This window comes from Enterobacter sp. PL1 (assembly GCF_945957325.1).
GTDB lineage: Bacteria > Pseudomonadota > Gammaproteobacteria > Enterobacterales > Enterobacteriaceae > Enterobacter > Enterobacter roggenkampii.
Map to the genome: position 1 here is coordinate 114,126 of NZ_CAMFKT010000007.1, position 56,143 is coordinate 170,268.

At 57.8% G+C, this 56,143-nt stretch carries 56 protein-coding genes and 1 other annotated feature (2 of these 57 only partly in view); of the genes, 24 read left to right on the plus strand and 32 right to left on the minus strand.

Annotated features, from left to right (window positions below; translation table 11 throughout):
* From N6P30_RS08710 to N6P30_RS08730, 5 genes are all read left to right on the plus strand, one after another.
* Positions 1 to 329, plus strand: the end of a protein-coding gene (locus N6P30_RS08710; RefSeq protein ID WP_023293713.1) for a PTS sugar transporter subunit IIC. Its footprint begins 1,000 nt before the window's first position; the window shows 329 of its 1,329 coding nt (coding positions 1,001-1,329); the start codon falls outside the window, past its left edge; its stop codon occupies positions 327 to 329.
* 17 nt (positions 330 to 346) lie between these two features.
* Positions 347 to 1,723 (plus strand): glycoside hydrolase family 1 protein, encoded by a 1,377-nt coding sequence (locus N6P30_RS08715; protein WP_021242701.1) that lies wholly within the window; start codon positions 347 to 349, stop codon positions 1,721 to 1,723.
* Positions 1,724 to 1,728: 5 nt separating this feature from the next.
* Positions 1,729 to 2,031 carry a PTS lactose/cellobiose transporter subunit IIA gene (locus tag N6P30_RS08720; RefSeq protein ID WP_029741865.1) on the plus strand — a complete coding sequence of 101 codons (303 nt, stop codon included), beginning with the start codon at positions 1,729 to 1,731 and terminating at the stop codon, positions 2,029 to 2,031.
* Positions 2,032 to 2,168: 137 nt separating this feature from the next.
* Positions 2,169 to 3,548: a carbohydrate porin gene (locus tag N6P30_RS08725; protein WP_023293711.1), complete on the plus strand. Its 1,380-nt coding sequence runs from the start codon at positions 2,169 to 2,171 to the stop codon at positions 3,546 to 3,548.
* A 134-nt stretch (positions 3,549 to 3,682) separates the two neighbouring features.
* Positions 3,683 to 4,588: a DMT family transporter gene (locus N6P30_RS08730; protein WP_023293710.1), complete on the plus strand. Its 906-nt coding sequence runs from the start codon at positions 3,683 to 3,685 to the stop codon at positions 4,586 to 4,588.
* Between the two features lie 48 nt (positions 4,589 to 4,636).
* On the opposite strand, the gene nepI is transcribed toward N6P30_RS08730, so the two are convergent.
* The 9 genes from nepI to ivbL all read right to left on the minus strand — a co-directional run bounded on the left by nepI (position 4,637) and on the right by ivbL (position 13,755).
* On the minus strand, positions 4,637 to 5,827 hold the full coding sequence (gene nepI / locus N6P30_RS08735) for a purine ribonucleoside efflux pump NepI (protein ID WP_021242697.1): 1,191 nt from the start codon (positions 5,825 to 5,827) through the stop codon (positions 4,637 to 4,639).
* Positions 5,828 to 5,928: 101 nt separating this feature from the next.
* Positions 5,929 to 6,381 carry a DUF1198 domain-containing protein gene (locus N6P30_RS08740; protein ID WP_260629939.1) on the minus strand — a complete coding sequence of 151 codons (453 nt, stop codon included), beginning with the start codon at positions 6,379 to 6,381 and terminating at the stop codon, positions 5,929 to 5,931.
* Between the two features lie 175 nt (positions 6,382 to 6,556).
* Entirely contained in the window at positions 6,557 to 7,948 is a 1,392-nt protein-coding gene (gene uhpT, locus N6P30_RS08745) for a hexose-6-phosphate:phosphate antiporter (RefSeq protein WP_023293709.1), read from the minus strand.
* A gap of 132 nt (positions 7,949 to 8,080) precedes the next feature.
* A complete protein-coding gene (locus N6P30_RS08750) occupies positions 8,081 to 9,400 on the minus strand; it encodes an MFS transporter (protein ID WP_023293708.1) in 1,320 nt (439 codons plus the stop codon).
* Positions 9,393 to 10,898: a signal transduction histidine-protein kinase/phosphatase UhpB gene (gene uhpB / locus N6P30_RS08755; RefSeq protein WP_023293707.1), complete on the minus strand. Its 1,506-nt coding sequence runs from the start codon at positions 10,896 to 10,898 to the stop codon at positions 9,393 to 9,395. The genes N6P30_RS08750 and uhpB overlap by 8 nt, the downstream gene beginning before the upstream one ends.
* Positions 10,895 to 11,488, minus strand: coding sequence for a transcriptional regulator UhpA (gene uhpA, locus N6P30_RS08760; RefSeq protein WP_008500143.1), 594 nt, complete (start codon positions 11,486 to 11,488; stop codon positions 10,895 to 10,897). Before uhpA ends, uhpB begins: the two co-directional genes overlap by 4 nt.
* Positions 11,489 to 11,570: 82 nt before the next feature.
* Positions 11,571 to 11,858 carry an acetolactate synthase small subunit gene (gene ilvN / locus N6P30_RS08765; RefSeq protein WP_008500144.1) on the minus strand — a complete coding sequence of 96 codons (288 nt, stop codon included), beginning with the start codon at positions 11,856 to 11,858 and terminating at the stop codon, positions 11,571 to 11,573.
* A gap of 3 nt (positions 11,859 to 11,861) precedes the next feature.
* Positions 11,862 to 13,550: an acetolactate synthase large subunit gene (ilvB, locus tag N6P30_RS08770; RefSeq protein ID WP_023293706.1), complete on the minus strand. Its 1,689-nt coding sequence runs from the start codon at positions 13,548 to 13,550 to the stop codon at positions 11,862 to 11,864.
* A gap of 106 nt (positions 13,551 to 13,656) precedes the next feature.
* Positions 13,657 to 13,755, minus strand: a complete 99-nt coding sequence (gene ivbL / locus N6P30_RS08775; RefSeq protein WP_057979964.1) for an ilvB operon leader peptide IvbL — start codon at positions 13,753 to 13,755, stop codon at positions 13,657 to 13,659.
* Positions 13,756 to 14,276: 521 nt separating this feature from the next.
* Between ivbL and tisB the strand changes: the two genes are divergently transcribed.
* The 4 genes from tisB (at position 14,277) to emrD (ending at position 17,133) form a co-directional block, all read left to right on the plus strand.
* Positions 14,277 to 14,366, plus strand: a complete 90-nt coding sequence (gene tisB, locus N6P30_RS08780) for a type I toxin-antitoxin system toxin TisB (RefSeq protein WP_008500146.1) — start codon at positions 14,277 to 14,279, stop codon at positions 14,364 to 14,366.
* A 64-nt stretch (positions 14,367 to 14,430) separates the two neighbouring features.
* Entirely contained in the window at positions 14,431 to 14,877 is a 447-nt protein-coding gene (locus N6P30_RS08785; RefSeq protein ID WP_023293705.1) for a GNAT family N-acetyltransferase, read from the plus strand.
* Between the two features lie 62 nt (positions 14,878 to 14,939).
* Positions 14,940 to 15,773 carry an EamA family transporter gene (locus tag N6P30_RS08790; protein WP_023293704.1) on the plus strand — a complete coding sequence of 278 codons (834 nt, stop codon included), beginning with the start codon at positions 14,940 to 14,942 and terminating at the stop codon, positions 15,771 to 15,773.
* Positions 15,774 to 15,948: 175 nt separating this feature from the next.
* Positions 15,949 to 17,133, plus strand: a complete 1,185-nt coding sequence (emrD, locus tag N6P30_RS08795; RefSeq protein ID WP_023293703.1) for a multidrug efflux MFS transporter EmrD — start codon at positions 15,949 to 15,951, stop codon at positions 17,131 to 17,133.
* Here the strand turns inward: emrD and N6P30_RS08800 are convergent.
* Positions 17,036 to 18,124: a cellulase family glycosylhydrolase gene (locus N6P30_RS08800; RefSeq protein ID WP_023293702.1), complete on the minus strand. Its 1,089-nt coding sequence runs from the start codon at positions 18,122 to 18,124 to the stop codon at positions 17,036 to 17,038. The two genes, emrD and N6P30_RS08800, sit on opposite strands and share 98 nt — an antisense overlap.
* An 84-nt stretch (positions 18,125 to 18,208) precedes the next feature.
* Entirely contained in the window at positions 18,209 to 19,135 is a 927-nt protein-coding gene (dsdC, locus tag N6P30_RS08805) for a DNA-binding transcriptional regulator DsdC (protein WP_023293701.1), read from the minus strand.
* Positions 19,136 to 19,339: 204 nt separating this feature from the next.
* Between dsdC and dsdX the strand changes: the two genes are divergently transcribed.
* On the plus strand, positions 19,340 to 20,677 hold the full coding sequence (dsdX, locus tag N6P30_RS08810; RefSeq protein WP_008500153.1) for a D-serine transporter DsdX: 1,338 nt from the start codon (positions 19,340 to 19,342) through the stop codon (positions 20,675 to 20,677).
* 17 nt (positions 20,678 to 20,694) lie between these two features.
* Positions 20,695 to 21,981 carry a D-serine ammonia-lyase gene (gene dsdA / locus N6P30_RS08815; RefSeq protein WP_021242686.1) on the plus strand — a complete coding sequence of 429 codons (1,287 nt, stop codon included), beginning with the start codon at positions 20,695 to 20,697 and terminating at the stop codon, positions 21,979 to 21,981.
* Between the two features lie 54 nt (positions 21,982 to 22,035).
* Here the strand turns inward: dsdA and N6P30_RS08820 are convergent, their stop codons facing one another.
* From N6P30_RS08820 to N6P30_RS08835, 4 genes are all read right to left on the minus strand, one after another.
* Positions 22,036 to 22,383 (minus strand): DUF202 domain-containing protein, encoded by a 348-nt coding sequence (locus tag N6P30_RS08820; protein ID WP_023293700.1) that lies wholly within the window; start codon positions 22,381 to 22,383, stop codon positions 22,036 to 22,038.
* The gene (locus tag N6P30_RS08825) at positions 22,373 to 22,720 is read right to left on the minus strand and encodes a YidH family protein (protein ID WP_023293699.1); all 348 of its coding nucleotides are present in this window, start codon (positions 22,718 to 22,720) and stop codon (positions 22,373 to 22,375) included. Before N6P30_RS08825 ends, N6P30_RS08820 begins: the two co-directional genes overlap by 11 nt.
* 92 nt (positions 22,721 to 22,812) lie before the next feature.
* Entirely contained in the window at positions 22,813 to 24,135 is a 1,323-nt protein-coding gene (locus N6P30_RS08830; protein WP_023293698.1) for a 6-phospho-alpha-glucosidase, read from the minus strand.
* A complete protein-coding gene (locus N6P30_RS08835) occupies positions 24,132 to 25,754 on the minus strand; it encodes an alpha-glucoside-specific PTS transporter subunit IIBC (RefSeq protein ID WP_023293697.1) in 1,623 nt (540 codons plus the stop codon). Before N6P30_RS08835 ends, N6P30_RS08830 begins: the two co-directional genes overlap by 4 nt.
* Before the next feature lie 221 nt (positions 25,755 to 25,975).
* Here N6P30_RS08835 and N6P30_RS08840 point away from each other — a divergent pair, with 221 nt between their 5' ends.
* Positions 25,976 to 26,722, plus strand: a complete 747-nt coding sequence (locus N6P30_RS08840; RefSeq protein ID WP_008500159.1) for a GntR family transcriptional regulator — start codon at positions 25,976 to 25,978, stop codon at positions 26,720 to 26,722.
* Here the strand turns inward: N6P30_RS08840 and N6P30_RS08845 are convergent.
* The 3 genes from N6P30_RS08845 to ibpA all read right to left on the minus strand — a co-directional run bounded on the left by N6P30_RS08845 (position 26,690) and on the right by ibpA (position 29,499).
* A complete protein-coding gene (locus N6P30_RS08845) occupies positions 26,690 to 28,351 on the minus strand; it encodes a putative transporter (RefSeq protein WP_023293696.1) in 1,662 nt (553 codons plus the stop codon). The two genes, N6P30_RS08840 and N6P30_RS08845, sit on opposite strands and share 33 nt — an antisense overlap.
* Before the next feature lie 172 nt (positions 28,352 to 28,523).
* Entirely contained in the window at positions 28,524 to 28,952 is a 429-nt protein-coding gene (gene ibpB, locus N6P30_RS08850; protein WP_008500161.1) for a small heat shock chaperone IbpB, read from the minus strand.
* Positions 28,953 to 29,088: 136 nt separating this feature from the next.
* Positions 29,089 to 29,499, minus strand: a complete 411-nt coding sequence (ibpA, locus tag N6P30_RS08855) for a small heat shock chaperone IbpA (protein ID WP_008500162.1) — start codon at positions 29,497 to 29,499, stop codon at positions 29,089 to 29,091.
* Positions 29,493 to 29,564: a sequence feature (ROSE (Repression Of Heat Shock gene Expression) occurs in the 5'-region of heat shock genes and acts as an RNA thermometer to modulate expression.), on the minus strand. (Overlaps the previous gene by 7 nt.)
* A 249-nt stretch (positions 29,565 to 29,813) precedes the next feature.
* Here ibpA and N6P30_RS08860 point away from each other — a divergent pair.
* Positions 29,814 to 30,146, plus strand: a complete 333-nt coding sequence (locus N6P30_RS08860) for a YceK/YidQ family lipoprotein (protein ID WP_021242679.1) — start codon at positions 29,814 to 29,816, stop codon at positions 30,144 to 30,146.
* On the opposite strand, the gene N6P30_RS08865 is transcribed toward N6P30_RS08860, so the two are convergent.
* The 3 genes from N6P30_RS08865 to N6P30_RS08875 form a co-directional block, all read right to left on the minus strand.
* Complete coding sequence (locus N6P30_RS08865; RefSeq protein WP_023293695.1) at positions 30,143 to 31,372, minus strand: DUF3748 domain-containing protein; 1,230 nt, start codon at positions 31,370 to 31,372, stop codon at positions 30,143 to 30,145. The two genes, N6P30_RS08860 and N6P30_RS08865, sit on opposite strands and share 4 nt — an antisense overlap.
* 50 nt (positions 31,373 to 31,422) lie before the next feature.
* The gene (yidA, locus tag N6P30_RS08870) at positions 31,423 to 32,235 is read right to left on the minus strand and encodes a sugar-phosphatase (RefSeq protein WP_008500165.1); all 813 of its coding nucleotides are present in this window, start codon (positions 32,233 to 32,235) and stop codon (positions 31,423 to 31,425) included.
* A 114-nt stretch (positions 32,236 to 32,349) separates the two neighbouring features.
* On the minus strand, positions 32,350 to 33,375 hold the full coding sequence (locus N6P30_RS08875; protein ID WP_008500166.1) for a zinc-dependent alcohol dehydrogenase family protein: 1,026 nt from the start codon (positions 33,373 to 33,375) through the stop codon (positions 32,350 to 32,352).
* 109 nt (positions 33,376 to 33,484) lie between these two features.
* On the opposite strand from N6P30_RS08875, the gene N6P30_RS08880 reads away from it, so the two are divergent.
* The gene (locus N6P30_RS08880) at positions 33,485 to 34,420 is read left to right on the plus strand and encodes a LysR family transcriptional regulator (RefSeq protein ID WP_023293694.1); all 936 of its coding nucleotides are present in this window, start codon (positions 33,485 to 33,487) and stop codon (positions 34,418 to 34,420) included.
* 34 nt (positions 34,421 to 34,454) lie between these two features.
* Here N6P30_RS08880 and gyrB read toward each other — a convergent pair whose 3' ends face one another.
* From gyrB to dnaA, 4 genes are read right to left on the minus strand one after another with little or no spacing between them, the layout of a single operon-like run.
* The gene (gyrB, locus tag N6P30_RS08885) at positions 34,455 to 36,866 is read right to left on the minus strand and encodes a DNA topoisomerase (ATP-hydrolyzing) subunit B (RefSeq protein WP_008500168.1); all 2,412 of its coding nucleotides are present in this window, start codon (positions 36,864 to 36,866) and stop codon (positions 34,455 to 34,457) included.
* Positions 36,867 to 36,894: 28 nt separating this feature from the next.
* Complete coding sequence (gene recF / locus N6P30_RS08890) at positions 36,895 to 37,968, minus strand: DNA replication/repair protein RecF (protein WP_008500169.1); 1,074 nt, start codon at positions 37,966 to 37,968, stop codon at positions 36,895 to 36,897.
* Positions 37,968 to 39,068 carry a DNA polymerase III subunit beta gene (dnaN, locus tag N6P30_RS08895; protein ID WP_008500170.1) on the minus strand — a complete coding sequence of 367 codons (1,101 nt, stop codon included), beginning with the start codon at positions 39,066 to 39,068 and terminating at the stop codon, positions 37,968 to 37,970. The genes recF and dnaN overlap by 1 nt, the downstream gene beginning before the upstream one ends.
* Before the next feature lie 4 nt (positions 39,069 to 39,072).
* The gene (dnaA, locus tag N6P30_RS08900) at positions 39,073 to 40,467 is read right to left on the minus strand and encodes a chromosomal replication initiator protein DnaA (protein ID WP_010426558.1); all 1,395 of its coding nucleotides are present in this window, start codon (positions 40,465 to 40,467) and stop codon (positions 39,073 to 39,075) included.
* 599 nt (positions 40,468 to 41,066) lie between these two features.
* On the opposite strand from dnaA, the gene rpmH reads away from it, so the two are divergent.
* From rpmH to mnmE, 5 genes are all read left to right on the plus strand, one after another.
* Positions 41,067 to 41,207 carry a 50S ribosomal protein L34 gene (rpmH, locus tag N6P30_RS08905; protein WP_000831330.1) on the plus strand — a complete coding sequence of 47 codons (141 nt, stop codon included), beginning with the start codon at positions 41,067 to 41,069 and terminating at the stop codon, positions 41,205 to 41,207.
* Positions 41,208 to 41,223: 16 nt separating this feature from the next.
* A complete protein-coding gene (gene rnpA / locus N6P30_RS08910; protein ID WP_021242673.1) occupies positions 41,224 to 41,583 on the plus strand; it encodes a ribonuclease P protein component in 360 nt (119 codons plus the stop codon).
* A complete protein-coding gene (yidD, locus tag N6P30_RS08915) occupies positions 41,547 to 41,804 on the plus strand; it encodes a membrane protein insertion efficiency factor YidD (RefSeq protein WP_001307474.1) in 258 nt (85 codons plus the stop codon). Before rnpA ends, yidD begins: the two co-directional genes overlap by 37 nt.
* 2 nt (positions 41,805 to 41,806) lie before the next feature.
* Positions 41,807 to 43,450 (plus strand): membrane protein insertase YidC, encoded by a 1,644-nt coding sequence (yidC, locus tag N6P30_RS08920; RefSeq protein ID WP_008500173.1) that lies wholly within the window; start codon positions 41,807 to 41,809, stop codon positions 43,448 to 43,450.
* Between the two features lie 72 nt (positions 43,451 to 43,522).
* Positions 43,523 to 44,887, plus strand: coding sequence for a tRNA uridine-5-carboxymethylaminomethyl(34) synthesis GTPase MnmE (gene mnmE, locus N6P30_RS08925; RefSeq protein WP_023293693.1), 1,365 nt, complete (start codon positions 43,523 to 43,525; stop codon positions 44,885 to 44,887).
* A gap of 74 nt (positions 44,888 to 44,961) precedes the next feature.
* Here the strand turns inward: mnmE and N6P30_RS08930 are convergent, their stop codons facing one another.
* Positions 44,962 to 45,336, minus strand: coding sequence for a DUF6232 family protein (locus N6P30_RS08930; protein WP_023293692.1), 375 nt, complete (start codon positions 45,334 to 45,336; stop codon positions 44,962 to 44,964).
* A gap of 353 nt (positions 45,337 to 45,689) precedes the next feature.
* Between N6P30_RS08930 and N6P30_RS08935 the strand changes: the two genes are divergently transcribed.
* From N6P30_RS08935 to N6P30_RS08950, 4 genes are all read left to right on the plus strand, one after another.
* A complete protein-coding gene (locus tag N6P30_RS08935) occupies positions 45,690 to 46,865 on the plus strand; it encodes an MFS transporter (RefSeq protein WP_023293690.1) in 1,176 nt (391 codons plus the stop codon).
* On the plus strand, positions 46,834 to 47,805 hold the full coding sequence (gene yidZ / locus N6P30_RS08940; RefSeq protein WP_008500176.1) for an HTH-type transcriptional regulator YidZ: 972 nt from the start codon (positions 46,834 to 46,836) through the stop codon (positions 47,803 to 47,805). Before N6P30_RS08935 ends, yidZ begins: the two co-directional genes overlap by 32 nt.
* Positions 47,806 to 47,927: 122 nt before the next feature.
* Entirely contained in the window at positions 47,928 to 48,674 is a 747-nt protein-coding gene (locus N6P30_RS08945; protein ID WP_023293689.1) for a 4'-phosphopantetheinyl transferase family protein, read from the plus strand.
* Positions 48,675 to 48,710: 36 nt separating this feature from the next.
* Entirely contained in the window at positions 48,711 to 49,277 is a 567-nt protein-coding gene (locus tag N6P30_RS08950; protein ID WP_014833835.1) for an NADPH-dependent FMN reductase, read from the plus strand.
* A gap of 91 nt (positions 49,278 to 49,368) precedes the next feature.
* Here N6P30_RS08950 and adeP read toward each other — a convergent pair whose 3' ends face one another.
* On the minus strand, positions 49,369 to 50,706 hold the full coding sequence (gene adeP / locus N6P30_RS08955; protein ID WP_145975194.1) for an adenine permease AdeP: 1,338 nt from the start codon (positions 50,704 to 50,706) through the stop codon (positions 49,369 to 49,371).
* 165 nt (positions 50,707 to 50,871) lie between these two features.
* On the opposite strand from adeP, the gene yieH reads away from it, so the two are divergent.
* Positions 50,872 to 51,537 (plus strand): 6-phosphogluconate phosphatase, encoded by a 666-nt coding sequence (gene yieH, locus N6P30_RS08960; RefSeq protein ID WP_008500180.1) that lies wholly within the window; start codon positions 50,872 to 50,874, stop codon positions 51,535 to 51,537.
* A gap of 31 nt (positions 51,538 to 51,568) precedes the next feature.
* On the opposite strand, the gene N6P30_RS08965 is transcribed toward yieH, so the two are convergent.
* The 5 genes from N6P30_RS08965 to pstC all read right to left on the minus strand — a co-directional run.
* The gene (locus N6P30_RS08965) at positions 51,569 to 52,717 is read right to left on the minus strand and encodes an esterase (RefSeq protein ID WP_100122242.1); all 1,149 of its coding nucleotides are present in this window, start codon (positions 52,715 to 52,717) and stop codon (positions 51,569 to 51,571) included.
* 159 nt (positions 52,718 to 52,876) lie between these two features.
* Complete coding sequence (phoU, locus tag N6P30_RS08970) at positions 52,877 to 53,602, minus strand: phosphate signaling complex protein PhoU (protein WP_008500182.1); 726 nt, start codon at positions 53,600 to 53,602, stop codon at positions 52,877 to 52,879.
* A 26-nt stretch (positions 53,603 to 53,628) separates the two neighbouring features.
* Positions 53,629 to 54,402: a phosphate ABC transporter ATP-binding protein PstB gene (gene pstB, locus N6P30_RS08975; protein WP_008500183.1), complete on the minus strand. Its 774-nt coding sequence runs from the start codon at positions 54,400 to 54,402 to the stop codon at positions 53,629 to 53,631.
* Positions 54,403 to 54,449: 47 nt separating this feature from the next.
* The gene (gene pstA, locus N6P30_RS08980; RefSeq protein ID WP_008500184.1) at positions 54,450 to 55,340 is read right to left on the minus strand and encodes a phosphate ABC transporter permease PstA; all 891 of its coding nucleotides are present in this window, start codon (positions 55,338 to 55,340) and stop codon (positions 54,450 to 54,452) included.
* Positions 55,340 to 56,143 carry the 3' portion of a phosphate ABC transporter permease PstC gene (gene pstC / locus N6P30_RS08985; protein ID WP_008500185.1) on the minus strand. The gene runs 156 nt beyond the window's last position, so the window shows 804 of its 960 coding nt (coding positions 157-960); its start codon lies off the right edge, out of view; the stop codon is at positions 55,340 to 55,342. The genes pstA and pstC overlap by 1 nt, the downstream gene beginning before the upstream one ends.

Consider the following 56,143-nt stretch of genomic DNA (forward strand, 5'->3'; position numbering starts at 1 on the left):
TCGGCGCGCCGATCATCATGAACCCGATGCTGTTTATCCCGTTTGTGTTTGTTCCGCTGGTCAACGCCTGCCTGGCGTACGGCGCAACCAAGCTCGGCTGGCTGGCACAGGTGGTCTCGTTAACCCCGTGGACTACGCCCGCGCCGATTGGCGCCTCGTGGGCGGCGAACTGGGCGCTGAGCCCGGTGGTAATGTGCCTCGTCTGCATGGTGATGTCGGCGCTGATGTACCTGCCGTTCCTGCGCGCCTATGAGCGTACGCTGATTAAAAACGAAGAGCAGAAAGCCCAGGCTGCAACCGTGGGTGCCGCTGAAGCCACAAGCAATTAAGTCAAAGAGGAAGGGTCATGAAATACGCATTTCCCGATAACTTCTGGTGGGGCAGCGCAAGCTCCGCTCTCCAGACGGAAGGGACACGAGAGGGTGAAACCACGTGGGACTACTGGTTTGCCCGCGAGCCGAACCGTTTTCACAACGGCGTGGGGCCGCAGCACACCTCCACGTTTTATCAGCACTGGAAAACGGACATTCAGCTGTTAAAACAGCTGAACCACAACAGCTTTCGTACCTCGATTAGCTGGGCGCGCCTGATCCCCGACGGTATCGGTGAAGTGAACCCGGACGCGGTCGATTTTTATAATCAGGTCATTGATGAGCTGAATGAACAGGGCATCACGCCGTTTATCACCCTGTTCCATTTCGACATGCCGATGGCGATGCAGGAAATTGGCGGCTGGGAAAACCGTGACGTGGTGGACGCGTACGCTCGCTATGCGCAGATTTGCTTCGAGCTGTTCGGCGACCGCGTGCTGCACTGGTTTACCTTCAACGAGCCGATCGTGCCGGTGGAAGGCGGTTATCTGTACGACTTCCACTACCCCAACGTAGTGGATTTCCGCCGGGCGGCCACCGTGGCGTATCACACGGTGCTGGCCCATGCGAAGGCGGTTCAGGCCTACCGCGCCGGGCACTACGCGGGGGAGATCGGCATCGTGCTGAACCTGACGCCGTCGTATCCGCGTTCGCAGAACCCGGCAGACGTGAAGGCGGCGCACGTTGCGGATCTGATGTTTAACCGCAGCTTCCTCGACCCGGTCCTGCGCGGCGAATACCCGGCCGATCTGGTGGCGCTGCTGAAATCTTACGACCAGCTGCCCGCCTGCAAGCCGGAAGACGGTTTCCTGATTGCGGAAGGGAAAATCGACCTGCTCGGCATTAACTACTATCAGCCGCGTCGCGTGAAGTGTCGCGACAGCGCGGTGAACCCGCAGGCGCCGTTTATGCCGGAATGGTTCTTTGATAGCTACGAGATGCCGGGCCGCAAAATGAACCCCTACCGCGGCTGGGAAATCTACGCGCCGGGTATTTACGATATTCTGATTAACCTGCGCGACAATTACGGCAACCCCCGCTGCTTTATTTCTGAAAACGGCATGGGCGTCGAAAACGAGCAACGTTTTATTGAAAATGGCCAGATTAACGATCAATACCGCATCGAGTTTATTTCCGAACATTTAGCCTGGCTGCATAAGGGTATTAGCGAAGGGTGCAATTGTCTTGGTTACCATATGTGGACGTTTATTGATAACTGGTCGTGGTGTAACGCGTATAAAAATCGCTACGGATTTATCCAGCTCGATTTAAAGACGCAGCAGCGCACCATTAAGAAAAGCGGGGAGTGGTTTGCCGCCACCGCCTTAAATAATAGCTTTGATAAAGAGTAATGATGATGATCGCACTAGAAGAAGCCGTAATGGAAATTATCGTCAACGCCGGGCAGTCCCGCAGCCTGTGCTTTGAAGCGCTGCACGCGGCGCGTCAGGGCAACATTGACGAGGCCAAAAGCCTGCTGCGCGAAGCCGATGGCTACGCGCGCCAGGCGCACAAGATGCAGACCAAACTGATCGAGCAGGATGCGGGTGAAGGCCGCCAGCCGATGACCTTAATTATGGTGCACGCGCAGGATCATTTAATGAACTCCTTATTAGCGCGTGAATTATCCGAAGAAATTATTCATTTATATCAGAGATAGTCTATGGCGAAATAAATTACTGTAATACCTCTGCACCTTAAATAGAAATCCACTTGTTCTGATGATAGCGACATATTCTGTCAGATCGGAGCGGGATGGTTATTGTCTGAATAAAATTAAACTATATTGAGATAACCATGAATACGATTAAAAAACTTCCATTAACCATGGCGGTTATCGCCGCGCTTTGCCCAATTTCCGTGCTCGCCCAGGAATTCACGCAGGAGCAAATCGACGCCATTGTGGCGAAAGCGGTGGATAAAGCCCTGGCCGAACGTCAGGCCAAAATGGATGCCGCCGTCGCGAAAAAAGCGGACGTGGTGACCGAGCCGCAGAGCGCGGCGCAATCCCCGGACATGGCGATTCCGTTCGGGATTAAATTTACCGGCTACGCCCGCTACGGCGCGCACTTCCAGGCCGCCGATCAGAAATATGTGGCGGTGGATGGCTCCTACAACGGCGCGTCCGCGATCGGTCGTCTGGGTAACGAAGGCAACGGCGGCGAGTTCCAGCTCTCTAAAGCCTTCAAGGGCGACAACGGCGCCATTTGGGACATCAACGTGATGATCGACCACTGGGGCGACGAAGTTAACCTGAAAAAAGCCTACGCGGGGGTGACCAATATTATGGCCTCCAACCCGAACGCCTACTTCTGGGCCGGCCGTGACTTCCACCAGCGTCCGCAGCAGGGCATCAACGATTACTTCTGGATGAACCACGACGGCCAGGGCGCCGGGGTGAAGAACTTCGATATCGGCGGCGTGCAGTTTGACGTCGCTGCCGTGGCGGCAGTGGAATCCTGTAGCCCGGAAGTGATGGAAGACGAAGCGAACCCGTCACGCATCACCTGTACCGGCGGGTCCGGCACGGGCGACAAAGGTAACTACGCGGCCACCTCTAAAATCCACGGTATGAAGCTCGGTCCGCTGGATCTGGAGCTGTACGCCAACTACGGCTTTGATTCAAAAGCGGTGGAGAGCGACGAGCGTCTGAACGCCTGGCAGGGTGGCGTGGTGCTGAGCCATACCAACGACAGCGGCGTGAACAAGGTGATTGCCCGCTACTCCGATAACTCGGACAACAGCGTGTTCAATAAAACAGAAGACCTGACCACGGTCTACGCCAGCTTCGAAGGGCTGTACAAATTCACCCAGGCTACGCAGGTGGAGTACATCCTCGCCTTCCACGACTACGACAACAGCCGTGATAAGACCGACAACCGTAAGAACTACAACGCCATCGTGCGCCCGATGCACTGGTGGAACGACGTTCACTCCACCTGGCTGGAAGCGGGCTGGCAGCACGTCGATTACGACAACGGCGGCGACAACAAAGGCTGGAAGCTGACCCTGTCGCAGAACATGTCTATCGCCATGGGGCCGGAGTTCCGTCCGATGCTGCGCTTCTACGTGACCGGCGGCAAGGTGGATAACGCACGCACCGCGCGCGTGAATAACACCAAAGACGAGACGCTCGACGACTTCAACATCGGCGCGATGTGGGAGGCGTGGTTCTAGTAGAGCGCCGTTTGTTTCGCCCGGCGGCGCTGCGCTTGCACGGGCCTACAACGTTTTGTAGGCCGGGTAAGCGTAGCGCCACCCGGCAAGATCCCATGTTATGCTACAAAAAAACCAACATAACAGGGGAGAAAATGGGTTCCACACGTAAAGGGATGCTGAACGTCCTGATCGCCGCCGTTTTATGGGGCAGTTCCGGCGTTTGCGCGCAGTACATCATGGAGAAAAGCCACATTTCTTCGCCTTACCTGACCATGGTTCGCCTGCTGTTTACCGGCGTGATCCTGCTGACGCTCTCCTTCGTTCACGGCGACAAGATTTTCTCGGTCATCAAACATCGCAAAGACGCCCTCAGCCTGCTGTTTTTCTCGCTGGTCGGCGCGCTCACCGTGCAGCTCACCTTCCTGCTGACGATTGAAAAATCCAATGCGGCAACGGCCACCGTGCTGCAGTTTCTGTCGCCAACGATTATCGTGGCATGGTTCGCGCTGGCGCGGAAAAAGCGCCCCGGCGTGTTTGTTTTGTCCGCGATTGTGACCTCGCTTGTCGGGACGTTCCTGCTGGTCACCCACGGCGACCCAACCTCGCTCTCCATCTCGCCTGCCGCCCTGTTCTTCGGTATCGCCTCGGCGTTTGCCGCCGCGTTTTACACCACCTATCCGTCAACGCTGATTGCCCGCTACGGCACGCTGCCGATTGTCGGCTGGAGTATGTTGATTGCCGGATTAATGCTGACGCCGTTCTACGCCGGACGCGGCACCACCTTCGTGATCGACGGCAGCCTGCTGCTGGCGTTTTTCTACCTGGTGGTGATTGGCACCGCGCTGACGTTCAGCCTGTATCTGAAAGGCGCACAGATGATCGGCGGGCCGAAGGCGAGCATCCTGAGCTGCGCCGAACCGCTGAGCAGCGCGCTGCTGTCGGTGGTGTTGCTGGGCGTGGCGTTCACCCTGCCGGACTGGGTGGGGACGCTGCTGATCGTGTCGTCGGTGGTGCTGATTTCGATGGATTCGCGTAGAAGGGTTAAGGCATCGGCGTAGCCTGATGCCCTCACCCCAACCCTCTCCCACGGGAGAGGGAGAAAAACACTACTTCGCTTTAACCTTCCCTGCCACCAGCAGCGCCGTCAGCAGCATCAGCGTGCCGGAAATCACCAGCGGTGACGTCAGCCCCAGATGGTCGAGCGCCACGCCGCCAATGGCCGCGCCGCAGGTGTTCGCCAGCTGGATCACCGCCACCTGAATCGACCCGGCTTTTTCCGCCTGATCGGCAAGCGAGCGGGTGATCCACGTCGACCAGCCCACCGGCACCAGCGCAAAGGCAAAGCCCCAGATAATCGCAATGGCAGACGCGACCCACTTATCGCTGCCCCACAGCACCAGCACCGTGGCGCTCGCAGCCAGCACCAGCGGCGCACCCGCCAGCGCCACTTTCAGGGAGCGTTTCAGGAACTGCGACGACAGCGAGGTACCGACAAAGCTGGCGATACCGAAGCTCAGCAGCACCAGCGTCAGGCCGTCCACGTCAAAGCCCGCCATGGTCATAAACACCGGGCGGATATAGGTAAAGAAGGCAAACTGCCCGGCAAAGGCCATGAAGATGGCGGTCATCCCCGCCAGCACGCCGGGGCGCTTCAGCAGCGCGAACATGTTCTGCTTATGGTGCGCCGCTTCGCCCGGCAGGGACGGCAGCGCTTTCCACACCCAAATGATGCAGAGCAGGCCCATCACCGCCGCGGCGTTGAAGACGTTACGCCAGCCGATAATCCCGCCGAGGAAGCTGCCGAGCGGCGCGGCAATCACCAGCGCGATGGAGACCGCACCGAAGATAACGGAAAGCGCTTTCGGCACCGTCCGCGCGGGCACCAGGCGCATGGTGAGCGAGGCCGACATCGCCCAGAAGCCGCCGAGCCCCAGCCCCAGGCAGGCGCGACCGAGCAGCAGCAGGGTGAAGCTTTCCGCGAAGGAGACCAGCAGGCAGGAGAGCGTCAGCAGCACGCTGAACAGTATGACCACCTTGCGGCGGTCGATGGTGCCAATCACCTGGGTGATAAACAGGCTGGCGAACATCGCCACGAAGGCGGTGACGGTAACGGACTGCCCCGCCACGCCTTCGGAAATGCCCAGGTCCTGCGCCATTGGCGTCAGCAGGCTCACCGGCAGAAACTCAACGGTAATCAGGCAGGCGACGCAGAACGCCACGGAAAAAACCGCCGACCAGTTGGGGCGTGAAACCTCTTTGGTCTGCGGTCGGGTCGTGGGCTGGATATGTTCTGTCATGGCGTCACCTGAAGATAAAAACGTGCGGAAAAGTCGCGCAGTTTATCATCAAAAGTGTGACGAATTTAACGTTTAGACAACTTTTGTGGTTTTAGAGGGGATCAGTGCAGGTAAAACACGCCCTCTTCCGGCAGGAAGAGCTGGTTATAGCGTAGCTGGAAGGCGTTCAGCTCCTGCGGATCGGGATCCATCTCGCGCATAAAGCCAAGCGCCAGACGAATTTGCGCATCGGTAATGGGTGCGGCAAGGCGGGCTTTACGCAGCATGCGGTGCCAGGCGTGCAGGTTCTCCTCGCTGCCGTCGACAATGCAGACCTGCCAGATCAACAGCACCTGCGCGGCGTTTTGCAGATGCGCCTCGTCCGGCCGTTCAAGGTAGCGGATAAACTCATTGCCCGGCGTTTTACCGAACTGATCGATCATCGACTCAACCGGCATCGGGGTGATGCCGAGACGCTCGCTTAAACGTTTGATGGCGCGGCGGGAATCTGAGGTCAGGACGCGAAATCCCACCACAAACACCACGGCAAGCGTTGCCAGCATTATCCAGACCATGCGTTCTCCTTTGACTAGCCGCTCATCATAGCGGGAAACGCACGGCGTCAACAGCGGGCATAACCAGAATAGTGCTCTGAAAAGACGTTGCGGAATGGGGGATCAGGTATTAACGCCGTCGGCGCAAATAAAAAAGCCCGGCATCACACACCGGGCAAAGACGTTACCTGCACACTCAGGCCGCTTTTAATTTCTGCGCGCGATTTTCACGGCGAATTTTACGTTCTTCCAGCACCGCGACCATCGCCATCAGGACGATACATCCGATCGCTGCCGCATCCAGCGCCGCGAAGGTGCCCGCCCAACCGGTGAGGCCGAAAATCGGCGTACCGTCGGCGATCATCCCCAGGCCAAGCTTGGCAAAGCTGTCGCCGATCAGGTAGGCGAAGGTGCCTTTAATCCCATCGGCGGCGCCGATCGCTTTTTTCGGCACGAACCCTACGGCCGCCACGCCAATCAGCAGCTGAGGGCCAAACACCAGGAAGCCGAGCGCGAACAGGGACGCCAGGTAAACGTACTGGTTGCTGGCGTGCTGGTAGATGCCGAGCGTGGCGATAATCAGCGCCAGCGCGACGCAGGCCACCAGCGCGCGACGGCCGTTGGCGAGGTCGGAGAGCCAGCCCCACAGCAGCGTGCCGACCAGCGCGCCCACTTCGAACAGGGTGAAGCCCTGAATCGCCACTTCTTTAGAAAGCTTCAGCTCCTGGAAAGCATACACGGTTGACCACTGGTCAATGCCGATACGCACCACGTACAGGAAGATATTCGAGAAGCAGAGCAACCAGATCACTTTGTTTTTCAGCACGTACTCAACAAAGATCTGCCATTTGGTCATCTCGTTCTCTTCGGTCTCTTTGTCCTCTTCGCTGATCTCCTCGCCGAACAGCTCTTCCGCTTTGCCGAGGCCGTACGATTCCGGGGAGTCGCTGCCGTAGCGCAGGCCGATAAAGCCGACAATCAGGGCGATAATCGACGGGAAGATAAACATCCCGATGACGTGGCCGTCGAACAGGTAGTTTGCGCCAAACAGCGCCACGCCAGCCGCGCCCGCCCCGCCGAGGTTGTGGGAGATGTTCCACATGCCGAGGTAGGAACCACGCTTGCGGCGCGGGGTCCATTTGGTAATGGTGGAGTAGCTGCACGACCCGCCGGTGCTCTGGAAGAAACCGCTCAGGGCGTAGAAGGCGATCATCAGGAACAGGCTAACGGAACCCGCGCCCATGCTGGCGCTGAAGCCGAGCATACAGATGGCGGAGAGGATCAGCATAAACGGCAGGAACTGCTTGGTGTTTTTGCCGTCCGCGTAGTAGGACACAACGGTTTTCCCCACGCCGTAGGTAATGGAAAAGCCCAGGCCAATCATCCCCAGCTGCGTCATGCTCAGCCCGTAGGTTGAGATCATGTCGTTCTGCGCGATGTTAAAGTTTTTGCGGATCAGGTACATGGTCAGGTAGCCGATGAAGACCACCAGATAGGACTGCATGAACGGTTTGAACCACATCTTGCGCCGCACGTCGAGCGGCAGATCCAAGGTCGGCTTGCGCACCTGATTTAAGAAGGCCAGCATGGTTGGTTTACTCCTGAGCTGATTTTTGCAGCATTGTAAAAATCAGCCGGGAGAGATGCCTGAGACAGCGTCCAGGTAAAACCGGGAAAATTTCCTAGTTTTGCGCCATACGGGGTGAAAAGGTGAAGCGCATCACATCACGCTGGCTTCGCGCGGGGCCTGCGCGTGCAGGAAAGGCAGCAACAGCAGGGCGGAAATGCCCGCCGCGATGGCGATCACCGCGAAGAAACCGCTCCAGTGCCAGACGTCGATCACCCGCGCCAGCGGCCAGCCGGAGAGCGATGCGCCCAGGTAGGCAAACAGCCCGACAAAGCCCGTCGCCGCGCCTGCCGCCTCTTTGTGGGAACACTCAGCCGCCGCCATGCCAATCAGCATCTGCGGGCCAAACACGAAGAAGCCGATGGTGAAGAAGCATGCCGCCTGCATCACGTAGCTGGCAAACGGCATCAGCCACAGCGAGCCGACGGAGAGCAAAATCCCGGCGGCGAAGATCAGGTTCATCGGACCACGGTTGCCGTTGAACAGCTTGTCCGAGCCCCAGCCCGCCACCAGCGCGCCGATAAACCCGCCCAGCTCGAACATCGTCACCGCGGAGTTGGCAGTCACCAGGTCCACGCCGAGCGTCTCGGACATGTACAGATTGCCCCAGTCGTTGATGGCCGCGCGCACCACGTAGACCAGTACGTAGCAGAGCGACAGCAGCCAGATGTACGGGTTTTTCAGCACGTATCGGGTGAGGATCTCCCTGCGGGTCAGCCCCGCGCCCTCCTGCTGCTGGGCGATCTCCATCTCGTCGTGCCGCCAGTCGCCCACCGGCGGAAGGCCGACGGTTTGCGGCCTGTCGCGCAGGCGCCAGCAGAGGAACAGCCCGGCGACAATCGCCAGGCCACCGGCAATCATCATCCCCGCGCGCCAGCCGTAGTGCAGCGCCGCGGCACCCACCACCATCGGGATCAGCGCCCCGCCGACGTTATGCGCGGTGTTCCAGACGGCCCACCAGCCGCCGCGCTCGTTGCGCGAGTACCACGCCGTGAGCAGGCGGGCGCAGACCGGCGCGCCCCAGCCCTGGAAGAAGGCGTTCAGCGCCCACAGCAGGGCAAAGGCCCACAGCGAGGTGGAGAAGCCAAACAGAATATTCACCACGCCGGTGGCGATCAGCCCAACGCCCATGAAATAACGGGCATTTGAGCGATCGCTGACGATGCCGGAGAAGAACTTCGACAGGCCGTAGGTGATATAAAACAGCGTCGCCAGCAGGCCGATATCGGTGCGGGTCATCACGCCGCTCGCGAGGATCTCCGGCGCGGCGGCGTTGAAGCTTTTGCGGGTGAAGTAGAACAGCGCGTAGCCGAGCCAGATGGTAATCAGAATATGACGTCGCCAGTAGCGGTAGCGGGCGTCGATTTCCGCTTTGTTGCTTAACGGGGCTGCGCTGGCTGGGGTTTTAAACATGGTGCGTCCTTAACGGCAGGCTGACGCTGACGCGCGTCCCGTGGGTGCAGGAGAGGCTCAGCGTGCCGCCAAGCGCCTTCACCCGCTCGCGCATGCCCGCCAGGCCAAAGCCCTGCTGGCCGGAGCCCGGCGGCAGGCCGCAGCCGTCGTCTTCAATCACCAGCATCAGGCGCTCGTCCTGCTGCCAGCCCTGGATGGTGACCGCGCTGGCGCTGGCGTGCTTGACGATATTGTTCAGCCCCTCCTGACAGACGCGGAACAGCGTCACGCGCTGGCCTTCGCTCAGCGCAGGTTCGCTAATGCGCCAGTCGAGATGGCTGACAATGCCGCGGCTTTCCAGCTCCATCTCGCGCATCAGGGAACGCACCGCCTGCTCCAGCGACAGGTCGTCGAGCTGGCGCGGCCGCAGCCTGCCGAGCAGGCGTCGCACCGAGTCATACACGCCCAGCGAAAGCTGTTCAATATGCGCCCCGCCCTGCTTCACGCCTGCGTTTTCTGCCGCCAGGCGCTGGACAATGCCCGCCTGGGTGCGGATGGCGGTAATGGTCTGGCCGATGTCATCGTGCAGCTCGCGGGCCACCTCCTGCCGCACGCTCTCTTCCGTCTCCAGCAGGCGTTCAGCCAGACGTCGGTTGCGCGCCAGCTCGGTCTGCAGGGACTGGTTCAGCTCGCGCAGGCGCTGAATGCCCGCCCCGAGCAGCAGCCCGGTCAGGCTCTGAGCCAGCAGCGAGAGCAGCAGATCCACCGGATGGTCGTGCCAGGTCTGGCTGGCGATCAGCGCGATGGCGTTCATCAGGGTCGCGATCAGCGCCCCCTGCCAGCCGTAGTGCCAGGCCAGAGCAATAATCGGCAGCGCCAGGCAAAACGGCGTGAAGCGTGATAATTCAGCGGGGAGACCAAGCTGGAGCCACAGGCTCACCACAAACAGCAGCAGATACCAGATCAGGTGCCGGGCGCGCCAGTTCACCGGCTGGGAGACCAGCGCCGGGCCGAGCGGCTGCCAGACAGTGCTTGTAAGATAATGCCAGATCACAAGGCAGGTCGGGGCCAGCGTCAGGCCGCCGGTAAGGGTCAGCAGCAACGCGTTGAGCATCTCCTTGTCGCCAATCCACGGCAGTGACTGCAGCAGTGCGGCGGCAATCAGCGCCGCCCCCTGGCGCAGCAGCGTGCGCCAGTCGCGCTGGTGACGATAGCGGGAAATGAGCGCAACGGGGAGAAGCGTGAGCAGACTTCCGGTCATCAATAAGGGCAGATGCGCGAGGGCCACTTCCTGCGCCAGCCAGACCAGCATGAGCCACTCTGCACCGAGCAAAACGGGCCAGTAGCCGCGCGGGCACTGGAGCATTAACCCCAGACGCAGGCCGAAGGGAAACAGCAGCACCGCCAGCTCAGGACGTTCCACCAGATGCAGGCTGATGCTCCACAGGCAGAACCACGCGGCGGAGAAGATGAAAAAGCTGGCAACGACGGCGATCAGCCGCGAAAAGACGGGACTCATTGCCAGCTGTCGAACATGCAGCGCGCCAGCTCGACGTCGTTGCTGACGTTGAGTTTTTCCATCAGGTTGGCGCGATGGACGTGCACGGTCTTCGGCGACAGATCCAGCTCGGCGGCAATCTCTTTTACCGACATCCCCTGCGCGAGCTTCTCCGCCACCTGACGCTCGCGCCGGGTGAGCGGATCCTGTCGTCCAGCCGCCAGCTTGATGGCGATTTCCGGCGTCAGGTAGCAGCCGCCGGTGGAGACGGTGCGCACGGCGGCAATCAGCTCGTCCGGGCTGCAGCGTTTAGAGAGGAAGCCCCGCGCCCCCGCGTTAAGGGCCTGCTCCACCAGCGCCGGGCTGTCGTGGACCGAGAGCATAATGGTCGCCATCCCTTTCGGCAGCTGGCTTAACAGCTCCAGCCCGGAGAGATCCGGCATCGAAATGTCGCAGATACAGACCTGCACCCCGCGCCCCGGCAGGCCCGCCAGCGCCTCGCGGCCGGAGCCAAACTCGGCCACGACCTGGAAATCCGGTTCGAGGTTGAGAAGCTGGGCAAAGCCAGAGCGGACGATGAGGTGGTCGTCGATAAGGGCGATGGTGGTCATGTGTGTTCCTGCGGTCTGAAAAAGCCGGATGGCGCTGCGCTTATCCGGCCTACAAGAGCGAAAGACGCTTACCTTAAGCGATCTATTCGAAGAACACCGCAATTTTGTTAAACATGGTGGGATCGGACTGGTTGCGCGCCACGTTGGTGACGTCCTCCAGCTTGTCGATCTGCGCCATCATCTGCTCCAGACGCTGGTCATCGTTGACCAGTAGCCAGATGCGGCTGTGCTCACTGCCCTGAATCGGCAGACAGAGAATGCCTTCCACGTTAAACGCCCGGCGGGCAAACAGCCCGCAGACGTGGGTCATGACGCCAGGGTGGTTGCGGACGGTGAGTTCCAGAATGACGTTATCATGTTGTTTCTGCATGGCTTATTCTCCCACCATCTCAGTATTTGCCGCACCCGGCGGCACCATCGGATACACTTTTTGTTCAGGGTCGATACGCACGTGGATCAGCGCCGGGCCCGGACGCGAGATCGCCGCCTGCAGCGCCGCGTGGGCATCCTCTTCCGCGTTCAGATCGCAGGTGTGCAGGCCAAAGCCGGCGGCAATCTGCATAAAGTTAATCATCCCCGGATAGGTCGCCGCAAACACGCCCTGCTTGTAGAACAGGCTCTGCTGCTGGTGCACCAGCCCCAGCGCCTCGTTGTTCATCAGGATGATTTTCACGTCTAACTGGTTTTCGGCTGCGGTCGCCATCTCCTGAATGTTCATCATCAGGCTGCCGTCACCGGAGAAGCAGATGACCTTGCGGTCCGTATTCGCCAGCGCCGCGCCCACAGCTGCGGGCAGGCCAAAGCCCATGGTGCCGAGGCCGCCGGAGGTCAGCCACTGGCGCGGACGGTTCAGCGGGTAGGCCTGGGCGGTCCACATCTGGTGCTGGCCCACGTCGGTGGTGATAATCGCGCTGTCGTCCACGCAGGCGGCCACGGCGTTGATCAAGCCGTAGTGGCTCAACGGGTCGCCTTCAGTTGGGATCGCGCCCGGGAACTCGCGCTGCAGATCGGCCACCAGCTGGCGCCAGTCGGCGCGATCGGTCGCGTCGGTTTGCGGGATCAGCTGCGCCAGCACTTCGGCTACGTCCCCCTGAATCGCCACGTGCGGCTGCTTGATTTTACCCAGCTCGGCGCGATCGATATCCACGTGAATAATTTTCGCGTTCGGGCAGAACTCCTCGGTTTTGCCAATCGCCCGGTCATCAAAACGTGCGCCCATCACAATCAGCAAATCCGCCTCTTGCAGGATATAGTTGGTGCTGCGCGCGCCGTGCATGCCCAACATCCCCAGGGACAGCGGGTGCGCTTTTGGCAGCATACCCAGCGCCATCAGGGTCATGGTGGTCGGCAGGTTGGCTTTTTCCGCAAACTGGCGGATTTCATCCGCAGCGTTAATCGCCCCGCCGCCCAGATAGAGCACCGGACGTTTGGCGGCGTTAATCATGGCGGCGGCGTCGCGCACGCTCTCAGCGCTGAACTCCGGCGCAGGGGCACGCTCGCCCGGCTCCGGCAGCACGTCGATCTCGATCTCTGCGGTCTGGACATCCTTAGGAATGTCTATCCACACCGGGCCCGGGCGGCCGGACTGCGCAATGCGGAACGCATCGCTGATAACCTGAGGAAGCTCGGCGATGTCGCGAACTAAATAGTTATGTTTGGTGATGGGGATAGAGATGCCGTAGGTATCGACTTCCTGGAACGCATCGGTGCCGATCATCGAGGACGGCACCTGGCCGGTAATGCAGATCAGCGGAATGGAGTCGAGACGCGCGTCGGCGATGGCGGTCACCAGGTTAGTGGCGCCCGGCCCGCTACAGGCCATACAGACCGCCGGTTTACCCTGGGTACGCGCCATGCCCTGGGCGATAAAGCCTGCGCCCTGCTCGTGGCGCGCCAGCACGTGGCGGATCTGCGTGCTTTGGCTTAACGCATCGTACAGCGGCAGTACCGTGCCGCCGGGGATGCCCGCAACCGTGGTGATGCCCTGTCGCTCCAGCAGATGAACGATCAGCTGCGCGCCGGTAAAACGCGTCTTGGTGGATGTTGTGCCCGAACTTGCCATGCTCCAGTCCTTTTCTTCTGAGCCGACTATCCGGGGAGGGTCCTAAACGAAAAACCCCGCCCGGTTTGCGCCGGCGGGGTTTTGGATTCGTGTGTTGATCCAGTCCCTACGGCGCATTGCCGACGACCACCACCACACGCACGACGACCACTGCGGCTGGTTGCGCAGTTTTTAGTAGGGTCGAAGTGAAGATGGATGAAGTCATTGGGGACCTGTGTTTGGAATCATTGATGGAATTTATACAAACACAGGTTTTCGGGCGTGACAATGGAAATATTTTCATCTGCGCAAAAATGCGTCAGGGATCACGTTTCGTTTGTTGGGGGATGAAAACAAAAAACCCCGCCGAAGCGAGGTTTTTATCAGGGTTTTGCGGTTGGTCGCCGCAGAACACACTGTGTTACGTCAACGCAAAAAGTATACGCGATCGAAGACGAACGCGCAATTCCGGCACGGATTTTGACGTTTTTGAGTATGGATCGCCTTCCAGATTTTGTCTACAAAACACTGTTCATACGTACAGTATTTATCTATACTGAGGGTGTTCGCAGTGAGCGAGGGGGCCGCAGTTCTACCGGCGCAACGAAGTCCTGGCTGAAACGGGTGGTGCCGTCAGTGCCTTAACCCCTGAAGTGAGCACACTGTGTTACGTCAATCCAGGTGCTGGCAACAGGCGGCGGAAAGGTACGCCAGCATCGTGCTCCTTTTAACCAAAAGGAGACGCGTATGAGCGTAGTGGATATGGTGATACTTATCCTCAAACTCATTGTTGCAGTACTGCAACTGCTTGATGCTGTCCTGAAATTCGTTCGGTAATTCAGGTTCAAGTCGCACCTGAGAGGGGCGGGCAACCGCCCCTCTTTAATAACGAGGGAATGCTATGTCGCGTCTGTTAATTGAGCCTGTCACGCCCGACGAGCCGGGGTATATCGCCCTGAAGGCGGAAAGTATCGCATCGAATTTCAACATGCTGCGCAGGCTGGAAGAGAGCTGGCAGCGGGGTGAGAACCGCTTTAACGCGCCGGGTGAAAAGCTGCTGGGGGCGTTTCTCAACGGCAAGCTGGTTGGCGTGTGCGGTCTGAATCGCGATCCGTTCAGCCAGCAGCCGCGCGCCGGGCGTATTCGCCATCTCTACGTCAGCGAGAAGTGCCGTGGGCTGGGGATTGGCAAGCAGCTTTTAACCGTCGTGATGGCCGATGCCAGCATCTGGTTCGATTTCCTCAATACCCATGCGCCGGACGCTGCCTACGGGTTTTATCGCCAGGCAGGGTTTACGCTGGTCTCGGACGAACCGCGGGTGACGCACCGCCTTTTTTGTGCGGTGTAACCGGCTGGCAGCTTCAGGACGTGAATGTTACAGTTGAGTGACAACTCATCACCCGACACGCCATGACCCTCACCGTATTCTGCATTTTACTCTTCGCCGCGCTGCTGCATGCCAGCTGGAACGCCATCGTCAAAGCCGGAACGGACAAGCTCTATTCCGCGATTAGCGTCAGCGGCTCCGCCACGCTGATTGCCCTGGTGCTGCTCCCCTTCTCTCCACAGCCCTCTGCCGCAAGCTGGCCGTTTTTGATCGTCTCCTGTGCCTTACAGGTGGTCTACACCGTGCTGGTCGCGAAGACCTATCAGGTTTCCGATATGAGCCAGACCTACCCGCTGATGCGCGGCACCGCCCCGCTGCTGGTGGCGCTGATCGGCGTGCTGGCGCTCGGCGATCGTCTCTCCTGGCTCGCCTGGTCCGGCATCGGGGTAATTTGCCTGTCGATTCTGGCGATGGCAATGAACGGGCGCATGAAGTCACGCAAGGGGATCTGGCTGGCGCTGCTGAACGCCTGCTTTATTGCGGGATATACGCTGGTGGACGGCACCGGCGTGCGGCTGTCGGAGACCGCGCTAGGCTATACGCTGTGGACCTTCTTTATGAACGGCTTCTGCCTGCTGAGCTGGGCGATGGTCGCGCGTCGGCGCGAGGCGTCCGGCTACCTGCGTCTGCACTGGAAAAAGGGGCTGCTTGGCGGGGTGGGGACCATGGGCTCTTACGGTCTGGCGCTGTGGGCGATGACGCAGGCGCCGCTGGCGGTGGTCGCGGCGCTGCGTGAAACCTCCATACTCTTTGGCGCGCTGATCGCTTTTTTGCTTTTAAAAGAGAAGGTTGCGGGCCTGCGCATTGCAGCAGCGCTGGGTATCGCCGGCGGCGCCATTCTGCTGCGCCTGGCGTAAAGCACTGGCAACATTAGTTGCCGTTATTGTTTACAAATCCTGCCTTTACCGGTTTTTCCATTCACCGCGACAATGCTTAAATTGTCATCTCTCTGTGGTAGATTCCTCGCGCATTTATGGGAATGCGCAGTCACTTATTCTTCATTTTTATCTTTTGGCAAAAGTATTCAGCGACATGAAAAAGCAACGGAACGTTAACTTATTGTTGATGCTGGTGTTACTGGTGGCCGTCGGTCAGATGGCGCAAACCATCTACATTCCGGCGATCGCCGACATGGCAAAGGAATTGAACGTCCGCGAGGGCGCGGTACAGAGCGTAATGGCGGCCTACCTGCTGACCTATGGCGTTTCGCAGCTCTTCTACGGCCCGCTCTCCGACCGCGTCGGGCGTCGCCCGGTGATCCTGGTGGGCATGAGTATTTTCATGGTGGCGACGGTGATTGCCATTACTACCCATAGCCTGACCGTACTGATTGCCGCCAGCGCCCTGCAGGGCGTTGGGACCGGCGTTGGCGGGGTGATGGCGCGAACCTTACCGCGCGATATGTATCAGGGTACCCAGCTGCGCCATGCCAACAGCCTGTTGAATATGGGGATTCTGGTCAGCCCGCTGCTGGCCCCGCTGATCGGCGGCCTGCTGGACACGATGTGGTCCTGGCGCGCCTGCTACGCCTTCCTGCTGGTGCTGTGCATCATTGTCACCTTCAGCATGGCGCGCTGGATGCCGGAAACGCGCCCGCAGGACGCGCCGCGCACGAAGCTGATCGCCAGCTATAAAACGCTGTTCGGCAACGGCGCGTTCACCTGCTACCTGCTGATGCTGATTGGCGGCCTGGCGGGCATCGCGGTGTTCGAAGCCTGCTCCGGCGTGCTGCTGGGCGCGGGGCTGGGCCTGAGCAGCATGGTGGTGAGCATTCTGTTTATTCTGCCGATCCCGGCGGCGTTCTTCGGCGCGTGGTTTGCCGGTCGACCAAACAAGCGCTTCTCCACCCTGATGTGGCAGTCGGTGATCAGCTGTCTGCTGGCGGGTCTGATGATGTGGATCCCGGGGCTGTTTGGCGTGATGACCGTCTGGACGCTGCTCATCCCGGCGGCGCTGTTCTTCTTCGGCGCGGGGATGCTGTTCCCGCTCGCCACCAGCGGCGCGATGGAGCCGTTCCCGTTCCTTGCAGGTACGGCGGGCGCGCTGGTGGGCGGTTTGCAGAACATCGGTTCTGGTGCGCTGGCCTGGCTCTCGGCGATGATGCCGCAGACCGGGCAGGCTAGTTTGGGCCTGCTGATGACGCTGATGGGGCTGCTGATTTTACTGTGCTGGCTGCCGCTGGCGTCGCGTGTCCCGCATCACGAGCAGCCGGTTTAACCGCATGATGGCCCGGCTTCTCGCCGGGCTTTTCACAGACAGGGGCGATCATCGCCTGCAATAACGGCTCTGGCGCAGGCCGCCAGGCGCCCTCTTCCCCGTCGTAAAACTGGAAATCCGCGTTAAGCGCATACGGGATTTTGGCCTTTTGCAGCTCGCAGGCCATAAAGGTGGCGAACGCGACTTGCGAGGCGGTTGGCGTAAAGCGGCTTGACTCCCCCACGCCCCAGCCCCCGACCCAGCTAACGTGCCCGGTTTTTTGCTGCCAGTGCAGCGCGGCATTGATGCGGTTACGGATTGCCGCTTTCTCCGCCGCCGTGCCGGACGTCCACGGGTATTTGCCGCCATTTTTCAGCGGCCCCCACGGGAAAATATGCCACTCCGCCAGCAGATAGGTTTGGCTGTGCGCGGGCAGCTTCAGGCTGGATAACTCCTCCGGCGCGGCACGCAGGCGTGGCGCAATGAAGATCATGCGCTGCGGGTCGATGTCGTGGATCGCTTTAACGGTTTTTTCATAGACACGGTTTAGCGACGCCAGATTGTGGTTAAGCTTGTCGGCCGGCTCATAAATGAGATCAAAACCCAGCAGCGGGTAGCTTTGACCGAAATAGTGCGCCACGGCAATCCACCAGTTGACCGTCTCTTTCTCGTTATCGGCTTTCGGGTCGTTTTTATATTCATCAGCCTGATACGCGACTATCGGGATCACGCCATACTGCTCACAGGCTTCTACCAGCTTGCGCAGGTGGATCAGCCGCGCTTCCGTCGGCTCGTCGGCCACGCGGATGCGCACGTGGGTAATGCCTTTAGCCCGAAAATCGCGGACCACCAGCGGGTCGAATTCGCGTATGCCGCGCTCGGTGCGCGCCCAGTCCACATCCATCCCGACGCCAAGCTGCTGCGCATAACGGGCAGCCGTCAGCGGCGGCTCAGCGGCAATGGCCCAGCCGGAAGAGATCAGTAACGCGGTCGCTATAAGAGGCTTTAACACGGTTTACCCTGGATAAATCGAAAGCATTACCTGTATTTAGCACGCTTTTTCACATTTGGTGTAGCGCGAAAGCGTAATAATTCTTCAACCTGCCAGTTCTCTCAGCCAGCCGATAAAGGCGTCTATTTTCGGCCACTGACGGCCAGAAAGCGTCGAGACATAGTAGTGCTGATGGCATTTCAGGGTCTTGTCACCAAACGGGGCGATCAGTTCGCCCCGTTCAAGCCGTTTTTGCACCAGCCGCTTTCTCCCCATCGCGACGCCGACGTGGTTGATGGCCGCAATAATCGCTAAGTCGGAACGATCGAAACCAATACCCGACGATGGCGGCATATTCACCGCAAAGTGCTGCGCCCAGCTCAGCCACTCATCCGTACCGGAATCATTGCTCCAGGCCTGACGGTCGTGCAGCAGCGTGCAGTGGCTAAGGTTATCGGGGTTTTTCAACAGCTCATGCTCGCGGGCATACTGCGGCGAGCAGACGGGCAAAATCTCTTCGTCCATCAGGAAGTGATGAGACAGATGGTTTGGCGGCGTATCGTCGAAATAGAGCGCCAGATCGACGCCCGTTCGCTGCATATTGACGTAATCATTGCCGGTCAGGACGGTGAGCGAAATCGACGGATAGCGGCGGGTAAAGTCACCCAGCATGGGTACCAGCCAGCCTTGAGCGATCGACGGCCGGGAGTAGACCGTCAGCGTGCCGGACAGCGCCTGGTTTTTGATGTCCAGGATCTCCTGATTCAGGGTGTCGAGGGACGATTTTAGCGTCCAGTAAACGCGCTTTCCCTCCTGCGTCAGCTCGACTTTACGGTGCGAACGGACAAACAGCTGAATACCCAGCTCCTCTTCCAGCAGGTTGATGCGGTGGCTCACCGCGCTGGGGCTGAGCGACAGCTCCTCCGCCGCCAGCGCGAAGGATTCATGCCGGGCCGCCACTTCAAAGGTGTACATTTTCGACAGCTGCCAGCCGTTTAATAGCCGGTTTCTGGCTTCATTTGCATCGGTCATCACAATTCTCACGCGTGTTTTCTGCGCCCAGCATACCGTTCATGGGTGAATTTATGTGAACCTAATGCGGATTAAGTGCGTTTTTTAGAGCGCAGTCACTCAGTTGATTCAATCTGGCTCACCTGAACGCCAATTTATATCGTTTGTCAGCCCACGCCGCTTTTTCGTCCAATACCCCCAGATGACATGAGGGTGAGGTGAGATATGGGATCTCAGGTCTGGGTTGTGGCAACGCTGCTGGTCAGCATTGTGTTGATTGTTTTAACCATCGTTAAGCTGAAGTTTCACCCGTTCCTCGCGCTGCTGCTGGCGAGCTTTTTCGTCGGCGCAATGATGGGAATGAGCCCGCTGGATATGGTAAACGCCATTGAGAGCGGGATTGGCGGCACGCTGGGCTTCCTGGCGGCCGTGATTGGTCTGGGCACCATTCTCGGCAAGATGATGGAGGTTTCCGGCGCTGCAGAGCGCATCGGGATCGCCCTGCAGCGCTGCCGCTGGCTGTCAGCAGACGTGATTATGGTGCTGGTGGGCCTGATCTGCGGCATTACGCTGTTCGTGGAAGTGGGCGTGGTCCTGCTGATCCCACTGGCGTTTTCCATCGCCAAAAAGACCCACACGTCGCTGCTTAAGCTGGCCATTCCGCTCTGTACCGCGCTGATGGCGGTGCACTGCGTGGTGCCGCCGCATCCGGCCGCGCTGTTTGTGACCAATAAATTAGGGGCGGACGTTGGGACGGTAATCGTCTACGGCCTGCTGGTGGGCCTGATGGCCTCTCTGGTCGGCGGCCCGCTGTTCCTGAAGCTGCTCGGCAATCGTCTGCCGTTTAAACCGGTTCCGGCGGAATTTTCAGACCTGAAGGTGCGGGAGGAGCATACCCTGCCGTCGCTGGGCGCCACGCTGTTTACGGTGCTGCTGCCGATTGCCCTGATGCTGGTGAAGACCATCGCTGAACTGAATATGGCAAAAGACGGCACGCTGTATACGCTGCTGGAGTTTATCGGCAACCCCATCACCGCCATGTTTATCGCCGTGTTTGTCGCCTACTACCTGCTGGGCATCCGCCAGCATATGGGCATGGGCGCGATGCTGACCCATACGGAGCACGGCTTTGGCTCTATCGCCAACATTTTGCTGATTATCGGCGCGGGCGGCGCGTTCAACGCCATTCTGAAAACCAGCGGACTGGCGGACTCGCTGGCGCAAATTCTCTCGAACCTGCACATGCACCCTATCCTGCTCGCCTGGCTGGTGGCGCTGGTGCTGCATGCCGCCGTAGGCTCCGCCACGGTCGCGATGATGGGCGCCACGGCCATCGTCGCGCCGATGCTGCCGCTCTATCCGAACGTCAGCCCGGAGATCATCACCATTGCCATCGGTTCCGGCGCCATTGGCTGCACGATCGTGACCGATTCCCTCTTCTGGCTGGTGAAGCAATACTGCGGCGCGACCCTGAATGAGACCTTCAAATACTATACGACGGCGACGTTTATCGCCTCGGTGCTTGCACTTGGCGGCACATTCCTGCTTTCTTTCATTATCTGAGCGCGAAGAGACGTATTATGGAAAACGCAACTATCACCACTTTAACCGCACAGTTTCCTCTGGTTGAGGATCTGATTGCCCTGAAAGAAACCACCTGGCTTAACCCGAACACGACCACGCTTGAAGAAGGGCTGCCCTATGTCGGGCTGACCAAAGCCGACGTGGACGATGCCCATGCGCGCCTCAACCGCTTCGCGCCATATCTGGCGAAAGCCTTCCCGGAGACGGCCGCAACGGGCGGGATTATTGAATCCGAACTGGTCGCCATCCCGGCAATGCGGGCGCGGCTGGAGAAAGAATCTGGCAAATCCATTCCCGGCACGCTGCTGCTGAAAAAAGACAGCCATTTGCCAATCTCCGGCTCGATTAAAGCGCGCGGCGGTATCTATGAGGTGCTGACCCACGCGGAAAAACTTGCGCTGGACGCCGGGTTGCTGAGCGTTGAAGACGACTACAGCATCCTGCTGGAGCCGCGCTTTAAGGACTTCTTCAGCCAGTACAGCATTGCGGTAGGCTCAACCGGCAACCTGGGGATGTCCATCGGCATCATGAGCGCACGCATCGGCTTTAAGGTGACGGTGCATATGTCCGCCGACGCCCGCGAGTGGAAGAAAGCCAAACTGCGCAGCCACGGCGTCATCGTCGTGGAATATGAGCAGGATTACGGCGTGGCGGTGGAGCAGGGACGCAAAGCGGCGGAAAGCGATCCGAACTGCTTCTTCATTGACGATGAAAATTCCCGCACCCTGTTCCTGGGCTACGCGGTGGCGGGCGAGCGCCTGAAGGCACAGTTTGCCGCTCAGGGCCGCGTGGTGGATGCCGATCATCCGCTGTACGTCTACCTGCCGTGCGGCGTCGGCGGCGGCCCCGGCGGCGTGGCGTTTGGCCTGAAGCTGGCCTTTGGCGATAACGTTCACTGCTTCTTCGCGGAGCCCACGCACTCCCCGTGCATGCTGCTGGGCGTTTACACCGGCCTGCACGATGAGATCGCGGTGCAGGACCTGGGCATTGATAACGTGACGGCGGCGGACGGGCTGGCGGTAGGACGCGCCTCCGGCTTCGTGGGCCGCGCGATGGAGCGCCTGCTCGACGGGTTCTATACGCTTTCCGATCAGAGCATGTACGACATGCTCGGCTGGCTGGCGCAGGAGGAAGGCATTCGTCTGGAACCGTCCGCGCTGGCGGGCATGGCCGGACCGCTGCGCGTGCCTTCAGATGCCAGCGTTACTCACCTGGTGTGGGCGACCGGCGGCGGCATGGTGCCGGAAGACGAGATGGCGAAGTATCTGGCTAAAGGGCAGTAATTCTGCCGGGTGGCGGCAGTTGTAGGCCCGGTAAGGCGTAGCCGCCACCGGGCTTTAAAAGCTCACAATTTGCTGAATGTGAGTCACTGCGAAGAGTAAAGACAGCAACAGCACGGCCAGGGCGATGAGGAACTTATCCCGCACCGCCTTCGGCTGCACAAAGTCGTCCTGCGCTACGTCCATCAGGTTACGGCTGCGGGTATAGCGCCATAAAACGATTGCCACCAGCGCCAGCACAACAAGCGAGATCCAGAACGGCACCCCGGTGCGGTGCCAGTTGTGCTTAATAGCCAGGGCGATCAGCGCGCCATACCCCAGCAGCGTGCGCAGCCAGGCGAGCGACGTCCGCTCCGGCTGCAGGCCGGGGTCCGCTTCGCGTCGCGCTTTGCGGCTATCCGCCATAGAACACCAGCACCATCACCACGCCCGCCACCGCCAGCAGAATCACGCTGATGATGAGTAACCCACGCGTATAGGGCAGATCCTGCTTCAGTCGCATCGCCTTCTCATTGCGCAGCCAGCGCAGGTAGCCGTAAATCGCCAGCACGCCCGCGAACAGGCACAGCAGCAGCGCCAGCACCTCGCGAATCAACGGCGTGGCGAAATCAGGCGCGAGCTGGTCGAGCCCCACCCCGGCGGCAAGAAACCCCAGCGCGGTGCGGATCCACGCTAAAAACGTGCGTTCATTAGCCAGCGAGAAGCGGTAGTCCGGCGCTTCGCCGAGGCGGGAAATTTTCATGAAGGTTCCTTGTCGAGCTACGGGCAGGCTTCAGCATAGCGTAAATCGACAAGGACAAGGAGACCGGCATCGGGCGATGCCGGTCAGGACGATCAGTGCAGCGCTGGCCAGTAATCCTTGTTGGCCTCGATCAGGTCATCCAGAATCGCTTTTGCGACGGACGCGCTCGGCACGGTTTTCGACAGGGTAATCGCCTGCCAGAGTTTCTGGTACGAGCGCTGCTCCCAGGCATCCACCACCAGTTTTTCCACCGCCACCTGCTGGCTCATCAGCCCTTTCTGGAAGTGCGGAATATCGCCCACCGTGAGCGGCTCCGGTCCGTTATGACCCACCAGGCACGGGATCTCCACCATCGCGTCGGCATCAAAATTATGGATAGCCCCGTTGTTAGGCACAATCAGCAGCATGCGTTCCTGGGTATTAAAGGCAATCGCGGTTGCCAGATCGACGATGTACGACGCATGTTCGTCGATTTCCAGCTCACCGGCGGAGGATTTGCCCGCCTCGATAATCGCCCGGCATGAACTGAATACATGCTTCTCACGGTGATCCATGACCTCATTGGCGCGGGTGCGTTCCGGGTTGGAATGCGCGACCACGTAGTCCGGGAACAGATAATACTTCAGGTAGGTGTTCGGCATGGTGTCCGAATCCAGCGCCTGCACGTCTTTGGCTTTCGCGAACGTATCGTTCCAGCTCGCCTCGGTATGGGCATCGTCAGAAGGTGGAACATAGCCATGTTTCGCCACGTATTCGCGCAGCTTCGGCATCAGATCGTTACCTTTCAGGTCTTCAATCGACGTCCACCAGCCGAAGTGGTTCAGGCCATAGTAGCGCACGCGCATCTCTTTCCGGTCCTTCAGGCCGACAATCTGCGCCATGCGCCCTTCAATGCCGATCGGCATATCGCAGATGTTGAGAATTTTGGCGTTCGGACGCAGGCGGCGCGTGGCCTCCGCAACAATCGCCGCCGGGTTGGAGTAGTTCAGCATCCACGCGTTCGGGGAGTACTGCTCCATGTAATCCACCAGCTCCAGCACGCCGCCGATAGAGCGCATGCCGTAGGCGATCCCGCCCGGGCCACAGGTTTCCTGGCCCAGCACGCCGTGGCGCAGCGGGATTTTTTCATCTTTTTCGCGCATCGGGTATTTACCCACGCGGATATGCGCCATCACGAAATCGACATCGCTAAACGCCGCTTTCGGATCGGTGGTGTAGCTGAATTCAATCTCCGGAGCCTGCTCCTTAAGGATGATTTTGCACGCTTCGGCGATGGTCTCCTGACGCGCGCCGTCGTTGTCATAGAACTTCAGGGCGCGCAGCGGGAAACGGTCACGGTTGGCTAACAGCATCAGGACGATACCAGGCGTGAAGGTGCTGCCGCCGCCTGCAATGACAACTGAGAATTTTTTCATGATATAGCCTCTGTCAGGGTGGTTTGTTCATTCGTTAAGGGGGTTTTCATCAGCGATTCCAGCTGGTCGCGCACCTGAGGAACGTGCAGACCGACAATCACCTGAATGCCGTTGCCGCGTCGCACCACGCCGTGGGCGCCGAGGGCTTTGAAGACGTCATCGCTTTGCGTTTTCGCCATTTCGACCAGGGCGATGCGCAGGCGGGTGGCGCAGTTGTTGATGCTTTCGATGTTGGCCGCGCCGCCCAGCGCCTGCAGGAATCCGGCGGCCTGCCCGACCTGCTGGCTGGCCGCGGCCGGGGCGGTGGTTTGCCCGCGCGCCGCCTTATAGTCGGCCTTGCTGTAGAGCTTGATTTCGCTCTCTTCCCGGCCCGGGGTTTTCAGGTTCAGACGCGCAATCAGCGTTTTGAAGACCACGAAGTAAACTCCGGTAAAGCAGACGCCAATGCCGATCTGGGTGAACACCGTCGAGGCGTGGTTGTGGAACATCGGGATCCAGTTTTGCGGCAGGAATTGGTCCAGCAGGCCGCCGCCCATGTTCCCGACCACGCCGAAGGTGTACATCACCGTTGCCATGGTGGCCGCCAGCACGGCGTGAACGGCAAACAATAGCGGCGAGATAAACAGGAAGGTGAATTCGAGCGGTTCGGTAATGCCCACCAGCACCGCGGTAAGCGTGGCCGGGACCAGCAGCCCCGCGACCTTGACGCGGTTTTCCGGCGACGCGGTGTACCAGATCGCCAGCGCAATCCCGACCGAGCCGAACACTTTGGAGTTGCCGTGCAGCGCGAACCCGCCTTCCGGGAAAAGAGTTTTCAGCGGCAGGGTGCTCTGGCTGAATTCCTGCAGGTGCTGCGCCCAGTAGACCTGAATTCCCCCTTCCACCGCCGCCGGGCCAAAAATGAACGGACCGTAGACGAAGTGGTGCAATCCGGTTGGGATCAGAATGCGTTCCAGGAAGGTATAGACCCATACGCCCAGCGCACCGGCAGAACGCAGGAACGCCTGCAGGGACTCAATGCCCATCTGCACTTTCGGCCAGCCCAGCAGCGTCAGCCAGGCGCAGGGGATCATGACGAAGAACGCGAGGATCACGACAAACGAGCTGCCCTGGAAAATCCCCAGAAACACCGGCAGCGGCTTGTCAAAATAGCGGTTGTGGATGGCGGTGACGATGCCTGAAATCACGATAGCGCCGATGATGCTGGTATCGAGCGTTTTGATCCCGGCAATCATCGCCAGCCCGCTTCCCGCTGTCGGTTCGGCGGAGAAGTCGACGCCGAAGAAGTGGCCCCAGGTCATCCCCATCGCGTTGATGAAGTAGTTCCAGGTCAGGAAGCTAATCAGCACCGCCAGACAGGCGCGGCCCTGGGCCTGCTTCGCCAGGCCAATCGGCAGGCCGACGGCAAAAATCAGCGGCATATTGCGGAACACCGCCCAGCCGCCCTCTTCAATGATGTGAACAATCTGCGCGAAAAGATGATCGGGGGCCGTTAAGGCTTCGCCGACAAACAGCGGGTTGCGAAGCATGATGGCGATTCCCACCACGATCCCGGCGAACGGAAACAGCAACACCGGGGTAAACATGGCACCGCCAAAACGTTGTATTTGACTGAGCATTTTTAAATCCTCATGAAACAACCTGTAGGGGTAGAGGCCTTTATGGTTTTTTGCTGGCCTGAGGTGAGCATAAGAACTTACTGATGCGCGAACATGGCGTGCCGCTGCGATTCGTGATCGCATTCATGGTTTTATTTTGACCAATCAGGTCTACTTTTTACGGTAAATATGGACATGTCAGGACGCCATCCACGCCCTGATAAGGGCAGAGAGGTCTACTGGTGATCTACAAATCGATTGCCGATCGATTGCGGCTGCGGCTGAATTCGTCGGACTACAATATCGGCAGTCCGCTGCCGGGCGAGAAAGCGCTGGCGCAGGAGTTCGGCGTGGCGCGAATGACCATCCGCAAGGCGCTGGATCTGCTGGTGAGCTGGGGGCTGGTTGAACGGCGGCACGGCAGCGGCACGTTTGTGTCACGCAAAGACGTTCACCACGAAACCACCAACCTGACCGGGCTGGTGGAGGTGCTGCGTCAGCAGGGAAAAGAGGTGCAGAGCAAGGTGCTGCAGTTTGAAGTGATGCCCGCCCCGCCCGCCATCGCCAGCCAGCTGCGAATTCAGGTGGATGAGCGGATCTACTTTTCCCGGCGGGTGCGCTACGTGGACGGAAAACCGCTGATGCTGGAGGACAGTTTTATGCCGGTGAAGCTGTTTCGCAATCTGTCGCTGGCGCATCTTGAAGGGTCAAAGTTTGATTACATCGAGAAGGAGTGCGGGATCACCATCAGCGGCAACTACGAGAGCCTGACGCCGGTGCTGGCCGATAAGCAGCTGGCGGGTTATATGAACCTGCCGGAACAGACGCCGCTGTTGCGTATCACCTCCCTTTCCTACAGCGACAGCGGCGAGTTTCTCAACTATTCCGTGATGTTCCGAAATACCAGTGATTACCAGGTGGACTACCATCTGCGGCGCATCCACCCGGAAGATTTACTAGCTCATCCCCCAGAACAGCACCGCCAGTAGCTGCGGGGTGATGATGCGCAGGAACATCACCAGCGGGTAGACGGTGGCATAGGAGAGCGCGGCCGCGCCGCTGGTGGTGTGCAGGTTATTGGCAAAGGCCAGCGCGGGCGGATCGGTCATGGAGCCCGCCAGCATGCCGCACAGCGTCAGGTAGTTCATTTTGGCGAACATCCGCGCCAGTATGCCCACCGTCAGCAGCGGGATCGCCGTGATAAAGATGCCGTAGCCGACCCAGCTCATCCCTTCGCCCTTGATCAGCGTATCGACGAAATCCCCGCCGGACTTCAGCCCGACCACCGCCAGGAACAGCACGATGCCCAGCTCGCGCAGCGCCAGGTTGGCGCTCGGCGGCATAAACCAGTAGAGCTTACCGATGCAGCCGATACGCCCGAGGATCAGCGCCATAATCAGCGGCCCGCCCGCCAGGCCCAGCTTGAGCGCCACCGGGAAGCCCGGCACGTACAGCGGGATGGAGCCCAGCAGCACGCCAAGCCCAATACCGATAAACACCGGTAGCATCTGCACCTGCTGCAGTTTCTGCTGGGCGTTACCCACCATATCCGCGACGGCGTCGATGGAAGACGGGCGCCCAACCAGGTTGAGGATATCCCCGAACTGCAGGCTGGCCTCCGGGCTGGCGACCAGCTCGACACCCGCACGGTTAAGGCGGGAGATCACCACGTCATAACGCTCTTTTACCTGCAGATCGCGTATTTTTTTGCCAAGGACGTGCTCGTTGGTTACCACAACGCGTTCCACCCGCATATCGGTGCCGCGCGTTGAGAGCGAGGTATCCACTTCCTGACCAATCACCAGACGGGCATTGTTCAAATCGCCGGGCTGGCCCACCAGGTGCAGCAGATCGCCTTGCTGAATGATGGTGCCGGGCGCGGGCACCATCAGCATATCGTCGCGCTTAAGGCGGGAGCAGATAATATTGGCGCTGTTCAGAATCGGCACGTCCTGAATCGCCATATTGTTCAGGTTGGGGTTATCAACCCGAATGTTGATGGTTTTGATCGGCATATGGCCGTTGGTAAGCGTGGTTTCGTGGTCCTTCGCCTCTTTATCGACGTTAATGCGAAACAGGACGCGGACCAGCCACATGGAGAGCAGAATGCCGCAAATACCAAACGGATAGGCCATGGCGTAGCTCATCCCCATCTGGTCGACGATGCCAGGTTCGATGCCCAAATCGCGCAGGATTTGCTGCCCCGCGCCGAGCGCAGGCGTGTTGGTGACCGCCCCGGAGAAAATGCCCAGCACCACGGGCAGCGGGATAGCAAAGATTTTATGCAGAATGGCGGTGACCAGCCCGCCCATCACCACAATGCCGAGGGCAAACAGGTTGAGCCGTAAGCCGGAGACCCGAAGTGAGGCGAAAAAACCCGGCCCCACCTGAATCCCGATGGTATAGACGAACAGGATCAGGCCGAACTCCTGGGTAAAGTGGAGCATTTCGGCGCTCAGCACCAGCCCGAGCTGGTCGGCAAAGTGGCCGACAAAAATGCCGCCAAACAGCACCCCGCCTATCCCAAACCCGACGCCGCGGATTTTGATATTCCCTATCCACAGGCCAACAACAGCGACCAGGGCCAACACGCTGACGGTTAACGCGATATCACTCATGATCCACTTCCTTGGCATAACCTTAGTTATGCTAAGGATTCTCTCAGAGCCGTGGGCGGTTGTATGGGCGATGGCGCACAAAAAAGCCCTGCCGGGGCAGGGCCTTGTGCGGTCTGTGAGCAGTGTCGGGTGGCGGCTGCGCCTTACCCGACCTACAGGTTCGGCGGGCTTGTTAACTATTCAACGCCGGCCGGTCGCTAATGGCGATACGCTGCGGCGCGATGGCTTCCGGCACGTTACGGGTCAGGTCAATATGCAGCAGCCCGTTGGTAAACGTTGCGCCGGAGACGTCCATATGGTCTGCCAGGGTAAAGCTCAGGCTAAACGGCTGATTAACCAGCCCCTGATGAAGCCATTTGGTCTCGGTCTCTTGTTTCTCCGGCGTACCTTTCACGGTCAGACGCGTGCCTTCGAGCTGAATATCCAGATCCTCCTGACGGAAGCCGGCCAGCGCAAGGGTAATGCGATAGTGGTTATCGTCGCTTTTTTCGATGTTGTACGGCGGAAACGTCTGTTGCTCAGCGGTGTTTTGCAGGGCATTAGCCAGTTTGTCAAAACCAATCCACTGACGAAGTAAGGGGGATAAATCGTAGTTACGCATACTAAATCTCCTTCTGAGAAGCGAGTTCGGCACAGTTTAATGTTGTGCGCAGTTGTTCCTGCAAATCCTGATGGATTCGCATATGCTCCCGTTACGGCAAGCAGGTCTGGGTGGGCCGCTCGCGCGACCCGCATAATTAGTTAATTTCGATACGACGCGGTTTTTTCTCTTCCGGAATCACACGTTCCAGTTCGATAAACAGCAGGCCGTTGACCAGGTTCGCGCCTTTCACATGAATGTTCTCAGCTAACTGGAACTTGCGTTCAAAGTTGCGCTCAGCGATGCCCTGGTAAAGGTAGGTACGTTCTTTCTGCTCGGCCGTATGGGAACCTTTCACCACCAGCAGGTTGTCCTGCGCGGTGATCTCCAGTTCGTTTTCTGCAAAACCGGCGACGGCAATGGCGATGCGGTAGTGGTTTTCGTCAACCAGCTCAACATTGTATGGAGGGTAGCCGTTGCTCTGGCTTTGGTTATTTTCTAAATGGTTAAACAGGCGGTCAAAACCAATTGCAGAACGGTATAGCGGAGAAAGATCGAAGTTACGCATAAATAAAACTCCTGAAATCAGCGAGAAAATTAAGCCTTCCACCATGGACAGGCCTTTACGCCCCCCGAACACCCATCAGGCGAGTTCGTTATCGGGTCGTATTCTTAAAATGGGTCTGCAACCGGGCTTTTCAAGCATGACAACTGCACTTTTTTTTGCACTTTCCTGCATCTCGCATAGACTGGGACAACAGCACAAAGGGTTAAATTGCGATGGCTGCCACAGTGCGGGGTTATCGGGCTATCCATTTTGGATAAGGCTCGCTATAACCCTGAGTTGCAGGTCTATGCAGTGCCATTAACGATGACTGAGTGATGATGAAAAATGTTCTGATAAAGCTGACGACGTTCAGCGGGGTAGTTTTACTTTGCGGGTGTTCGAGCGTGATGTCTCACACCGGCGGTAAAGAAGGAACATATCCGGGGACGCGCGCCAGCGCGGCGATGATCTCCGATGACGATACAAACTGGGGCACCAAATCCCTGGTTATCCTGGATATGCCGTTTACGGCTGTGGCGGACACGCTTCTGCTGCCGTGGGATTTATTCCGTAAGGACGACTCCGTGCGCTCACGGGTAGAGAAAAGCGAGCAGGAAAATCTGGCGACAAACGCCGTCATTCCGCCCGCAGAGATGCCGCCGCGCTAGTTCTGCGCGGTTTCCGCTAACCAGAGCTGACGGAAACCGTCCGTCTCTTCCATCCACACAATAAAGCGCCCGTCCGGGGAAAATACGACGGCATCCGCAGACGGCGGATTGCCGTGATCGGACGTCAAAAACGTCACTTGTCCGGTCTGCGCGTCACAGCAGGCGATCCGGTTTTCGAGCACAAACCCCAGCCGATCACCCGCCGGATGCCAGTTAAACGCAGACTGAATATCGCTCCCGTTACGCGTCAGCTGGCGCGGCTCGCCGCCATCAGGTGAGATCAGCCACAGCTGCACAATGCCGTTATCGTCGCGCATCAGAAACGCGACCTGTGTCCCCTCCGGGTTGCTGCGAACCCAGTGACGCGGCACGTTCACCAGGCCCGGATAGGCCCTTTGATGCGTAAAGGTCAAACGACGCTGCTTCACCCCAGCAGGCGGGGCCGGCAGGGTCTCTGCGGTGCCCTGAAGCGGCGCATCGCCCGCCCGTTTCCAGCTCTGTTCATCTTCTGGCAGGTTAACAATAAACAGTTCAGGCACTTTCTCGCCCGTTGCAGACAGGGTATCGCCGATAAACGCCAGTCTGTCGTTGCCCACCCAGCCCTCTTCGTAGGCGCGGTTAATCTCGTCGCTGCCCGGCTGCGGGTTGGGCGTCGTGCGGCTGACCAGCACGCTCCAGTAAGTCCCCGGGTATTCACGAGGATGGTTTCCCGGCGGATTCACCGGGCCATAAGGCGCCGCCACGCCGACGTTGCGTAAATCAAGCTTCGCATCGCGCACGTGCAGCACGTGGTCGTTATAGGTAAAGCTGACAAGCTGGCCGTTCGGGCTGAAGACATGGACGTGGCTGCCGCCGCGCAGCGCGCCCGGGGTGAACGGTGAAGTGATATCCATTGCGTCCAGGTTACTCACCTGCCCGTGATGCGCAATTACCCCCTGGCGATGATGAAAATCATAGTGCCAGTCCGCATCCGGGTTTTTCGGGCCGTGGATAAAGACGTATTTCTCCTGCGCGGGATGAACGGTCACCACGCCAACGTGCGCGCCGTCAGTGGCGCGATAAATCACCTCGACCTCGCCCGTAACAACATTAACCCGCTCGATGGTTTCACCGGTGAACGATGCACCTGACGGGCGCACGTCATAGACCAGCCACTGGCTGTCCGGCGTCCAGGTATTGATGTTCGTAAGCTGGTGGTTGCGGGAAGCGAAGGTGATTTGTTTCATGAGGATACCCTGATGCGCAGTTATCGCATCAGGGTATCGCAAGCGGGTGTTTAGTTCAGCACAAACTTCTCAATGGCGTAAGCCACGCCGTCTTCGAGGTTGGATTTGGTGACAAAATTAGCCACTTCTTTCACCGACGGAATAGCGTTATCCATCGCCACGCCCATGCCCGCGAATTCAATCATCGCGATGTCGTTTTCCTGATCGCCCAGCGCCATGATTTCGTCTGGTTTGATGCCCAGCGCGTCGGCCAGCGATTTCACGCCGGTGCCTTTATTGACGCGTTTATCGAGGATTTCAAGGAAGTACGGCGCACTTTTCAGCACGGTGTATTTCTCTTTCACTTCGGCCGGAATGCGCGCAATCGCTTTATCCAGGATCTCCGGCTCGTCGATCATCATCACTTTCAGGAACTGGGTGGCCGGATCCATCTTCTCGGCTTCGCAGAACACCAGCGGAATGGTCGCCACGTAGGATTCATGTACCGTGTAGTAGCTGATATCACGGTTGGCGGTGTAAAGCGTATTGCGATCGAGAGCGTGGAAGTGGGAACCCACCTCACGGGACAGTTTTTCCAGGAACCGGTAGTCATCGTAGCTTAGCGCGGTTTGCGCAACCGTACTGCCATCTGCGGCTTTCTGCACCAGCGCGCCGTTATAGGTAATGCAGTAGTCGCCGGGCTGATTCATGTGCAGCTCTTTCAGGTAGCTGTGCACGCCCGCATACGGACGCCCCGTGGTGAGGACCACATTCACGCCCTTTGCGCGTGCCGCGGCGATCGCGTTCTTAACGGCTGGAGAGATAGTGTGGTCTGGCAGCAACAGCGTGCCGTCCATATCGATTGCAATAAGTTTGATAGCCATGAGTTCCCCGGGATAAATGAGTGCTGCCTCATGCTAACGCGATTAAGCACACAAAAATAGAGCTACCTTGCGCAACAAAAGCCCCCTTTTACGCCTATCCCGAGGAACAAAGACCTACTCGCGAGTGAGAACGATTTTACCAAACGCACCGCGATCCAGATGCTCAAGAGCCTGTTTAAGCTCGTTAAAACGGTAGCGATGCTCAATCACGGGTTTCAACCCGGTGACATCCACGGCGCGGACGAAATCCTCCAGCGCCCGGCGGTGCCCCACGCCGATCCCCTGAATGACGGGAGATTTCAGCAACAGTTCGCCAGCAGAGAGCGAAATGTCAGACCCGGCCAGCACGCCAATGACCGAGATACGTCCATGAACGGCAACGGCGCGCAGGGAGTGCTTCAGGTTCTCGCCCCCCACGGTTTCGATAATATGGTCGATGCCGCGATCCTGAGTCAGCGCCAGCGCCTCTTCAGCCCAGTCGCCTTTCAGGCGGTTGATGCCCTGGCTGGCCCCCAGCTTTTTGGCCAGCGCCAGCTTTTCATCGCTCCCGGACGTAACAATGACCTCTGCGCCGTGCGCTTTTGCGATTTGCAGGGCGAAAATCGCCACGCCGCCCGTCCCCTGTACCAGCACCGATTGCCCGGCGCGCAGCTGACCGCGTTCCACCAGTGCGAACCAGGCGGTAAGCCCCGCGCAGGGTAAGGTGCTGGCCTCTGCGTCATCCAGGGTTTCCGGCGATGCCGCCAGCGCGTCTTCCTTCACAATCACGTACTCGGCCAGCATTCCCTGGAAGTATCCACCGGACGTTCTATAGGGCAAATTGCGCGCGTCCGCCTGCGGTTTACCGTCGATCCACTCCGGAAAGAAGGTTGAGATGACGCGCGCGCCGGGCTGGAAACGCGTGACGCCTTCACCAATGCTGTCGACGACGCCCGCCATGTCAGACGCCGGGGTAAACGGGAAGGAAAGCGGAATCGGCATCGTGCCTTCTATCACCATTTTATCGCGATAGTTGAGCGCGACGGCATTCACCCTTACGCGCACTTCACCCGGACCTGGCTGTGGAATGGGCTCCTGAATAAGCGTGAGGCTCTCGCGCCCGAGGGCGCTCATCGTCCAGCGTTGCATTGTCTCGGTCATTTTTTTCTCCGGCCATCAAGTAAGCTTTAGTACTGACAGTCTACCGTTGACGCATGGTCGCCAGTGGCGATAAGTTTTCTCTATATTGACGCCAAAAAAGATACAATTCATGACCGACACGCTGAAGGATATCCCTGTTTTTGTGGCTGCCGTAGAGGCGGGAAGTTTCGCTCAGGCCGCCATTCGTCTGCATTTGTCACGCTCGGCGGTAGGAAAAAGCATCGCTCGTCTCGAGGAGCGACTGGGGGTACGGCTGTTTCAGCGCACCACCCGCAGCCAGAGCCTGACCGATAACGGCGCCCTTTTTTATGAACGGTGCCTGCTTGCGCTGGAGGAAATTCGGGGCGCGGAATCGCTGCTTGAAACGGGGAAACAGCAGGTTAGCGGCCGCCTGCGCGTTGCCATGCCGGTACTGTTTGGCCGCCAGTGCGTCGCGCCGCTGTTGATTGAACTGGCGCAGGAACACCCCGGGCTTGAGCTTGAAATGTCGTTCAGCGACCGCGTGGTGGATCTGGTGGAGGAAGGGTTTGATATGGCGGTGCGTAACGGCAGGCTGCAGGACAGCAGCATGCTGGTCGCCAGAAAGCTGGGCGAACACCGCATGGTGCTGTGCGCTGCGCCGGATTATCTGCAGAACAAAGGCCAGCCGCAAAGCGTGGCTGACTTACCCCATCATACGGCCATTAACTATCTGCGCGCAGGCAGAGTGTTACCCTGGCAACTGATGGATAACGAAGGGACCTCGCACACCTTTACTCCCCGTTCATCGCTCAATATGGATGATTTGCAGGCCATCTGCGACGCGGCGCTGGCCGGACACGGGATTGCCTGGCTCCCCTGCTGGATGGCCATTAAAGAAATTCATCAGGGAAAGCTCGTCCCGCTCCTGAAACAGGCGCCCGATGTCCATTTTGACGTTCATGCCGTCTGGCAGCAAACGCCGCACCTGCCGCTGAGGGTGAGGATTGCCGTCGATACGCTCGCCAGTCGCTTACCGTCAGTGCTGTCGCAGGATATGCCCGCGCCCATAAAAAAGCCGCGCTAAACGCGCGGCCAGTTATTGTGCGGTATCACGTCGATTAAATATCGATATTTGCCGCTTTCAGGGCGTTCTCTTCGATGAAAGCACGACGTGGTTCAACCGCATCGCCCATCAGGGTGGTGAACAGCTGGTCTGCAGCAATCGCGTCTTTAACGGTCACGCGCAGCATGCGACGGCTTTCCGGATCCATGGTGGTTTCCCACAGCTGCTCCGGGTTCATTTCGCCCAGACCTTTATAGCGCTGGATCGCGAGGCCGCGACGGGACTCTTTCACCAGCCAGTCCAGCGCCTGCTCGAAGCTGGCTACCGGCTGACGACGTTCGCCACGTTCGATGAACGCATCGTCTTCGATCAGGCCGCGCAGCTTCTCGCCGAGCGTGCAGATACGACGGTATTCCGGACCGGTGACAAACTCGTGCTCCAGCGGGTAGTCGGTGTCGACGCCGTGGGTACGCACGCGAACGATCGGCTCGAACTGCCCGTCAGCGTTCTGCTGAACATCGCATTTCCACTGGCTGCCGTGCTGCTCTTTTTCGTTCAGATCGGTCACCAGAGCGTTCACCCAGCGGGTGACGGTCTGCTCGCTGCTCAGATCGGCTTCGGTCAGGGTTGGCTGATAAACCAGCTCCTTCAGCAGCGTTTTCGGATAACGGCGTTCCATACGCGTAATCATTTTCTGCGTGGCGTTGAACTCGGACACCAGACGCTCCAGCGGCTCACCGGCCAGTGCAGGGGCGTGCGAGTTCGCGTGCAGGGTCGCGCCATCAAGCGCGATTGCGATTTGGTACTGATCCATCGCTTCGTCGTCTTTGATGTACTGTTCCTGCTTGCCTTTCTTCACTTTGTACAGCGGCGGCTGGGCAATGTAGACGTGACCACGCTCAACGATTTCTGGCATCTGACGATAGAAGAAGGTCAACAGCAGCGTACGGATGTGCGAGCCGTCGACGTCCGCATCGGTCATGATGATGATGCTGTGGTAGCGCAGTTTGTCCGGGTTGTACTCGTCACGGCCAATGCCGCAGCCCAGCGCGGTGATGAGTGTCGCCACTTCCTGAGAAGAGAGCATCTTGTCGAAACGGGCTTTCTCAACGTTGAGGATTTTACCCTTCAGCGGCAGAATAGCCTGGTTCTTGCGGTTACGGCCCTGCTTCGCAGAACCGCCCGCGGAGTCCCCTTCCACGAGGTACAGTTCGGACAGCGCCGGATCGCGTTCCTGGCAGTCAGCCAGCTTGCCCGGCAGGCCGGCTAAGTCCAGCGCGCCTTTACGACGGGTCATTTCACGGGCTTTACGCGCCGCTTCACGGGCACGCGCCGCATCAATAATTTTGCCCACCACGATTTTCGCGTCGGACGGGTTTTCCAGCAGGTATTCGCTCAGCAGTTCGTTCATCTGCTGCTCAACCGCCGATTTCACCTCAGAAGAGACCAGCTTGTCTTTGGTCTGTGAGGAGAACTTCGGATCCGGCACCTTCACGGAAACCACGGCAATCAGGCCTTCACGGGCATCGTCACCGGTGGCGCTGACTTTCGCTTTCTTGCTGTAGCCTTCTTTGTCCATGTAGGCGTTCAGGGTACGGGTCATCGCCGCACGGAAGCCTGCAAGGTGGGTACCACCGTCACGCTGTGGAATGTTGTTGGTAAAGCAGTAGATGTTTTCCTGGAAACCGTCGTTCCACTGCAGCGCCACTTCCACGCCGATGCCGTCTTTTTCGGTGGAGAAGTAGAAGATATTCGGGTGAATAGGCGTTTTGTTCTTGTTCAGATACTCAACAAACGCCTTGATACCGCCTTCGTAATGGAAGTGGTCTTCTTTGTTGTCACGCTTGTCGCGCAGGCGAATCGAGACGCCGGAGTTCAGGAACGACAGTTCACGCAGGCGTTTCGCCAGGATGTCGTACTCGAACTCGGTGACGTTGGTGAAGGTTTCGAGGCTCGGCCAGAAACGCACCATGGTACCGGTTTTGTCGGTTTCGCCGGTAACGGCCAGCGGTGCCTGCGGCACGCCGTGCGTGTAAAGCTGGCGGTGAATTTTGCCTTCGCGCTGGATAACCAGCTCCAGCTTCTGCGACAGGGCGTTTACTACCGAAACACCTACGCCGTGCAGGCCGCCGGAAACTTTATAGGAGTTATCGTCGAACTTACCGCCTGCGTGCAGCACGGTCATGATCACTTCCGCCGCGGAGACGCCCTCTTCCGGGTGAATACCGGTTGGGATACCACGGCCGTCATCGGTGACGGAGACGGAGTTATCCGCATGGATGGTGACCACGATGTCTTTACAGTGACCCGCGAGCGCTTCGTCGATAGCGTTATCTACCACCTCGAATACCATGTGGTGCAGACCGGTGCCGTCATCCGTGTCGCCGATATACATACCCGGGCGCTTACGCACCGCATCCAGCCCTTTCAGGACTTTGATACTGGAGGAGTCATAAGAATTCGACATCAACGTTTCTCGCTCATTTCAACTTGGGTTAATCCGTTATTTTACCCTTTTCCACGGTAAACATCTTCGAATTTTCGTCCGACATGTCCATAACGTGTTCAGCGCTAATGGCGCTGACGAAAACCTGTGACTGCGTGGCTTTTAAGCGGCTGGCAAGCAGCCCGCGCCGCGCGTCGTCAAGTTCCGAGGCAAAATCATCTATCAGGTACAGGCAGCGTCGCCCGCTTTCGCGGGTGAGGAACTCCCCCTGTGCCAGGCGCAACGCACACATCAGGAGCTTGAGCTGCCCGCGCGACAACGTGTCTTCCACCGGCGCACCGTCGGCACGAATGCGGAAATCCGCCTTGTGCGGGCCGTGCGCGGTGTAGGTCAACATGCGGTCGCGCTCGAAGCTTCTCTCTAACACCTCGGCATAGTCCGTCTCTTTCTCCCAGCCGCGCTGGAAGGAGAAGGTGAGAGAGAACTCGGGTAAAAACTGTTTGCAGGTGTCGGCCATGTCTTCAGCAATACCTGCGCTGTATTCGGCACGCCAGTTGCTGATTTGTTCCGCAAGAGGGATTAACTCCATGTCCCACGGACGCAGCTGGGCGTAGCGCGTCACCTGGCGCAACGCGGCGTTACGCTGCTTGAGCAGACGCTTCAGGTTGCTCCAGGCGTTAAAGAATCCGGCTTCGTTGTGAAAGCATCCCCAGTCGAGGAACGCTCTTCTGTATTTGGGGCCGCCGTTGAGTAAAGTAAACCCCTCGGGCGTGATCAGCTGCATCGGCATCAGCAGCGCCAGCTCGGCCACCTTGTGGCCGTCGGTACCGTCGATGCGCACCTTGCTGTCGCCCTGCTTGTCTTTGGTCAGGCCGATGGCGGTCTCCCGCTCCTCGCCCTGCAAACGCCCGTGCAGAACAAAAGATTCCTGCTCGTGGCGAATCACGCGACCAATCTGCAAACTGCGAAACGCCCGACCGTGGCCGAGCGTATAGATGGCTTCCAGCACGCTGGTTTTGCCGCTGCCGTTCGCGCCAACCAGGAAATTAAAGCCAGGGGATAAAGCGAGATCCGCGCTTTCGATGTTGCGAAAGTCGCGGATCAACAGACGGGTGAGCGACATTACAGTCTCATTGGCATGACAACATAGGCAGCCGACTGTGATGCGGCATCTTCAATCTGTACGCTCGAAACGGAGTCGGTCAGCAGGATGCGCACGTTCTCGCATTTCAGCGCGTTCAGCACATCCAGCACGTAGCTAACGTTGAAGCCGATTTCCATCTCAGCCCCGGCGTAGGTGACGTCCAGAATCTCTTCTGCCTCTTCCTGCTCCGGGTTGTTGGCGGTGATTTTGATCTGGTTTTCACTCACGTACAGGCGCACGCCGCGGAATTTCTCGTTAGAGAGAATAGCCGCACGCGCAAACGCCTGCTTGAGGCTGTCGCAACCGGCTTCCAGCGTTTTGTCCGGGTTCTTCGGCAATACGCGGCGATAATCCGGGAAACGGCCGTCAACCAGCTTCGATGTGAAGACAAAATCGCCCACGTGGGCGCGGATGTTATTGCTGCCGATCTGCACGCGCAGCGGCGTGTCGCCGCCGTCGAGCATACGCATCAGCTCAATCACCCCTTTACGCGGCACGATCACCGAATGGTTTGGCAGCGAGTCGCCAATCGGCATGGAACAGACCGCCAGACGGTGGCCGTCGGTCGCCACGGTACGCAGCTCTTCACCTTCGGTTTCGAACAGCATGCCGTTTAAGTAGTAACGAACGTCCTGATGCGCCATGGAGAACTGGGTGGCTTCAATCAGACGCTTCATCGTCGCCTGCGGCAGGGTGAATTCCACTTCGCTCTGCCAGTCGTCCAGGTTCGGGAAGTCCGCTGCAGGCAGCGTGGAGAGCGAGAAACGGCTGCGGCCAGAGCGCACCAGCATACGGTCGCCTTCCAGCTGCACGGCGATTTCAGCGCCTTCCGGCAGCCCGCGGCAGATATCAAAGAATTTACGTGCCGGAACCGTGGTCGCGCCCGCGTCGTGCGGCTGCGTCAGCGTAACGCGCGCGATCATTTCCATTTCCAGATCTGTACCGGTCAGCGACAGCGTACCGTCCGCGACCTGAAGCAGCAGGTTTCCGAGAATAGGCAGCGTTGGGCGGCCGCCTAATGGGCCACTCACCTGTTGCAGCGGTTTTAATAAATGTTCACGTTCAACGGTAAATTTCATAGCGTCACGATGATAATGTTCTGATTAGATTGGAAAAATCTTCTTTTATGTCGTGGCTTTCTTCGCGTAACTGCTCAATCTTGCGACAGGCGTGCAGCACGGTCGTATGGTCACGGCCACCAAACGCATCGCCGATTTCCGGCAGACTGTGGTTGGTTAACTCCTTTGCCAGCGCCATCGCCATCTGACGCGGGCGCGCCACCGAGCGGGAACGACGTTTAGACAGTAAATCTGCCACTTTGATCTTGTAGTACTCAGCCACCGTCTTTTGAATATTGTCGATAGTGACCAGTTTTTCCTGCAATGCCAGCAAATCACGCAGCGCTTCACGCACAAAATCGATGGTGATCGCACGACCGGTAAAGTTGGCATTGGCGATAACGCGGTTCAGTGCCCCTTCGAGCTCACGCACGTTGGAGCGCAGACGCTTGGCAATGAAGAACGCCACTTCACCCGGCAGGCGAATGTCATTTTCATCGGCTTTCTTCATCAGGATCGCGACGCGGGTTTCCAGCTCCGGTGGCTCGATCGCCACGGTCAGGCCCCAGCCGAAGCGGGATTTCAGACGATCTTCAACGCCGTTGATCTCTTTTGGATAACGATCCGAGGTCAAAATGATCTGCTGATTGCCTTCCAGCAGGGCATTGAAGGTGTGGAAAAATTCTTCCTGCGATCGTTCTTTATTGGCAAAGAACTGAATGTCATCGATCAGCAGCGCGTCAACGGAACGGTAGTAGCGTTTAAACTCTTCGATCGCATTGTTTTGCAGGGCTTTTACCATGTCCTGAACGAAGCGTTCGGAGTGCATATACACCACTTTGGCATTGGGCTTGCGCGCCATAATGCCGTTGCCCACCGCGTGCAGCAGGTGCGTTTTACCGAGACCCGTGCCGCCATACAGGAACAGCGGGTTGTAGGCCCCACCGGGGTTATCAGCAACCTGGCGAGCCGCCGCGCGCGCCAGCTGGTTCGACTTACCTTCAACGAAGTTATCGAACGTGTGTTTGACGTTTACGTTAGAGCGGTAGGTTGGCTCAGCCGGTGCAGGAACATTATCCCAACCCTGACGAGCAGGAGCGACGCGAGGGGCCGGCGCGGGTGCGGCCTGAGCAGGCGCAGCCACATTCACGGTTTCACGTACGGTTTGGGTGACCGGCTTTGTGCCCACTTCAAAGCGCAGCTGTGGGGCATCTGACCCGCAGAAATCGTTCAGCAGTCCATTGATGTTATTAAGGTACTTGTCCCTTACCCAATCGAGCACAAAACGGTTTGGCGCGTACAAAGCCAGCGTGTTATCGCTCAGTTCCGCCTGCAACGGGCGGATCCACATACTGAATTCTGTGGCTGGTAACTCATCCTGCAATCGGGCAAGACACTGCTGCCAAAGCGAAAGTGACACGGCGGACTCCACTCGAACAATAAAAGAAAACTATTGAATATTCATGATTGTTGGCGCACATCGGCATGACCCTGTGTAAAGGGGGACGTGCGAATTGCTATCTGCAATTTATCCTGACCAGGATCCTGGGATCCCGATCGGGACCGCGGATCATAGCCTAAACTGAGCCAGAGATCTTCTGTTTCTCACAGATTCTTCCCGATTTATCCACAGGAAGATCAGAAACCGGTTAAGTGTAAACGATCCTGGTGCGAGTGCCCCACGATTTAGCCCGCATATTGGAAAAATTAATGAGCACAGCCAATTTATTGCTTAAATGATCTAACGAAGATCCGGGACGATCCTTGCGCTTTATCGGTGAGCCCGTATAATCCTCGACCCGGCGCGTGATGCTCATCTTCCTGCGTCGTCCGTTGCTCATTTTCCACGCGAAAACGTGCGGAAATACGCGGGAAATAAGGAAAGAGAATTGACTCCGGAGTGTACAATTATTACAATCCGGCCTCTTTAATCACCCACGCTGAGGCGTTAGTCGTTCGAAACTCGTTCGGGTATACGCAAAAGTCAGTGAATTTATTCAAGTTTAGGTAGAAATCGCCATGAAACGCACTTTTCAACCGTCTGTACTGAAGCGCAACCGTTCTCACGGCTTCCGTGCTCGTATGGCTACTAAAAATGGTCGTCAGGTTCTGGCACGTCGTCGTGCTAAAGGCCGCGCTCGTCTGACCGTTTCCAAGTAATAAAGCTAACCCCTGAGTGGTTAAGCTAGCATTTCCCAGGGAGTTACGTTTGTTAACTCCCGCTCATTTCACTTTCGTCTTCCAGCAGCCACAACGGGCTGGCACGCCGCAAATCACCATCCTCGGCCGCCAAAATTCGCTGGGGCATCCCCGCATCGGTCTCACAGTCGCCAAGAAAAATGTTAAGCGTGCGCATGAACGCAATCGGATTAAACGTCTGACGCGTGAAAGCTTCCGTTTACGTCAGCACGAACTGCCTTCAATGGATTTCGTGGTGGTGGCGAAGAAAGGGGTTGCCGACCTCGATAACCGTGCTCTCTCGGAAGCGTTGGAAAAATTATGGCGCCGCCACTGTCGCCTGGCTCCCGGGTCCTGATAGCCCTCATTCGGGTCTATCAACGCCTGATTAGTCCGCTACTCGGGCCGCACTGCCGTTTCACACCAACATGCTCAAGCTACGGAATTGAGGCATTGCGCAGGTTTGGAGTGATAAAAGGCAGTTGGTTGACGGTGAAACGCGTATTAAAATGCCACCCTTTACACCCCGGTGGAGACGACCCCGTCCCCCCAGGACCCTTTGATACCAGAGAACACTAACGATGGATTCGCAACGCAATCTTCTTATCATCGCTTTGTTGTTCGTGTCTTTCATGATCTGGCAGGCATGGGAGCAGGATAAAAATCCTCAACCCCAGCAGCAGACCACGCAGACTACGACCACCGCAGCGGGTAGCGCCGCCGACCAGGGCGTACCGGCCAGTGGCCAGGGGAAACAGATTACGGTTAAGACCGATGTGCTTGAGCTGACAATCAACACCCGTGGTGGTGATGTTGAGCAGGCGCTGCTGTTGACCTACCCGAAAGAGCTGAAGTCTAACGAACCGTTCCAGTTACTGGAAACCACGCCTGAGTTTATCTATCAGGCGCAGAGCGGCCTGACCGGTCGTGACGGCCCGGATAACCCGGCTAACGGTGCGCGTCCACTGTATAACGTCGAGAACGACACCTTTGTGCTGGCTGATGGCCAGAACGAACTCGTTATCCCGATGACCTATACCGACGCCGCAGGCAACACCTTCACCAAAACCTTCACCCTGAAGCGCGGTGAGTATGCGGTGAACGTGGGCTACAGCGTTCAGAACGCCAGTGCGAAACCGCTGGAGCTGTCGACCTTTGGCCAGCTGAAGCAGTCCATCAATCTGCCGTCTCACCGTGACACCGGAAGCAGCAACTTTGCGCTGCACACCTTCCGTGGCGCGGCGTACTCCACGCCTGACGCGAAGTACGAGAAATACAAATTCGACACCATTGCCGATAACGAAAACCTGAACGTCAGCGCTAAAGGCGGTTGGGTGGCAATGCTGCAGCAGTATTTCGCGACGGCGTGGGTGCCAAATAACGACGGTACCAACAACTTCTATACCGCGAACCTGGGTAACGGCCTTGCAGCCATCGGCTACAAATCTCAGCCGGTTCTGGTACAGCCGGGTCAAACCGGTAAGCTGGCCAGCACCCTGTGGGTTGGCCCGGAAATTCAGGACAAAATGGCCGCTGTTGCGCCGCACCTGGATCTGACCGTGGATTACGGTTGGTTGTGGTTCATCTCTCAGCCGCTGTTTAAGCTGCTGAAGTTCATCCACAGCTTCCTGGGTAACTGGGGCTTCTCCATCATCGTTATCACCTTCATCGTTCGTGGCATCATGTACCCGCTGACTAAAGCGCAGTACACCTCCATGGCGAAGATGCGCATGCTGCAGCCGAAGATTCAGGCAATGCGTGAGCGTCTGGGCGATGACAAACAGCGTCAGAGCCAGGAAATGATGGCCCTGTACAAAGCAGAGAAAGTGAACCCACTGGGTGGTTGCTTCCCGCTGCTGATTCAGATGCCAATCTTCCTTGCGCTGTACTACATGCTGATGGGTTCCGTTGAGCTGCGCCACGCGCCGTTCGCGCTGTGGATCCATGACCTGTCCGCACAGGACCCGTACTACATCCTGCCGATCCTGATGGGCGTGACGATGTTCTTCATCCAGAAGATGTCGCCGACCACCGTGACCGACCCGATGCAGCAGAAGATCATGACCTTTATGCCGGTCATCTTCACCGTGTTCTTCCTGTGGTTCCCGTCAGGTCTGGTGCTGTACTATATCGTCAGCAACCTGGTGACCATCATCCAGCAGCAGCTGATTTACCGTGGTCTGGAAAAACGTGGCCTGCATAGCCGCGAAAAGAAAAAGTCCTGATCCGATAAGTTAACGCTAAAATAAGGGCGGTCGATTGACCGCCTTTTTTATTTGTATTGAACGAGACCAACCATGAGCCATAACGACACTATCGTCGCCCAGGCAACCCCACCGGGACGCGGTGGTGTAGGCATTCTGCGTATCTCCGGCCTGAAGGCACGCGAGGTGGCCGAAGCGGTGCTGGGTAAACTGCCAAAGCCGCGCTACGCTGATTACCTGCCGTTTAAAGATGCCGACGGCACGCCGCTGGACCAGGGCATTGCGCTGTGGTTCCCCGGCCCGAACTCCTTTACCGGTGAAGACGTGCTGGAGCTTCAGGGCCACGGCGGCCCGGTTATCCTCGACCTGCTGTTAAAACGTATCCTGACCCTGCCGGGCCTGCGCATTGCGAAGCCGGGCGAGTTCTCCGAACGTGCCTTCCTCAACGACAAGCTCGACCTGGCGCAGGCTGAGGCCATTGCTGACCTGATCGACGCCAGTTCTGAACAGGCGGCCCGTTCTGCTCTGAACTCGCTCCAGGGCGCATTCTCCGCGCGTGTGAATCACCTTGTGGAAGCACTTACTCACCTTAGGATCTACGTGGAAGCGGCTATCGACTTCCCGGACGAGGAGATCGACTTCCTCTCTGACGGCAAAATCGAAGCCCAGCTCAACCAGGTGATGGCCGATCTCGACGCCGTTCGTGCAGAAGCGCGCCAGGGCAGCCTGCTGCGTGAAGGGATGAAGGTGGTGATTGCCGGACGCCCGAACGCCGGGAAATCGAGCCTGCTGAACGCCCTGGCGGGCCGTGAAGCGGCAATCGTAACCGACATTGCCGGCACCACTCGCGACGTGCTGCGCGAGCACATTCACATCGACGGCATGCCTCTGCACATCATCGATACCGCCGGTCTGCGCGATGCCAGCGACGAGGTTGAGCGCATCGGTATCGAACGCGCCTGGCAGGAGATCGAGCAGGCCGACCGCGTGCTGTTTATGGTGGACGGCACCACGACCGACGCCGTTGACCCGGCAGAGATCTGGCCGGACTTTATTGCCCGTCTGCCGGCCAAACTGCCGATCACCGTGGTGCGCAACAAGGCAGACGTGACCGGCGAAACGCTCGGTATCAGCGATGTGAATGGTCACTCACTGATTCGCCTGTCGGCGCGGACCTGTGAAGGCGTGGATGACCTGCGTAACCACCTCAAGCAGAGCATGGGCTTTGATACCAGCATGGAAGGCGGCTTCCTGGCGCGTCGCCGTCACCTGCAGGCGCTGGAAGAGGCGGCACGCCATCTTGACCAGGGCAAAGCGCAGCTGATTGGCGCGTGGGCAGGTGAACTGCTGGCGGAAGAGCTGCGTCTGGCGCAGCAGAATCTGAGCGAGATCACCGGTGAGTTTACGTCGGACGATCTGCTGGGACGGATCTTCTCGAGCTTCTGTATTGGTAAGTAATCACTTATCGGGGGTGTTCAATATCTACAGGCGACTTATAATAATCACGTATTCATAAGTCACCTGTAGTTATATTAACCGCGATGAATTATGGCGTTGTTCAAGGAATTAATCACATCGTCAATATATTGTTTATCTTGACTGGTCAGTGCCTGTGACTCTCCAGAGGAACTATTCAGGTAAACAATATAATCAGGCTTGATTGCTTTAAACCATGCAATAGCAACCACCACAATGACCACACCAATTGCTTTCGTCAATAAAGATGCGGCGATGAATACCATTGCGATACCAATCAATACCAAAATGATTGGTCCAACCTTTGAAGGATCTGTTTGACCACGTTTAACTGATGTCACACCATTCATTGCATATGTTGTTGAACCTACGATAAACCTTGCATTAGTAATGCTAACATTCCCATTTCTGTAAAACTCGGTTTCTTCCATTTTTATGTCCTTGAGGCTGAGCTGTTTGTAGTAAAAAGATGTTTTCTTTAGTTATCGGTTTCAGAACAGAATTATTTAATAATTTATATAAAATTTGCAATGGGTCGATTATCTATATCTCCTACCAAAAAAGGAGATATTCATTAATTAAAATACTACTGTTGCAAAATAACTGAAACAGACAATTTCATAGCCTTGTCTCCCTGTTAATCCGAAGTATCTTCTCGCAAAGGTTAGATACATAAAACAGTGAGAGATTGGTTTTCCTCTCAGGAAATTACCATTGTCCAAATGGCAACTCGCCTAATCCCTTTTCACCCCCTATCCTGCATGCCTGCATCTATGGGGGGTTTATGGCGCGTTTTCTGTTTTGTAGTTTCGCATTAGTTCTGCTTTATCCGTCCGGTATTGATATGTATCTGGTGGGATTACCGCATATCGCCCGCGATCTGGGCGCCAGCGAAGCGCAGCTGCATATTGCGTTTTCGGCTTACCTCGCCGGGATGGCGTCGTCGATGGTGTTTGCCGGGAAGATCGCGGATAAAGCAGGCCGTCAGCCTGTCGCTATCGCCGGTGCCATCGTTTTTGCCCTGGCGTCCCTTCTCTGCTCGCAGGCGCAAAACAGCACCGTGTTTCTGGCCGGGCGCTTTATCCAGGGCATCGGTGCGGGCGGTTGCTACGTGGTGGCGTTTGCCATTTTGCGCGACACCCTAAGCGCCCAGCGTCGCGCCAAAGTGCTGTCGATGCTGAACGGCATTACCTGTATCATCCCGGTGCTGGCCCCGGTCGTGGGCTATCTGATCATGCTGAAGTTCCCGTGGCAGAGCCTGTTCTGGACCATGGCTGCCATGGGCACGCTGGTGTTTGTCCTGTCGATTGCCGTGCTGAAAGAGACCCACCCGGGCTCGCAGAATACCGGCCATACCGCAACCCTTCACCCGGCAGAGAAGCTTCTAAACCGCTTTTTCCTCAGCCGTCTGACCGTGACCACGTTAAGCGTGGCGGTGATCCTGACCTATGTAAACGTTTCCCCGGTGTTGCTGATGGAGACCATGGGCTTCGATCGCGGTGAGTATTCCACGGTGATGGCATTAACCGCGATGGTCAGTATGGCCGTTTCGTTTTCGACGCCGTTTGCGCTGAATATCTTCCGCCAGCGCACGCTGATGGTGACCTCACAGGTTTTATTCCTTGCCGCAGGCGCGATCCTGGCGACCACCAGCTCACATGCGGTGATGCTGGTGGGCATTACGCTCATTTGCGCCGGGTTCTCGGTTGGCTTTGGCGTGGCGATGAGCCAGGCGCTTGGTCCCTTCTCGCTGCGGGCAGGCGTGGCGAGTTCGGTGCTGGGGATCGCGCAGGTCTGCGGCTCGTCGCTGTGGATTTGGCTGGCAGCCGTAGTTGGCCTGAACGCGCTGAATATGCTGATCGGGGTTCTGATTGGCTGTAGCATAGTCTGCATTACCTTACTTATGGTCATCCAGCCCGCGGCGCACTATGAAGAAGCCCATCAGCAGTCTCGATCTTAACCTGTTGCTGTGCCTGCAGCTTTTGCTGCAGGAGCGCAGCGTTACCAAGGCGGCGAAGCGGATGAACGTGACGCCGTCGGCGGTGAGTAAATCACTGGCCAAGCTGCGTGACTGGTTTGACGACCCGCTGTTTGTCAAAACGCCGCTAGGGCTGCTGCCGACGCCGCTGACGGTGAGCCTGGAGCAGGATCTGGCTGACTGGATGCAAATCGGCAACCAGATCCTCGATAAATTCCATCATGATTCTCCGGGCGGGCTGACGTTCGTGCTGGCCGCGGAAACGCCGCTGATGCTGATCCGCTTCAATACCCTGCTGGAGCAGGTGAACCAGCGCTATCCACAGGCGACGGTGAAAATGCGCCAGTGGGATTACGACTCGCTGGACGCGATTACGCGTGGCGAGGTGGATTTGGGCTTCACCGGGCGTGAAACGCATCCGCGATCCCGCGAGCTGCTTAAGCTGATGCCGTGGTTTATCGACTACGAAATCCTGTTCAGCGACCGCCCCTGCGTCTATCTGCGCGAGGATCATCCGGCGCTTCAGCAAGAATGGAATCTGGAGACCTTCCTGCGCTATCCCCACATCAGCATCTTCTGGGAACGCAGCGATACCTGGGCGCTTGATGAGGTGTTAAAGGAGATGGGACGCGATCGCACTATCGCCATGAGCCTGCCGGGCTTCGAACAGGCGATGTTTATGGCGGCGCAGCCCGGCCATCACTATATCGCCACCGCCCCGCACTACTGTCACCACTACAATGAACTCCACCAGCGTAAGCTGATCGCGCTTCCGATCCCCATTGATGAGGAGCAGGCGGATAAATTGACCGTGCCCTTCACGCTGATCTGGCATAAACGGAACAGCCATAATCCCAAAATTCTCTGGCTGCGGGAGACCATCAAGGCGCTGTACGGTGCGAGCGATCCAATTTTTGCCTAAGAAAATGTAAAGTTCGGTCCTAAGGCTTCTCTTACTTCCATTTACTGATTAAAACAGGAGGCAAGTTAAGCGATAATCATGTAACCGTTTAACCGATTACGACCATTATCAAGGAGCGAAAAATGGCTACGCACTTTGCAAGAGGGATACTTACAGAAGGACGTCTCGTATCGGCAAGAATTTCTTCAGCCTGTCACCGTGAAGCACTCACGCTTCCGGAGCATCGCAGGTCGCGGTTTTTAGCGTCCCGAGCGCTTCTCGCAGAACTGATGTTTATGCTGTACGGCACCAGCGAGCTGCCGGACATCATTACCCAGCCAGAAGGCCGCCCGGTCTTTGCGGACCCGGATCTCCCTCGTTTTTCCATTGCCTACACGGGCAATATCATTGGGGTTGCGCTGACCACCGAAGGGGACTGTGGGCTCGATATGGAGCTTCAGCGCGCGACGCGCAGCTTCCACGGTGGTAACGCGCATGAAGACTATCCGCTCTCCAGCAATGAGAAGCTGTGGGTACGCAACCAGAACGATCCTGTTGAAGCCAGAGCCCAGCTCATTACCCTGCGCCAGAGCATTCGCAAGCTCTGCGGATGCGCCTCAGACGACGCCAGCCTGCTGCAGCTGTTGCCTGGCTCCGGACGTCTGCGCGCCACCCAGGCCACGCTGGTAGAAGCGCTCTGCGACGCGGAGGATGTGCTCATCTGGTCCATCGCGGTGACCCCCGCCATCGAACGCATGAAAATCTGGGAATTTGACAGTCAACAGGGATGGCGTAGCCTTCCTGATGTGCCCGAGCGCGCCAACGAGCCCGCCGCACGTCTGATGCGATTAACCAGTTTACCGGCAGAAAAAGCATTCACCCTTAGCTGATCCAATCAGGGTCATCATGATGAAACAGGAGTAATCATGTCTGATACGTTGAAAGTTGTTACGTTACTGGGAAGCCTGCGCAAAGGTTCATTTAACGGGATGGTAGCCCGCACGCTGCCACAGCTGGCACCTGCAGGTATGGAAATTAGCGCCCTGCCGTCTATTGGCGATATTCCGCTTTATGATGCCGACGTACAGCAGGAAGAAGGGTTCCCGCAGAGCGTTGAGGCGCTGGCAGAGCAGATTCGCCAGGCTGACGGCGTGGTCATCGTCACGCCAGAGTACAACTACTCTGTACCCGGTGGTCTGAAGAATGCCATCGACTGGCTGTCCCGTTTACCTGAGCAGCCGCTGTCAGGCAAACCGGTGCTGATCCAGACCAGCTCCATGGGCGCGATTGGCGGCGCGCGCTGCCAGTATCACCTGCGTCAGATCCTGGTCTTCCTCGATGCGATGGTGATGAACAAGCCGGAATTTATGGGCGGAGTGATTCAGAACAAGGTCGACCCGCAAACGGGTGAAGTGGTGGATCAGAGCACGCGCGACCATCTCTCTGGCCAGCTGACGGCGTTCGGGGATTACATTAAGCGGGTCAAAGCCTGATAAAAAAGCCCGGTGGCGCTAGCGCTTACCGGGCCTACACTCGTCAGTAGGTCAGGAAAGCGAAGCGCCACCTGACACCACAAACCGCACCTTAGTGCGCGTCAATAAACACAATCTTCAGCACAAACAGCAGCGCCACAACGATGACGCACGGGCTGAGGTCGCGGAAGCGGCCGGTACCGATCTTCATTACGCAGTAAGAGATAAAGCCCAGCGCGATACCTTCGGTAATCGAGAAGCTGAACGGCATCATCACGGCGGTAATAAACGCCGGCACCGCTTCGGTTAAATCATCCCACTTCACGCGAGACAGGCTGGAGGTCATCAGCACACCCACATAGATCAGCGCGCCGGCCGCAGCGTACGGAGGCACCATGCCCGCCAGCGGAGAGAGGAAGATCACCAGCAGAAACAGAATACCCACTACAACCGCCGTCAGACCGGTACGGCCACCCACGGAGACGCCGGAAGAGGATTCAATGTAAGCGGTCACAGACGAGGTCCCGATAAATGAGCCGGTCACAGAGGAGATACTGTCCACAAACAGCGCCTGCTTCATGCGCGGGAATTTGCCTTTCTCATCTGCCAGACCCGCTTTGTCAGTCACGCCGATCAGCGTACCGGAGGAGTCGAACAGGTTCACCAGCATGAAGGAGAAAATCACGCCCGCCAGGCCCAGGTTCAGGGAACCCGCCAGATCAACATGACCAACAACGGTAGAGACGCTCGGTGGCGCGGAAACGATGCCGTTATAGTGAACGTCGCCCAGCATCCAGCCCAGCAGCGTGGTCACCACGATGGAGACCAGCACCGCCGCATGAATATTGCGGGAAGCCAGGATAGCGATGATAAAGAAGCCCAGCACGCCCAGCAGCACGTTATGCGAGGTCAGGTGGCCGATGCTCACCAGCGTATCCGGGTTCGCCACGATCACGCCGGCGTTTTTCAGCCCCATCATCCCGATAAACAGACCGATACCGCTGGTGATGCCCACGCGCAGGCTCACGGGAATGTTCGCAATCATCCAGTAACGCACGCGGAAAATGGTCAGCAGCAGCAGGCCAATCGCACCCCAGAAGATGGCGCCCATACCCACCTGCCACGGCAGCCCCATCGCCTGAACGACCACGAAGGCAAAGAACGCATTCAGACCCATCGCCGGGGCCAACGCGACCGGCAGGTTAGCGAACACACCCATCAGAATGCTGCCAAAGGCCGCGATCAGACAGGTAGTCACGAAGACGGCGCTGGTATCCATGCCAGCAACGCCCAGAATTTGAGGGTTAACAAAAACGATATAGACCATCGTCAGGAAGGTGGTGAAACCGGCGATCACTTCGGTGCGTGCCGTCGTGCCGTGCTCGCGCAGTTTAAACACGCGCTCAAGCAGACCCTGACCAGATGTCTGGGTAGTGTGTTGTTGACTCATCATCAATTTCCGAACAAGGAGGGAAAATTCGTCGCTATCCTATACCAAAATGCGACAATAGTGGCGGTTACGTGATACTTTTTTCATTGAATTTGCTTATACGGCAACGATTGCGTTCCGGTGAACTGCCGTACGTAAACGTTAAACTGGTTAAAAGGGAAAGGCATGTCCGGAATTGAAGCGGTATTTTTCGACTGCGACGGTACGCTGGTCGACAGTGAGGTCATTTGTTCCCGCGCGTATGTGGCCATGTTCCAGGAATTTGGCATTACGCTGGAACTCGACGAGGTGTTTAAGCGCTTTAAGGGCGTGAAGCTCTACGAGATCATCGACATCATTAACGAAGAACACGGCGTCGTTCTGGATAAAGCGGCTCTGGAACCGGTGTATCGCGCCGAGGTTGCGCGCCTGTTCGATTCGGAGCTGGAGGTGATTCCGGGCGCAAACGCGCTGCTGGATGCCATGACGGTGCCGATCTGCGTGGTCTCCAACGGGCCTGTCAGCAAAATGCAGCACTCGCTCGGCAAGCTTGAGATGCTGCACCACTTCCCGGAAAAACTGTTCAGCGGCTACGATATCCAGCGCTGGAAGCCGGACCCGGCACTGATGTTCCATGCGGCAAAGGCGATGAACGTTAACGTAGAGCACTGCATTCTGGTGGATGACTCGTCTGCGGGCGCGCAGTCGGGGATTGATGCGGGGATGGAGGTGTTTTACTTCTGCGCCGACCCGCACAACAAGCCGATCGTTCATCCAAAAGTCACGACCTTCACCGATCTGGCGCAGCTACCCGCGCTGTGGAAGGCCCGCGGTTGGAATATTACGCGCTAAGCAGACCCTCCCGGCAGGGAGGGCGACAGGTTTATCTGAAGAGCTTTTGAACAAACTCAGCATAGGCCGGACGCCAGACGTCCATTTCGTGATTCAGACCGGGGTACATTTTATAGTCGAATTTGATGCCCTGCTTTTCCAGCTCCGCTTTCAGACCGGCGATATCTTTGCCGGTTACCGAATCGCGCTCTCCCACAACGACGGTGAAGTTATGCAGCTGCCGGTTAATGGCCTCAGGCTGCTTAAAGCGTGCAGCCACGCCTTCGTCAGGCACGGTTGTCGTGGTAACGCCGCTGAACGTTCCCAGCCAGCCGAAGCTCTCCAGATGATTCATCCCGGAGACCAGCGCCTGATAACCGCCCTGTGACAATCCCGCCAGCGCCCGGCCGGCCGCATCTTTACGCACGTTGAAGCGGGTATCCACCAGCGGAATAATCTCGCTCATCAGTTCACGGTCTGCGGCTTTCGCATTGAGCGGATAGAAAGACTTCCGTCGTTCTGCCGGTGGGAAGTTCTCGGGGATGGCCTCAGTGCTCTCCGTCTCGGTGTCGGGTACCACCACCAGCATCGGTTTGATTTTCCCTTCGGCCATCAGGTTATCCATGATTTGCGGCAGACGGCCCTGGTCGATGGCAGAGAGCCCGGTATCCCCAAAGCCATGGTAGAAGTAGAGCACCGGTAAGGGTTCTCCTGTGCCGTTGTAGCCAGGGGGAGTCCATACATAGACGCGGCGCTCTGACTTGAGCGACGGCGAGTGCCAGGTCAAGGTCGTCAGATCGCCATGCGGTACAGGACGATCGTCGAGAATACTGCCCGGAACCAGAATCAGGCTGGTGTTCACCTGCCGCTGGGGTTTTTGATAGCGGCTTCCCGTGTCAACTGAACGGAAACCATCGATGTCGAAATAATATTCGTAGAGATTCGGGGCCATCGGCTCGCTTTTCCATGACCAGACGCCATTTTTCTCTTTCGTCATATCATGGGAAACCTGGCTTTCAGGCATTGACCCCGTCACCACGGAGACTCGCGTTGCGCCGGGTGCAAACAGGCGAAACGTAATGCTTTTATCCGCATTAACCTGGGTCACATAGCGGCTGACCGGGGTAGTCTGGTCAGGTGTGACCGGCAACGGTGCGGCAATCACGTCTGTTCCAGTACCGATCCCGATGCTGATGGCCATCGCCAGGCACGCTAATGAATTTTTCATATACCATCCTTTGCTATTTTTCGTCTCACGTTAGCGCGTTTCGAACGTCAGGCAACGGATGAAGGGGAAAATTGTGATTACACTAGAAATAACAACGCCGGTGAGTACCGGCGTTGTTATCAGATGACAGGATTACTCTTTCGGATCTTTACCCGCCAGCAGCTTGTCCAGCTCGTCGCCGCCCACGTGACGGAAGTCCTGACCCTTCACGAAGTAGAAAATGTATTCGCAAATATTCTGGCAGCGGTCACCGATACGCTCGATAGAACGCGCGCAGAACAGGGCCGTCAGCACGCTCGGGATCGTACGGGAATCTTCCATCATGTAGGTCATCAGCTGGCGCACGATGCCTTCATACTCCTGATCGACCTTCTTGTCTTCACGGTAGATACGCACCGCTTCGTCCAGATCCATCCGCGCAAAGGCATCCAGCACGTCGTGCAGCATCTGCACGGTGTGGCGGCCCAGCGACTCCAGGCTGACCAGCAGCGGCTGATGCTGCTGAGAGAACTTCTCCAGCGCGGTGCGGCAGATTTTATCGGCGACGTCACCAATACGTTCCAGCTCGGCGATAGTTTTGATGATCGCCATCACCAGACGCAGGTCGCTCGCCGTCGGCTGACGTTTCGCGATAATGCGCACGCAGGCTTCGTCGATAGCCACTTCCATCATGTTGACGTTTTTATCGCCTTCAATGACGCGCTTCGCCAGCTCGCTGTCCTGGTTGTGCATCGCCGTAATCGCATCAGAAAGCTGCTGCTCGACCATGCCGCCCATGGTCATCACCTGGGTGCGAATGCTTTCCAGCTCTGCGTTGAACTGGCCGGAAATGTGTTTATTAAGATTGAGGTTGTCCATGGTTTCTCCACATGCACTAAGGCAAATCAACCGTAGCGGCCAGTAATATAATCTTCGGTTTGTTTCTTCGCGGGCTTAGTGAACAGATCGTCCGTGTTACTGAACTCAATCAATTCACCCAGGTACATAAACGCCGTGTGATCGGAGCAACGCGCAGCCTGCTGCATGTTGTGGGTCACGATAACCACGGTGTAATCCTGCTTCAGCTCGGTGATCAGTTCTTCAATACGACCGGTTGAAATCGGGTCCAGCGCTGAACACGGCTCATCCAGCAGCAACACTTCCGGGCGAATCGCAATACCGCGCGCAATGCACAGACGCTGCTGCTGACCACCGGAGAGAGAGTACCCGCTCTGGTGCAACTTATCTTTGGTTTCGTTCCATAATGCGGCCTTGGTCAAAGCCCACTGCACGCGCTCATCCATATCGGCACGGGAGAGCTTTTCAAACAGGCGAACGCCAAAGGCGATGTTGTCATAAATGGACATCGGGAACGGCGTGGGTTTCTGGAACACCATCCCCACTTTCGCGCGCAGCAGGGCGATATCCTGAGCTTGGGTCAGAATGTTTTCGCCGTCGAGGATGATTTCCCCCTCAGCACGCTGCTCCGGATAGAGCGAATACATTTTGTTAAAGGTACGCAGCAGCGTGGATTTCCCACAGCCGGACGGACCGATAAATGCCGTGACCTGGTTCTTCGCGATATCCAGGTTGATGTTCTTCAGGGCATGGAATTTGCCGTAGTAGAAGTTCAAATCACGAACCTGAATCTTACCCGGGGCAGTATCAACCATACTCATTGACTCATTTCCTCATTCGGCGCCGCGAGCTGCCGCGCCGTAAAAAATTAACCGTGTTTCTTCTTCGCGAAAATGACGCGCGCCAGAATGTTCAGCAACAGTACGCAAAGGGTAATGATCAGCACCCCGGCCCAGGCCAGCTGCTGCCATTCCGCGAAGGGGCTCATCGCAAATTTAAAGATCGTCACCGGCAGGTTGGCGATCGGCTGCATCATGTCCGTGCTCCAGAACTGGTTGGAGAGGGACGTAAACAGCAGCGGCGCCGTTTCACCCGCAATACGCGCCACCGCCAGCAGGATACCGGTCATGATCCCGGAGACCGACGCCTTCAGCGTAATCGCAGAGATCATCTTCCATTTCGGCGTACCCAGCGCGTAAGCGGCTTCACGCAGGCTGTCCGGCACCAGTTTTAGCATGTTCTCGGTGGTTCGAATCACAATCGGCACCTGCAGCAGCGCCAGCGCAATCACACCCGCCCAGCCGGAGAAGTGTTCCATCTGCGCCACCACGACGGTGTAAACGAACAGACCCACGACGATAGACGGGGCTGACAGCAAAATGTCGTTAATGAAACGAATCACTTCCGCCAGCAAGGATTTACGACCGTATTCTGCCAGGTAGATGCCCGCCATGATGCCCAGCGGCGTGCCGAAGACCGTGGCCCAGAGGATCAGCAATCCGCTGCCCGCCAGGGCATTCGCCAGGCCACCACCCGCCGTGTTCGGCGGCGGCGTCATTTCGGTGAACAGCGAGAGTGACATTCCGTCAATCCCGCGAACGACCGTTGAGAAGAGGATCCAGACAAGCCAGAACAGACCGAATGCCATCGTCGCCATAGAGAGCGTCAGGGCAATGCGGTTTTTCATGCGGCGTCTGGCCTGCATTTTGCGGCGGGATTCCGCCAGTTCAGCAGTAGCTTGCATTTCGAGAGTGGCCATTAGCGTGCTCCCTCATTTTTAGCGAGACGCATAATCATCAGCTTGGAAATCGCCAGAACAATGAAGGTAATAACGAACAGAATCAGACCCAGCTCCATCAGCGCCGCAACGTGCAGGCCGGATTCCGCTTCCGCAAATTCGTTTGCCAGTGCAGAGGTAATACTGTTGCCCGGCATGTAGAGCGACGCGCTGTCGAGCTGGTAGGTGTTACCGATGATAAAGGTAACCGCCATGGTTTCACCCAGCGCACGACCTAAGCCCAGCATCACGCCCCCGATCACCCCATTTTTGGTGAACGGAAGAACAATGCGCCAGATCACTTCCCAGGTGGTGCAGCCGATACCGTAGGCCGACTCTTTCATCATCACCGGCGTTTGTTCGAACACATCGCGCATCACCGCCGCAATGTACGGAATAATCATGATGGCGAGGATCACACCCGCCGCCAGAATGCCGATACCGAAAGCCGGGCCAGAGAACAGGGCCCCCACAAACGGAATGGCAGAGAGGACGTTACCCACCGGTTCCTGGAAGTACGTGGCGAACAGCGGCGCAAAGATGAACAGGCCCCACATGCCGTAGACGATACTTGGGATGGCCGCCAGCAGTTCGATGGCGATACCCAATGGGCGACGCAGCCAGCCCGGCGCCAGCTCCGTCAGGAACAGGGCTATACCGAAACTTACCGGAACCGCAATCAGCAGGGCGATGAACGAGGTCACCAGCGTGCCGTAAATCGGCACCAGTGCACCGTAGATATCGTTCGGCGCATCCCACTCTTTACTCCACAAGAAGGAGAAACC

Excerpts from the sequence above, each read along its gene's own strand:
- ibpB (WP_008500161.1), bottom strand. The coding sequence starts at position 28,952 with ATGCGTAACTACGATTTATCCCCCTTACTTCGTCAGTGGATTGGTTTT.
- N6P30_RS08830 (WP_023293698.1), bottom strand. The coding sequence starts at position 24,135 with ATGAAAAAATTCTCAGTTGTCATTGCAGGCGGCGGCAGCACCTTCACG.
- dnaN (WP_008500170.1), bottom strand. The coding sequence starts at position 39,068 with ATGAAATTTACCGTTGAACGTGAACATTTATTAAAACCGCTGCAACAG.
- N6P30_RS08835 (WP_023293697.1), bottom strand. The coding sequence starts at position 25,754 with ATGCTCAGTCAAATACAACGTTTTGGCGGTGCCATGTTTACCCCGGTG.
- yidA (WP_008500165.1), bottom strand. The coding sequence starts at position 32,235 with ATGGCTATCAAACTTATTGCAATCGATATGGACGGCACGCTGTTGCTG.
- N6P30_RS08965 (WP_100122242.1), bottom strand. The coding sequence starts at position 52,717 with ATGGCCATCAGCATCGGGATCGGTACTGGAACAGACGTGATTGCCGCA.
- recF (WP_008500169.1), bottom strand. The coding sequence starts at position 37,968 with ATGTCGCTCACCCGTCTGTTGATCCGCGACTTTCGCAACATCGAAAGC.
- nepI (WP_021242697.1), bottom strand. The coding sequence starts at position 5,827 with ATGACAGAACATATCCAGCCCACGACCCGACCGCAGACCAAAGAGGTT.
- N6P30_RS08790 (WP_023293704.1), top strand. The coding sequence starts at position 14,940 with ATGACCCTCACCGTATTCTGCATTTTACTCTTCGCCGCGCTGCTGCAT.
- N6P30_RS08715 (WP_021242701.1), top strand. The coding sequence starts at position 347 with ATGAAATACGCATTTCCCGATAACTTCTGGTGGGGCAGCGCAAGCTCC.
- uhpA (WP_008500143.1), bottom strand. The coding sequence starts at position 11,488 with ATGACCACCATCGCCCTTATCGACGACCACCTCATCGTCCGCTCTGGC.
- N6P30_RS08945 (WP_023293689.1), top strand. The coding sequence starts at position 47,928 with ATGGCTACGCACTTTGCAAGAGGGATACTTACAGAAGGACGTCTCGTA.
- phoU (WP_008500182.1), bottom strand. The coding sequence starts at position 53,602 with ATGGACAACCTCAATCTTAATAAACACATTTCCGGCCAGTTCAACGCA.
- yieH (WP_008500180.1), top strand. The coding sequence starts at position 50,872 with ATGTCCGGAATTGAAGCGGTATTTTTCGACTGCGACGGTACGCTGGTC.
- N6P30_RS08825 (WP_023293699.1), bottom strand. The coding sequence starts at position 22,720 with ATGAAAATTTCCCGCCTCGGCGAAGCGCCGGACTACCGCTTCTCGCTG.
- N6P30_RS08950 (WP_014833835.1), top strand. The coding sequence starts at position 48,711 with ATGTCTGATACGTTGAAAGTTGTTACGTTACTGGGAAGCCTGCGCAAA.
- emrD (WP_023293703.1), top strand. The coding sequence starts at position 15,949 with ATGAAAAAGCAACGGAACGTTAACTTATTGTTGATGCTGGTGTTACTG.
- ibpA (WP_008500162.1), bottom strand. The coding sequence starts at position 29,499 with ATGCGTAACTTCGATCTTTCTCCGCTATACCGTTCTGCAATTGGTTTT.
- dsdX (WP_008500153.1), top strand. The coding sequence starts at position 19,340 with ATGGGATCTCAGGTCTGGGTTGTGGCAACGCTGCTGGTCAGCATTGTG.
- ivbL (WP_057979964.1), bottom strand. The coding sequence starts at position 13,755 with ATGACTTCATCCATCTTCACTTCGACCCTACTAAAAACTGCGCAACCA.
- N6P30_RS08730 (WP_023293710.1), top strand. The coding sequence starts at position 3,683 with ATGGGTTCCACACGTAAAGGGATGCTGAACGTCCTGATCGCCGCCGTT.
- N6P30_RS08935 (WP_023293690.1), top strand. The coding sequence starts at position 45,690 with ATGGCGCGTTTTCTGTTTTGTAGTTTCGCATTAGTTCTGCTTTATCCG.
- N6P30_RS08930 (WP_023293692.1), bottom strand. The coding sequence starts at position 45,336 with ATGGAAGAAACCGAGTTTTACAGAAATGGGAATGTTAGCATTACTAAT.
- adeP (WP_145975194.1), bottom strand. The coding sequence starts at position 50,706 with ATGAGTCAACAACACACTACCCAGACATCTGGTCAGGGTCTGCTTGAG.
- dsdA (WP_021242686.1), top strand. The coding sequence starts at position 20,695 with ATGGAAAACGCAACTATCACCACTTTAACCGCACAGTTTCCTCTGGTT.
- yidD (WP_001307474.1), top strand. The coding sequence starts at position 41,547 with ATGGCGCCGCCACTGTCGCCTGGCTCCCGGGTCCTGATAGCCCTCATT.
- N6P30_RS08880 (WP_023293694.1), top strand. The coding sequence starts at position 33,485 with ATGACCGACACGCTGAAGGATATCCCTGTTTTTGTGGCTGCCGTAGAG.
- N6P30_RS08725 (WP_023293711.1), top strand. The coding sequence starts at position 2,169 with ATGAATACGATTAAAAAACTTCCATTAACCATGGCGGTTATCGCCGCG.
- N6P30_RS08845 (WP_023293696.1), bottom strand. The coding sequence starts at position 28,351 with ATGAGTGATATCGCGTTAACCGTCAGCGTGTTGGCCCTGGTCGCTGTT.
- ilvB (WP_023293706.1), bottom strand. The coding sequence starts at position 13,550 with ATGGCAAGTTCGGGCACAACATCCACCAAGACGCGTTTTACCGGCGCG.
- N6P30_RS08860 (WP_021242679.1), top strand. The coding sequence starts at position 29,814 with ATGATGAAAAATGTTCTGATAAAGCTGACGACGTTCAGCGGGGTAGTT.
- ilvN (WP_008500144.1), bottom strand. The coding sequence starts at position 11,858 with ATGCAGAAACAACATGATAACGTCATTCTGGAACTCACCGTCCGCAAC.
- N6P30_RS08750 (WP_023293708.1), bottom strand. The coding sequence starts at position 9,400 with ATGTTTAAAACCCCAGCCAGCGCAGCCCCGTTAAGCAACAAAGCGGAA.
- N6P30_RS08740 (WP_260629939.1), bottom strand. The coding sequence starts at position 6,381 with ATGGTCTGGATAATGCTGGCAACGCTTGCCGTGGTGTTTGTGGTGGGA.
- yidZ (WP_008500176.1), top strand. The coding sequence starts at position 46,834 with ATGAAGAAGCCCATCAGCAGTCTCGATCTTAACCTGTTGCTGTGCCTG.
- N6P30_RS08720 (WP_029741865.1), top strand. The coding sequence starts at position 1,729 with ATGATCGCACTAGAAGAAGCCGTAATGGAAATTATCGTCAACGCCGGG.
- N6P30_RS08785 (WP_023293705.1), top strand. The coding sequence starts at position 14,431 with ATGTCGCGTCTGTTAATTGAGCCTGTCACGCCCGACGAGCCGGGGTAT.
- mnmE (WP_023293693.1), top strand. The coding sequence starts at position 43,523 with ATGAGCCATAACGACACTATCGTCGCCCAGGCAACCCCACCGGGACGC.
- uhpB (WP_023293707.1), bottom strand. The coding sequence starts at position 10,898 with ATGAGTCCCGTCTTTTCGCGGCTGATCGCCGTCGTTGCCAGCTTTTTC.
- N6P30_RS08875 (WP_008500166.1), bottom strand. The coding sequence starts at position 33,375 with ATGACCGAGACAATGCAACGCTGGACGATGAGCGCCCTCGGGCGCGAG.
- dsdC (WP_023293701.1), bottom strand. The coding sequence starts at position 19,135 with ATGACCGATGCAAATGAAGCCAGAAACCGGCTATTAAACGGCTGGCAG.
- tisB (WP_008500146.1), top strand. The coding sequence starts at position 14,277 with ATGAGCGTAGTGGATATGGTGATACTTATCCTCAAACTCATTGTTGCA.
- rpmH (WP_000831330.1), top strand. The coding sequence starts at position 41,067 with ATGAAACGCACTTTTCAACCGTCTGTACTGAAGCGCAACCGTTCTCAC.
- N6P30_RS08865 (WP_023293695.1), bottom strand. The coding sequence starts at position 31,372 with ATGAAACAAATCACCTTCGCTTCCCGCAACCACCAGCTTACGAACATC.
- gyrB (WP_008500168.1), bottom strand. The coding sequence starts at position 36,866 with ATGTCGAATTCTTATGACTCCTCCAGTATCAAAGTCCTGAAAGGGCTG.
- uhpT (WP_023293709.1), bottom strand. The coding sequence starts at position 7,948 with ATGCTGGCCTTCTTAAATCAGGTGCGCAAGCCGACCTTGGATCTGCCG.
- pstB (WP_008500183.1), bottom strand. The coding sequence starts at position 54,402 with ATGAGTATGGTTGATACTGCCCCGGGTAAGATTCAGGTTCGTGATTTG.
- yidC (WP_008500173.1), top strand. The coding sequence starts at position 41,807 with ATGGATTCGCAACGCAATCTTCTTATCATCGCTTTGTTGTTCGTGTCT.
- N6P30_RS08820 (WP_023293700.1), bottom strand. The coding sequence starts at position 22,383 with ATGGCGGATAGCCGCAAAGCGCGACGCGAAGCGGACCCCGGCCTGCAG.
- pstA (WP_008500184.1), bottom strand. The coding sequence starts at position 55,340 with ATGGCCACTCTCGAAATGCAAGCTACTGCTGAACTGGCGGAATCCCGC.